This is a genomic window from Azoarcus sp. PA01, assembly GCA_001274695.2.
In the GTDB taxonomy this organism is placed as follows: Bacteria; Pseudomonadota; Gammaproteobacteria; order Burkholderiales; family Rhodocyclaceae; genus Aromatoleum.
Genome location: LARU01000004.1, coordinates 223,669 through 281,339, shown reverse-complemented (window position 1 = coordinate 281,339; position 57,671 = coordinate 223,669). Strand labels below are relative to the sequence as shown.

Annotated in this window: 49 protein-coding genes; 33 read left to right on the top strand and 16 right to left on the bottom strand. The window is 64.8% G+C overall.

Annotation, left to right across the window (positions count from 1 at the left end; translation table 11 throughout):
• Window positions 1-28 precede the first annotated feature (28 nt).
• The gene (locus PA01_13475; GenBank protein KON79523.1) at window positions 29-1,300 is read left to right on the top strand and encodes a bifunctional O-acetylhomoserine aminocarboxypropyltransferase/cysteine synthase; all 1,272 of its coding nucleotides are present in this window, start codon (window positions 29-31) and stop codon (window positions 1,298-1,300) included.
• Between the two features lie 95 nt (window positions 1,301-1,395).
• Here PA01_13475 and PA01_13470 read toward each other — a convergent pair whose 3' ends face one another.
• Window positions 1,396-5,052, bottom strand: a complete 3,657-nt coding sequence (locus PA01_13470) for a DUF748 domain-containing protein (protein KON79522.2) — start codon at window positions 5,050-5,052, stop codon at window positions 1,396-1,398.
• A gap of 180 nt (window positions 5,053-5,232) precedes the next feature.
• Between PA01_13470 and PA01_13465 the strand changes: the two genes are divergently transcribed.
• The 22 genes from PA01_13465 to PA01_13360 all read left to right on the top strand — a co-directional run bounded on the left by PA01_13465 (window position 5,233) and on the right by PA01_13360 (window position 31,112).
• Complete coding sequence (locus tag PA01_13465) at window positions 5,233-6,441, top strand: NAD(P)/FAD-dependent oxidoreductase (protein ID KON80345.2); 1,209 nt, start codon at window positions 5,233-5,235, stop codon at window positions 6,439-6,441.
• A gap of 157 nt (window positions 6,442-6,598) precedes the next feature.
• Window positions 6,599-7,048, top strand: coding sequence for a hemerythrin domain-containing protein (locus PA01_13460; GenBank protein KON79521.1), 450 nt, complete (start codon window positions 6,599-6,601; stop codon window positions 7,046-7,048).
• A complete protein-coding gene (locus PA01_13455; GenBank protein KON79520.1) occupies window positions 7,045-7,260 on the top strand; it encodes a DUF2249 domain-containing protein in 216 nt (71 codons plus the stop codon). The genes PA01_13460 and PA01_13455 overlap by 4 nt, the downstream gene beginning before the upstream one ends.
• Window positions 7,257-8,519: a hypothetical protein gene (locus PA01_13450; protein ID KON79519.1), complete on the top strand. Its 1,263-nt coding sequence runs from the start codon at window positions 7,257-7,259 to the stop codon at window positions 8,517-8,519. Before PA01_13455 ends, PA01_13450 begins: the two co-directional genes overlap by 4 nt.
• Window positions 8,520-8,791: 272 nt before the next feature.
• Window positions 8,792-10,075, top strand: a complete 1,284-nt coding sequence (locus tag PA01_13445; protein KON79518.1) for a NarK/NasA family nitrate transporter — start codon at window positions 8,792-8,794, stop codon at window positions 10,073-10,075.
• A gap of 27 nt (window positions 10,076-10,102) precedes the next feature.
• Window positions 10,103-11,794 carry an antiporter gene (locus tag PA01_13440; GenBank protein KON80344.2) on the top strand — a complete coding sequence of 564 codons (1,692 nt, stop codon included), beginning with the start codon at window positions 10,103-10,105 and terminating at the stop codon, window positions 11,792-11,794.
• 57 nt (window positions 11,795-11,851) lie between these two features.
• Window positions 11,852-15,607: a nitrate reductase subunit alpha gene (locus PA01_13435; GenBank protein ID KON79517.1), complete on the top strand. Its 3,756-nt coding sequence runs from the start codon at window positions 11,852-11,854 to the stop codon at window positions 15,605-15,607.
• Window positions 15,608-15,764: 157 nt separating this feature from the next.
• Window positions 15,765-17,315: a nitrate reductase subunit beta gene (gene narH / locus PA01_13430; GenBank protein ID KON79516.1), complete on the top strand. Its 1,551-nt coding sequence runs from the start codon at window positions 15,765-15,767 to the stop codon at window positions 17,313-17,315.
• An 11-nt stretch (window positions 17,316-17,326) separates the two neighbouring features.
• Entirely contained in the window at window positions 17,327-17,869 is a 543-nt protein-coding gene (gene narJ, locus PA01_13425; protein ID KON79515.1) for a nitrate reductase molybdenum cofactor assembly chaperone, read from the top strand.
• A 9-nt stretch (window positions 17,870-17,878) separates the two neighbouring features.
• Complete coding sequence (gene narI / locus PA01_13420; protein ID KON79514.1) at window positions 17,879-18,577, top strand: respiratory nitrate reductase subunit gamma; 699 nt, start codon at window positions 17,879-17,881, stop codon at window positions 18,575-18,577.
• Between the two features lie 105 nt (window positions 18,578-18,682).
• Window positions 18,683-20,638, top strand: coding sequence for a type IV pili methyl-accepting chemotaxis transducer N-terminal domain-containing protein (locus PA01_13415; protein ID KON79513.1), 1,956 nt, complete (start codon window positions 18,683-18,685; stop codon window positions 20,636-20,638).
• On the top strand, window positions 20,631-21,311 hold the full coding sequence (locus PA01_13410; GenBank protein KON79512.1) for a response regulator transcription factor: 681 nt from the start codon (window positions 20,631-20,633) through the stop codon (window positions 21,309-21,311). Before PA01_13415 ends, PA01_13410 begins: the two co-directional genes overlap by 8 nt.
• 97 nt (window positions 21,312-21,408) lie before the next feature.
• Window positions 21,409-21,849: a hypothetical protein gene (locus PA01_13405; GenBank protein KON79511.2), complete on the top strand. Its 441-nt coding sequence runs from the start codon at window positions 21,409-21,411 to the stop codon at window positions 21,847-21,849.
• A gap of 213 nt (window positions 21,850-22,062) precedes the next feature.
• Window positions 22,063-24,027, top strand: coding sequence for a TAT-dependent nitrous-oxide reductase (gene nosZ / locus PA01_13400; protein ID KON79510.1), 1,965 nt, complete (start codon window positions 22,063-22,065; stop codon window positions 24,025-24,027).
• Between the two features lie 220 nt (window positions 24,028-24,247).
• A complete protein-coding gene (locus tag PA01_13395) occupies window positions 24,248-26,422 on the top strand; it encodes a 4Fe-4S binding protein (protein ID KON79509.1) in 2,175 nt (724 codons plus the stop codon).
• Window positions 26,423-26,447: 25 nt separating this feature from the next.
• Window positions 26,448-26,876 carry a transcription regulator gene (locus tag PA01_13390; GenBank protein KON79508.1) on the top strand — a complete coding sequence of 143 codons (429 nt, stop codon included), beginning with the start codon at window positions 26,448-26,450 and terminating at the stop codon, window positions 26,874-26,876.
• A gap of 16 nt (window positions 26,877-26,892) precedes the next feature.
• Window positions 26,893-28,179 carry a nitrous oxide reductase family maturation protein NosD gene (locus PA01_13385; protein KON79507.1) on the top strand — a complete coding sequence of 429 codons (1,287 nt, stop codon included), beginning with the start codon at window positions 26,893-26,895 and terminating at the stop codon, window positions 28,177-28,179.
• A gap of 22 nt (window positions 28,180-28,201) precedes the next feature.
• Window positions 28,202-29,101, top strand: a complete 900-nt coding sequence (locus tag PA01_13380) for an ABC transporter ATP-binding protein (GenBank protein ID KON80343.1) — start codon at window positions 28,202-28,204, stop codon at window positions 29,099-29,101.
• Between the two features lie 4 nt (window positions 29,102-29,105).
• Complete coding sequence (locus tag PA01_13375) at window positions 29,106-29,921, top strand: ABC transporter permease (protein ID KON79506.1); 816 nt, start codon at window positions 29,106-29,108, stop codon at window positions 29,919-29,921.
• Window positions 29,918-30,475, top strand: coding sequence for a nitrous oxide reductase accessory protein NosL (locus PA01_13370; GenBank protein KON80342.2), 558 nt, complete (start codon window positions 29,918-29,920; stop codon window positions 30,473-30,475). The genes PA01_13375 and PA01_13370 overlap by 4 nt, the downstream gene beginning before the upstream one ends.
• Before the next feature lie 2 nt (window positions 30,476-30,477).
• On the top strand, window positions 30,478-30,750 hold the full coding sequence (locus tag PA01_13365; GenBank protein KON79505.1) for a hypothetical protein: 273 nt from the start codon (window positions 30,478-30,480) through the stop codon (window positions 30,748-30,750).
• Window positions 30,747-31,112 carry a hypothetical protein gene (locus PA01_13360; protein ID KON79504.1) on the top strand — a complete coding sequence of 122 codons (366 nt, stop codon included), beginning with the start codon at window positions 30,747-30,749 and terminating at the stop codon, window positions 31,110-31,112. The genes PA01_13365 and PA01_13360 overlap by 4 nt, the downstream gene beginning before the upstream one ends.
• Window positions 31,113-31,242: 130 nt before the next feature.
• On the opposite strand, the gene PA01_13355 is transcribed toward PA01_13360, so the two are convergent.
• Window positions 31,243-31,749: a c-type cytochrome gene (locus PA01_13355; protein ID KON79503.1), complete on the bottom strand. Its 507-nt coding sequence runs from the start codon at window positions 31,747-31,749 to the stop codon at window positions 31,243-31,245.
• 279 nt (window positions 31,750-32,028) lie between these two features.
• On the opposite strand from PA01_13355, the gene PA01_13350 reads away from it, so the two are divergent.
• The gene (locus tag PA01_13350; GenBank protein KON79502.2) at window positions 32,029-32,751 is read left to right on the top strand and encodes a DUF2189 domain-containing protein; all 723 of its coding nucleotides are present in this window, start codon (window positions 32,029-32,031) and stop codon (window positions 32,749-32,751) included.
• Window positions 32,752-32,919: 168 nt separating this feature from the next.
• Here the strand turns inward: PA01_13350 and PA01_13345 are convergent, their stop codons facing one another.
• The 6 genes from PA01_13345 to PA01_13320 form a co-directional block, all read right to left on the bottom strand.
• Complete coding sequence (locus PA01_13345; GenBank protein KAI5912322.1) at window positions 32,920-33,879, bottom strand: hypothetical protein; 960 nt, start codon at window positions 33,877-33,879, stop codon at window positions 32,920-32,922.
• A 171-nt stretch (window positions 33,880-34,050) separates the two neighbouring features.
• Window positions 34,051-34,374 carry a metal-sulfur cluster assembly factor gene (locus PA01_13340; protein ID KON80341.1) on the bottom strand — a complete coding sequence of 108 codons (324 nt, stop codon included), beginning with the start codon at window positions 34,372-34,374 and terminating at the stop codon, window positions 34,051-34,053.
• A 101-nt stretch (window positions 34,375-34,475) separates the two neighbouring features.
• Window positions 34,476-35,186, bottom strand: coding sequence for an ABC transporter ATP-binding protein (locus PA01_13335; GenBank protein ID KON79501.1), 711 nt, complete (start codon window positions 35,184-35,186; stop codon window positions 34,476-34,478).
• Between the two features lies 1 nt (window position 35,187).
• Window positions 35,188-36,390: an ABC transporter permease gene (locus PA01_13330; protein KON79500.1), complete on the bottom strand. Its 1,203-nt coding sequence runs from the start codon at window positions 36,388-36,390 to the stop codon at window positions 35,188-35,190.
• Entirely contained in the window at window positions 36,387-37,538 is a 1,152-nt protein-coding gene (locus tag PA01_13325; protein KON79499.1) for an efflux RND transporter periplasmic adaptor subunit, read from the bottom strand. The genes PA01_13330 and PA01_13325 overlap by 4 nt, the downstream gene beginning before the upstream one ends.
• Window positions 37,535-38,143 (bottom strand): TetR/AcrR family transcriptional regulator, encoded by a 609-nt coding sequence (locus tag PA01_13320; GenBank protein KON79498.1) that lies wholly within the window; start codon window positions 38,141-38,143, stop codon window positions 37,535-37,537. Before PA01_13320 ends, PA01_13325 begins: the two co-directional genes overlap by 4 nt.
• A gap of 166 nt (window positions 38,144-38,309) precedes the next feature.
• Here PA01_13320 and PA01_13315 point away from each other — a divergent pair, with 166 nt between their 5' ends.
• From PA01_13315 to glgP, 8 genes are all read left to right on the top strand, one after another.
• Entirely contained in the window at window positions 38,310-39,002 is a 693-nt protein-coding gene (locus PA01_13315; GenBank protein ID KON79497.1) for a thermostable hemolysin, read from the top strand.
• Window positions 39,003-39,084: 82 nt separating this feature from the next.
• Window positions 39,085-40,527 carry an AMP-binding protein gene (locus PA01_13310; GenBank protein ID KON79496.1) on the top strand — a complete coding sequence of 481 codons (1,443 nt, stop codon included), beginning with the start codon at window positions 39,085-39,087 and terminating at the stop codon, window positions 40,525-40,527.
• 13 nt (window positions 40,528-40,540) lie between these two features.
• A complete protein-coding gene (locus tag PA01_13305; GenBank protein ID KON79495.1) occupies window positions 40,541-41,197 on the top strand; it encodes an iron-containing redox enzyme family protein in 657 nt (218 codons plus the stop codon).
• Between the two features lie 6 nt (window positions 41,198-41,203).
• Window positions 41,204-41,995: an SDR family oxidoreductase gene (locus tag PA01_13300; protein KON79494.1), complete on the top strand. Its 792-nt coding sequence runs from the start codon at window positions 41,204-41,206 to the stop codon at window positions 41,993-41,995.
• Window positions 41,996-42,010: 15 nt separating this feature from the next.
• Window positions 42,011-42,661: a tetratricopeptide repeat protein gene (locus tag PA01_13295; protein KON80340.1), complete on the top strand. Its 651-nt coding sequence runs from the start codon at window positions 42,011-42,013 to the stop codon at window positions 42,659-42,661.
• 39 nt (window positions 42,662-42,700) lie between these two features.
• A complete protein-coding gene (locus PA01_13290; protein ID KON79493.1) occupies window positions 42,701-43,360 on the top strand; it encodes a response regulator transcription factor in 660 nt (219 codons plus the stop codon).
• Window positions 43,360-44,817 carry an ATP-binding protein gene (locus PA01_13285; protein KON79492.1) on the top strand — a complete coding sequence of 486 codons (1,458 nt, stop codon included), beginning with the start codon at window positions 43,360-43,362 and terminating at the stop codon, window positions 44,815-44,817. The genes PA01_13290 and PA01_13285 overlap by 1 nt, the downstream gene beginning before the upstream one ends.
• Window positions 44,818-44,913: 96 nt before the next feature.
• Window positions 44,914-46,605, top strand: a complete 1,692-nt coding sequence (gene glgP / locus PA01_13280) for an alpha-glucan family phosphorylase (GenBank protein KON79491.1) — start codon at window positions 44,914-44,916, stop codon at window positions 46,603-46,605.
• A 186-nt stretch (window positions 46,606-46,791) separates the two neighbouring features.
• Here the strand turns inward: glgP and PA01_13275 are convergent, their stop codons facing one another.
• The 6 genes from PA01_13275 to PA01_13250 form a co-directional block, all read right to left on the bottom strand.
• On the bottom strand, window positions 46,792-47,553 hold the full coding sequence (locus PA01_13275; GenBank protein KON79490.1) for an ABC transporter permease: 762 nt from the start codon (window positions 47,551-47,553) through the stop codon (window positions 46,792-46,794).
• Window positions 47,550-48,485, bottom strand: a complete 936-nt coding sequence (locus PA01_13270; GenBank protein KON79489.1) for an ABC transporter ATP-binding protein — start codon at window positions 48,483-48,485, stop codon at window positions 47,550-47,552. The genes PA01_13275 and PA01_13270 overlap by 4 nt, the downstream gene beginning before the upstream one ends.
• A 106-nt stretch (window positions 48,486-48,591) precedes the next feature.
• Window positions 48,592-49,818, bottom strand: a complete 1,227-nt coding sequence (locus PA01_18995; GenBank protein KAI5912321.1) for a hypothetical protein — start codon at window positions 49,816-49,818, stop codon at window positions 48,592-48,594.
• A gap of 39 nt (window positions 49,819-49,857) precedes the next feature.
• Window positions 49,858-50,631, bottom strand: coding sequence for a hypothetical protein (locus PA01_13260; protein KON79488.1), 774 nt, complete (start codon window positions 50,629-50,631; stop codon window positions 49,858-49,860).
• Window positions 50,632-50,641: 10 nt separating this feature from the next.
• On the bottom strand, window positions 50,642-51,151 hold the full coding sequence (locus PA01_13255; protein ID KON79487.1) for a hypothetical protein: 510 nt from the start codon (window positions 51,149-51,151) through the stop codon (window positions 50,642-50,644).
• Complete coding sequence (locus tag PA01_13250) at window positions 51,148-51,426, bottom strand: DnaJ domain-containing protein (GenBank protein KON79486.1); 279 nt, start codon at window positions 51,424-51,426, stop codon at window positions 51,148-51,150. Before PA01_13250 ends, PA01_13255 begins: the two co-directional genes overlap by 4 nt.
• Window positions 51,427-51,723: 297 nt before the next feature.
• Between PA01_13250 and PA01_13245 the strand changes: the two genes are divergently transcribed.
• On the top strand, window positions 51,724-53,460 hold the full coding sequence (locus PA01_13245) for a potassium/proton antiporter (protein KON79485.1): 1,737 nt from the start codon (window positions 51,724-51,726) through the stop codon (window positions 53,458-53,460).
• 96 nt (window positions 53,461-53,556) lie between these two features.
• On the opposite strand, the gene PA01_13240 is transcribed toward PA01_13245, so the two are convergent.
• Together PA01_13240 and PA01_13235 are read right to left on the bottom strand one after the other, a co-directional pair.
• On the bottom strand, window positions 53,557-56,223 hold the full coding sequence (locus tag PA01_13240; GenBank protein KON79484.1) for an HAD-IC family P-type ATPase: 2,667 nt from the start codon (window positions 56,221-56,223) through the stop codon (window positions 53,557-53,559).
• Between the two features lie 9 nt (window positions 56,224-56,232).
• Window positions 56,233-57,495 (bottom strand): putative Na+/H+ antiporter, encoded by a 1,263-nt coding sequence (locus tag PA01_13235; GenBank protein ID KON79483.1) that lies wholly within the window; start codon window positions 57,493-57,495, stop codon window positions 56,233-56,235.
• Window positions 57,496-57,671 lie beyond the last annotated feature (176 nt).

The following is a 57,671-nucleotide window of genomic DNA, read 5'->3' as shown; positions in this document are numbered from 1 at the left end:
TCCGGTCATCCCCCCGAGGAACTTCCGAATGAAGCTCGAAACGCTCGCCGTCCACGGCGGCTACAGTCCCGACCCGACCACGAAAGCGGTCGCGGTGCCGATCTACCAGACCACCTCGTACGCGTTCGACGACACCCAGCACGGTGCGGACCTGTTCGACCTCAAGGTGCAAGGCAACATCTACACGCGCATCATGAATCCGACCCAGGACGTGCTCGAAAAGCGCGTCGCCGCGCTCGAAGGCGGCATCGCCGGGCTGGCGATGGCATCCGGCATGGCGGCGATCACCGCGGCGATCCAGACGATCGCCGAGGCCGGCGACAACATCGTCACGTCGAGCACGCTATACGGCGGCACCTACAACCTGTTCGCACACACGCTGCCGCAATACGGCGTCGAAGTGCGCTTTGCCGATTACCGCGACCCGGAAGCGTTCGAGCGCCTGATCGACGGACGCACGAAAGCGGTGTTCTGCGAATCGGTCGGCAACCCGCTCGGCAATATCACCGATTTCGAGAAGCTCGCCGAAGTCGCGCACCGCAACGGCGTGCCGCTGATCGTCGACAACACCGTCCCGTCGCCGTATCTGTGCCGCCCGTTCGAGCACGGCGCCGACATCGTCGTTCATGCGCTGACTAAATATCTCGGCGGGCACGGCAACTCGCTCGGCGGCATCATCGTCGATTCCGGCAAGTTCCCGTGGGCGGAGCACAAGGAGCGGTTCAGGCGGCTCAACGAGCCGGACGTCTCGTACCACGGCGTCGTGTATACCGAAGCGCTCGGCCCGGCCGCCTACATCGCGCGCGCACGCGTCGTGCCGCTGCGCAACATGGGCGCGGCAATTTCGCCGTTCAACGCGTTCCTGATCCTGCAGGGCATCGAGACGCTCGCGCTGCGCATGGACCGCATCTGCGAAAACAGCGTCAGGATCGCGAGCTTTCTGAAGAACCATCCGAAAGTGAGCTGGGTGAACTACGCCGGCCTGCCGGATCACGACGACCATGGCCTGGTGCAGCGTTACATGGGTGGGCGCGCGTCGGGCATCCTCACGTTCGGCGTGCAGGGCGGAAGTGCGGCCGGCGCACGCTTCCAGGACGCGCTGAAACTGGTCACCCGCCTCGTCAATATCGGCGACTGCAAGACGCTCGCGTGCCATCCGGCGTCGACGACGCATCGCCAGCTGTCGGCAGACGAGATGGCGACCGCCGGCGTTTCCGAAGACATGATCCGGCTGTCGGTCGGCATCGAGCACATCGACGACCTGATCGCCGACCTCGACGGCGCGCTCGCCGCGGCCTGAGGAGCGAGCTGAGGGGCGACCTGAGGCGCGCCGCGCCCGGCACTCTGGTGCCGGGACACGGCACGCTGCAGGCCGGAGCGGGGGCGGAAAATCGTTCAGCGCAGCGAGAAAGTAGCGCTGCGTCCGCTGCCTTCCGCGTCCTGCGCCGCTTCGACTTTCGGCGCCAGCAGGAAGACCCGGTTCGCGGCGATCTCGCCTTTTTCGAGCAGGCGACTCTTGACCGACTGCGCCCGCTCCTGCGCGAGGTGACGCAGCGCCTCGTCATCGACCGCGATGTTGGCGAGCATCAGCGCTTCCATCTCGCTTTGCGGCAGATCCTTGAGCAGACCGATCATGTTGCGCGGCCGCTTGAAATCCGCGTCCCGATACACGCGCTCGAGCCATTTCGGATACTCCTCCGCGCTGATGACGACGTCTTCGAGCGGAGGCGCCTCGTCGCTGCGCCGGACCGATTCCTTGAGCTTCGCCGCTTTCATCATTCGCAACAGCATCACTTTCTTCAGCCCCCCAGTGTCGCTGGCGCGATCGGCCTGGCCGGTGATTTCGAGCCGCAGCGCCGGCCGCTCGGTCAGCGCCTTCGCCAGCGTCTCGATTTTCTGTTCCGCAGCCGTATCGAAGCTGCTGCGCCCGGGCGCGAAATCGAGCTGCGACAGCTCTTCCCCGCCGCCGAACATCGAGCCGAGCAACGCGAAAGGTGCGGTGATGGCCTTGCCGATCAGGTTCAGGATCGCCTTGATGACGAGACCGCCGATGCAGAACTGGGGGTCGTCGAGCGAACCGCTGATCGGCAGGTTGAGATCGATCTCGCCGGCGCGGTTCTTGAGCAGCGACACGGCGAGCTGTACCGGCAGATTCGGCGCATCCGGGCTGTCCGCACGCTCACCGAACGTGAGCTGGTCGAGGAAGAGACGATTCGTCGCAGTCAGCTTGCGGTCCTCGATCCTGTAAGTCAGGTCAGCCGAAAGCTTGCCTTTCCGGATGCCATAGCCGACGTACTTGCTCGAATAGGGCGACACCCCGGTCAGCTCGAAATCCTTCACCGACGCGGCAATATCGAGGTAGCGATCTTCCCTGAACGGGTTGAATTCGCCGCCGATCGTCACCGGCGCAGTGCCATCGACCTGGCCCTGCAGGTCGAGCCGCGCCAGCGTCGCCGGGTCGGACGACAGGCCGACCACCTGGCCTTCCATTCCGGTCAGGTTCGCGTCGTAATTCGGGCGGATGAAGCGGTCGCTGAACGCGATGTTGCCTTGCTTGATCAGGATCTTGCCGATCGAGATCGGCGGCGGCGCAGTCGCCGGAGGCGGAACTTCGACGCTCGTCGTACGGCCGGAAGATTCGGGCGCAGGTTTCGTCGCATCGGCTGCAGGAGCCGAGTCGGGTTGCTGGCGGATTTCGCGCAGATTGAGCTGACCGGTCTCGTCGAGGATCAGACGGGTGTAGAAATCCGTCAGCGCGATTTCGTCGATCGACACCGCCAGCGGCGCACTCCGCACATCCACGTCTGTGAGCGCGAGGCTGCGCCAGCGCAGGAAGTCGGTCGCGTGGTTCTTGTCGATCGACGAAAAGTTCGCGACCGCCAGATTGCCGCGGAAGCGCCCTTTCACGTCGCCGTCGCGCACCGACTCGAAAGCGAGCGTGCCGCGCGTGGTCACGCTGCCGCGCGAGATCGCGATGTTGAGCTGTTCGACGACGTAGGGCTGCAGCGGCAACAGGTCGACGCCGCGCAGATCGACACGAAGGTTTCCTTTCAACGGATCGAGCGCGATCGTTCCATTGACTGCCGCCCGTCCTCTTTTGTTGATGCGCGCATCGAGCTCGAATTTCGTCGTGGTGCCCTTGGCGGTGCCGAGCCCGTCCGCCTTAAGCTTGATCGCGGCGGCCTGCAGCACGATCGGCGCAGCCTGGGTGCGATCCTCGAAGCGCACTGCCCAGTCGTCGAGCGCGAGCCGTTCGAGCGCGAGCGACCACGGTTTTTCGGGCGCGGCCGCTTTCGCGTTGGCGTTCGCCGGCCGGCCGCGGGCCGGTCGTTTTGCCCCGGCCGGCTCTTCGAGCAGCGCGAGCGCGTCGAGCTTGCCGTTGCGCGCCTTGATCAGCGCGAACGACGCACCTTTCGATTCGGCCGCGCCGATCGTCACCGTTCGCTGCAGCGGTGACACCGCGACCGCCTCGAGCGCAAGCCGCTGCAGCTTGACGAGCGGCTGCTTCCGGCCTTTCAGCGCGAGCTCGAACTGGCGCAGCACGACCGATTCGGCGAGGACATCGATCGCCGTTTCCTTTTCGCCGAGCTTCACCTTGTATCCGACCGTCGCGTCGACGCGTCCGTCCCGGATCTCGCCGCCGGGCAGCGCGGGCGCGTAGTACGGCGCATAGCGGCTGACCTGGAGATTCTCCGCGACGACCCGGCCGTCGAGTTCGAACGGATCGAGGCGCAGGCGATCGCGGTGGCTGCTCTTCTCGCCCGCGTCGGTGACGAAATCCAGCGCGACTTCGGCAACCGCGTCCGGCGCCGAACCGACATTCTTCGCTTCGAGGACGAGATCCCTGAGCTCGGTGCGAAATGGCGCCGCGGCGGCGCGGTCCTCGAAACGCACCGTCGCTCCCGAGATCTTCGCCTCGTCGAGCAGGAACACCGGAGGCGACTTCACGTCGGCGTCCGTCGTTGCCTCACCCGGGGGCGGAGGCGTTGCGTCGCTTTCGGCCGGCTGCTCGACGACAACCGCGGGATCCGGGCCCGGAATGATCTGCTGGAAGTTGATCTGGCCGCCCGCCAGGCGCACCACGTCGACTTCGGGCTGCGAGATTTCGAGCCGCCCGAAATGCCACTTGCCGACCAGCGGCTGGACGTCGACGAGGCTCAGCGCAAGCGCGGGAACCTTCAGCATCGGCTCCCCTTTCGCTCCCTGCAACCGCAAGTCCGCGAGCTCCAACGACCCTGTAAGCGCGATTTGCGGCGCGGACTCGGGCAGCTGCGAGAAAGCCAGCCGCAGGCGCGTCGTGAGCCGTCCTTCGGGCACCCTGAATGCGGCTTCGAACGGCAGATAGGCGAGGTACGGCGTGAAATCGAAACCGTCCAGCACGATGTCGAGCGCGGTGTCCCGGTCCTTCGCGAACGGCCGGGACTGCCCGCCGACATGCAAAGGCCGGCCGTTGACGAGCGCCGACAGGTCCGGCTCGACGAACAGCTCGACTTTCGCCGGCAGGTTCGACAGGAACGGCACGCCGATATTGATTGCCGACAGTTCGTGGTCGAGCCCGACCTGCCGATCCTCGACCAGCAGCGTCCCGTCGATGACGCGAATATTGTTGAGCGAGAAGCGTGCGTCGCCCTTTTCCTCCTCCTGTTGCGGCTTCGCGGCGAAGCGTTCGAGCACGTCGGACCAGTTGTGGCGCCCCGAATCGAGCCGCACGAACCGCCCCTGCGGGCGCTCGAGCCGCAGCTCGCGCAACACCGGGCCGCCTCGGAGCAGCGACTCGGCTTCGAGATTCGCGTACAGCGTGCCGAACGAAAAAGCGCTGCCCTGCCCGTCGGCTTCGGCAATCGTGAAGCCGCTGACCGTCATCGACAGCGCAAAAGGATTGATGCGAATCTTCTCGATCGTGACCGTGCGTCCGAGCGAGTCGCTGAAGAGGCGCGCACCGAAGTAACGTACCGCTGGCGGCAGAACCAGGAATCCGACGATCCCGATGGTCGCGACGATACCCACGATCCATTGCGTGGGCCTCTTCAGCTTCGCTGCGAGGTCGTCCACTCGCTCAGTCTCGCGCGCCTCGCCCACAGCCTACCCCCATTGTCATGGCGGACCCGAACCGTCAATGATGGCAATCTAGCAGGCGAAGCGTGCCGTGGGAATGCGACGTGCACGCTGCGAATTGCCGCACCCCGCGCGGCGGCGTATGCTGCGCCGCTTTCCACGTGTCGAGCAACTCCGTTGGCGGAACTGAATTTCGATGTGATCGTGATCGGTGCCGGGGCAGCCGGCATGATGTGCGCAGCCGAAGCGGGCCGGCGCGGGCGCAAGGTGCTGATCATCGATCACGCCGAAAAACTCGCAGAGAAGATTCGCATCTCGGGGGGCGGCCGCTGCAACTTCACGAATCGCCGTGTCGGGCCGGAAAACTTCCTGTCGCGCAATCCGCATTTCGCCCGTTCCGCGCTGGCGCGTTACGGCTCCGCCCCGTTCATCGAACTCGTCGAGCGCCACGGCATTCGCTATCACGAGCGCAATCTCGGCCAACTCTTCTGCGACGACTCGGCGCAGCAGATCATCGACATGCTGCGGGCCGAGTGCGAAGACGGCGACGTGCGCTTCGCGATGCCGCTGCGGGTCGACGCGGTCGCGCGCGAGGAAGACGCGCTCGCCCGCTTCGCGGTCGATACGCCGCAGGGACGATATGCGTGCACGAGCCTCGTGATCGCGTCCGGCGGGCTGTCGATTCCGAAAATCGGCGCCACGCCGTTTGGTTACCGCATCGCCGAACAGTTCGGCATTCCGATCGTGCCGCCTCGCCCGGCGCTGGTGCCGCTGACGCTGCCGCCGGAGACGCTGCAGCGCTTCGCGTCGCTTGCCGGCTCGTCGCTGGACATCGAGGCGCAGTGCAACGGCGGACGCTTTCGCGAAGCCGCGCTGATCACCCACCGCGGCCTGTCGGGCCCGGTCGTGCTGCAGGTGTCGAGCTACTGGCAGGCGCAGGCGTACGACGACGAGGACTGGGCGCCGGTATGTTTCAACCTGCTGCCCGGACTCGACGCCCAGGCCTGGCTCGAGCAGCACGCGGGCGAGCGCGGGCTGCTCGCGAACCTCCTCGCCGAGCGCCTGCCGCGGCGCTTCGCGCACGCGTGGTGCGCATTGCACGGCTGGGAGCGGCCGCTCAACCAGTTCCGCCCGGCCGAGCTGAAGGCCGTCGCCACCGCCTTGTCGGCCTGGGAGATCGTGCCGTCCGGCACGCAGGGCTACGCGAAGGCGGAAGTGACGCTCGGCGGCGTCGATACCCGCGCGCTGTCGTCGAAAACGATGGAGGCGACCGCGTGCAAGGGGCTCCATTTCGTCGGCGAAGTGATGGACATCACCGGCCATCTCGGCGGCTTCAATTTCCAGTGGGCGTGGTCTTCCGGGCACGCGGCCGGCCAGTTCGTGTGACGGCCTGAACCCCGGACGCCCGCGAGACAATCGCATCGGCATTGTCCGGGGACTGCCAATATACGAAATAAAGTTGGCTTCCTGACCATTTGACTCTAATCAAGGTCGGCAGTGTGTGAATTCGGAGAATGGGATCACCTTAAAGGAGACACCCACGATGAACGACATCACCACGCTTATGAGCCACGACCACCGCAGCTGCGACGAATCCTTCGCCCGGGCTGAAACCGCGATCGCGCGCGGCAAGTGGGATGAGGGGACTGCCGAACTGGAAAAATTCATCGCCGAACTCGAAACGCATTTCACCGCCGAGGAATCGATCCTCTTCCCGCGTTTCGAATCCGTCACCGGCATGACCGAAGGCCCGACCAAAGTGATGCGCGGCGAGCACGCGGACATGCGCGAAGCGGTCGAGCGCATGCGCGACGCGGTGGCCCGGCGCGACAAGGACGACTACGCGGGCGAAGCCGAAACGCTGCTGATCCTGATGCAGCAGCACAACATGAAGGAAGAGAACGTTCTTTACCCGATGTGTGACGCGCAGCTTGCCGGGGAAAACCTCCCGCCCACGCTCGCGAAGCAGCTGGGCCGCGAACAGGCAGCATGAAGCAGGTCATCGATGCGCGGGGGCTCGAGCCCCCACAGCCTTTCGAACTCGTCATGGAGGCGATCGCCGACCTGCGGCCCGGGGAAGGCGTGAAGCTGCTCCTCGATCGCATGCCCTATCCACTGTTCCGCATCCTCGACCGCGACCGCTATCGCTATGAGAGCCGGGTTCGCGACGACGGTGTGGTCGAAATCGACATCGTCGCCCCATGACTACCGCCGACCTCAGCCTCAGCTACGAAGCTGCACCCACGTTCTCGACGCCGCTCAGGTTTTTCCTGACCGGGCCGCTGTTCGGAGCGCTTGCAGGAGCGGTGCTCCTGTTCGTTCCCGACCTGCTCGGGTCGCGATGGACTCCCGGCGCGCTCGCGCTGACCCACCTGATCGCCGTCGGGTTCATGCTGAACATCATGTTCGGCGCGCTGTTCCAGATCCTGCCGGTGGTGGCCGGGGCGGCGATCCCGAACGCACGAATCGTCGCCGGAATCGTCCATGTGGGTCTCGCGACAGGCGCGGCGAGCCTGACGTGGGGACTCGGCGCGGGCTCGCCGCCGTTCCTGACCGCCGCGATCGTGCTGCTGGGGATCACGTTCGCGGTGTTTCTGGTGGCCGCGGGGTATGGATTGCGACGCACACCGATCGCCCAGGCCACGCCGCGCGACTTGCGCTTCGCGCTGCTCGGCTTTGGCATCGCGGCCACGCTCGGGATGGCGCTGGCGATGATTCTGTCGGGCGGGCTGTCGCTGCCGCTGGCGACCGTCGTCAAGCTGCATGTCGGCTGGGCGTGGCTCGGCGGGTCGGGTTTGCTGCTCGCCGCGACGAGCTGGGTCGTCGTGCCGATGTTCCAGATCACGCCGAATTATCCGGCCCAGCTGACACGTTACTGGGCGCTGCTGACGTGCGCCGCGCTCGTCGCCTGGAGCGCAGCCGTACTCGCCGGGTTTTCGCTGCTCGAATTCATTCTGGCGATCGTGCTGGCCGCGCTGTCCGGCGCGTTTGCGTACACGACGCTGCGCCTGCAGACCCGCTCCCGGCGTTCGGTTCCGGACAACACGACGCGCGCGTTCCAGCTCGCGATGTCGTGCATGATTGCCGGACTGCTGTGCGTCGTCGCCGCGCACCGCTTCGATCATGACGTATGGCCCGTGGTGGCCGGCATCCTGATCCTGCACGGCGGTTTCGTCACTGCGATCGTCGGCATGCTCTACAAAATCGTGCCGTTCCTCGCGTGGCTGCATCTGTCGCAGGCGGGGATGAAAGCGCCGAACATGAAAAAGCTGCAACCGGACGGGCCGATCCGCAAGCATCTGATCGCCCACGCGGCGGCGCTCGCGGTGCTCCTGGTCGCCGCGCTCAGCGGCAGCACGCTGATCGTGCGGGCCGCGGGCGTGCTGGTGATGCTCGAATTCGGCCTGCTGTTCGCCAACCTGATACGCGTCCTCAGCGCGTACCGTATCGCCCGCAGCGCCTGAAGCGGAAACTCGCCCGGGCCCGGGAAACCTCGAAGGCCGCCGTCCGGGCGGCCTTCGTCATTCCGGCGCCCGGACCGCCGCGGCCTCCGGGTTTCTCCCTTGGGCAGTCGCCCGGCATAACGGCACGCCCCAAGAACTAGTTCTAAATGACTAGTTCTCCGGGCCGCGAACTACCCCCTTCCCATGCTTTTGGCGAATGGCGGGTAGATCCCGCAAGGCATACGCTTCCTCCCAGCCTGGAGCGACCTCCGCTCCGCATTCGAGGAAGGAACATGCCCTCACAACGTCAAAAGCAGTTCTCGGTTCTGGTGATGAGCACCACGGCATTCACGATGTGCTTTGCCGCGTGGATGCTGTTCGCCGTGATCGGCATTCCGATCAAGGCGCAGTTGGGCCTCAATGAAACCCAGTTCGGCCTGCTCGCGGCGACCCCCGTGCTGACCGGATCGCTGGTGCGTCTGCCGCTGGGACTGCTGACCGACAAGTTCGGCGGCCGGGTGGTGTTCTTCCTGCTGATGCTCGCGACGGTCGTGCCGATCTACCTGATCAGCGAAGCAACGCAATACTGGCAGTTCCTGGTCGCCGGCCTGTTCGTCGGACTGGTCGGCGGTTCGTTCTCGGTCGGCATCGCGTACTGCGCGCGGTGGTTCGAGCGCAAGAACCAGGGCTTCGCGATGGGCGTGTTCGGCGCCGGCAACTCGGGCGCGGCGCTGACGAAGTTCATCGCCCCGGCGCTGGTCGTTGCCTACGGCTGGCAGTTCGTCCCGCAGGCGTTCGCCGCGGCGATGCTGATCATCGCGATCGCGTTCTGGTTCTTCACGTACGACGATCCGAAGCACCGCGTTTCGTCGAGCGTGAAGTTCTCCGACCAGCTGCGCGTGCTGAAGAATCCGCGCGTGTGGAAATACTGCCAGTACTACTCGATCGTTTTCGGCGGCTATGTCGCGCTGGCGCTGTGGATGACGAAATACTACGTCGCGGAATTCGGCCTCGGCCTCGAGACCGCGGCGCTGCTGGCGGCCTGTTTCTCGCTGCCGGGCGGCGTGCTGCGTGCGGTCGGCGGCTGGTTCTCGGACCGCTTCGGCGCGCACAAGGTCACCTGGTGGGTGATGTGGGTGTCCTGGGTGTGCCTGTTCCTGCTGTCCTACCCGCATACCGAATTCACGATCATGACGGTCGCCGGTCCGAAGACTTTCGCGATCCATCACAACGTCTGGTTCTTCACCGTGCTGATGTTCACCGTCGGCGTCGCATGGGCCTTCGGCAAGGCCTCGGTGTTCAAGTACATCTCGGACGAGTTCCCGCACGACATCGGCGCGGTATCGGGAATCGTCGGTCTGGTCGGCGGACTGGGCGGCTTCCTGCTGCCGATCATGTTCGGCGCGCTGCTCGACCTGACCGGCGTGCGCTCGAGCGCGTTCATGCTGCTCTACGGCGTGACGTGGGTCTCGCTGATCTGGATGTACTGGACCGAAGTGCGCCGCACCGACGTGATGCACGGCGGCGAGGCGGATGTGCTGCACGGCGGCACCGCGCCCGTGGCTGCAACGAAGTGAACGAATCCCTGAAACAGGAGTAATTCCATGGCACCTGCAAAACTGCGTCCGATTGCCGCGACTCCGGGAGCCGCCGGCGTAAGCCCGGGAGAGCGTCCGCGCGGTCCGGACATCGCCGAATGGCATCCCGAGGATGCGCAGTTCTGGGCGCGCGAAGGCAGCCGCATCGCGAACCGCAACCTGTGGATCTCGATCCCCAGCCTGCTGTGCGGCTTCGCCGTGTGGCTGATGTGGGGCATCATCACGGTGCAGATGGCCAACGCGGGCTTCCCCTTCACGCCCGACCAGCTGTTCTCGATCGCGGCGATCTCGGGCCTGTCCGGGGCGACGCTGCGCATCCCGGCCTCCTTTTTCATCCGCCTGTGCGGCGGCCGCAACACGGTGTGGCTGACGACCACGCTGCTGCTCATCCCGGCCCTCGGCACCGGCATCGCGCTGCAGGACCAGAGCACGCCGCTGTGGGTCTTCCAGCTGATGGCGCTGCTGTCCGGTATCGGCGGCGGCAACTTCGCCTGCTCGATGGCGAACATCAGCACGTTCTTCCCGAAGCGCCTGCAGGGCACGGCACTGGGGCTGAACGCCGGCCTCGGCAACTTCGGCGTGACGACCTCGCAGATCCTGATCCCCGCAGTGATGACGCTGGGCCTGTTCGGCGCGCTCGGCGGCGACGCGATCCCGCTCGCCAAGGATTCCGCGACGCTGATCGGCAAGATCGCCGCCGGCACCCCGACCTATGTGCAGAACGCCGGCTTCGTATGGCTGCTGCTGCTCGTGCCGCTCGCGGTGATCGGCTGGTTCGGCCTGAACAACCTCAAGACCGTGTCGCCGAACATCGGCTCGACCGGTGCGGCGATGGGCCGGATCCTGCTGATGTACGGCATCGCGCTCGCCGTCTCCGCCCTCGGCCTATACCTCTACCTGCCGGCGCCCAACGGCTCGGGGCTGCTCGCCGGCAACGGCATGTGGATCGTGCTGCCGCTGGTGATCTTCGGCACGCTGTTCGCGCTGAAAGCGGTCGCGACCGGCGAGATGAAGACGAACCTGAACAAGCAGTTCGCGATTTTCGGCAACAAGCACACGTGGTCGATGACCGCGCTCTACGTCGTGACTTTCGGCTCGTTCATCGGCTTCTCGATGGCGCTGCCGCTGTCGATCACGGTGATCTTCGGCAACACGCACGTGTTCGATACGGCGACCAACGCGTGGGTGCATGCGAAGAACCCGAACGCACCTTCCGCGCTGATGTACGCGTGGATCGGCCCCTTCGTCGGCGCGCTGATCCGCCCGGTCGGCGGCTGGATCTCCGACAAGCTCGGCGGCTCGATCGTCACGCAAGTGATCTCGGTCGTGCTCGTCGGCGCATCGGCAGTGACCGGCTACGTGATGCATCTCGCCTACCAGTCGGCGACGCCCGAGAGCTACTTCCTCGCCTTCATGCTGCTTTTCATCCTGCTGTTCGCGGCGTCCGGCATCGGCAACGGCTCGACCTTCCGCACCGTCGGCTTCGTCTTCGACCAGGACCAGCGCGGCCCGGTACTCGGCTGGACCTCAGCGGTCGCGGCCTACGGTTCCTTCATCGCGCCGGTCGTCATCGGCGGGCAGATCAAGGCCGGCACGCCGGAAAACGCGATGTACGGCTTCGCGGTGTTCTACGCGGCGTGCCTTGTCCTCAACTGGTGGTTCTATCTGCGCAAGAACGCCTACATCCGCAACCCCTGACCCCTTTCCTTTCAGAAATCCGACCGATTACGAATCGCAGAATCACAGGAGCAAGCAATGAGTCATTTTCTCGACCGACTGAAGTTCTTCGACAAGGTGAAGGACACCTTCGCCGGCGGCCACGGCATCGTCACGAACGAAGATCGCAACTGGGAAGACGCCTACCGCAACCGGTGGCGTCACGACAAGGTCGTGCGTTCGACGCACGGCGTGAACTGCACCGGCGGCTGTTCGTGGAAGATCTTCGTCAAGAACGGTCTGGTGTCGTTCGAGATGCAGCAGACCGACTACCCGCGCACGCGTGAAGACCTGCCGAACCACGAACCCCGCGGTTGCCAGCGCGGCGCATCGTTCTCGTGGTACCTCTATTCGCCGCATCGCATCAAGCATCCGATGATCCGCGGCCGGCTGCTCGAGCTGTATCGCGCCGAGCGCAAGACGGGCAAGGATCCGGTCGAAGCGTGGGCAGCGATCCAGGCCGACAACGCCAAGCGCGACCAGTACATCACCGTGCGCGGTCTCGGCGGGTTCGTGCGCACCGACTGGCAGGAAGTCAACGAGATCATCGCCGCGGCGAACATCTACACGATCAAGAAGTGGGGTCCGGACCGCATCTACGGCTTCTCGCCGATCCCGGCGATGTCGATGATCTCCTACGCGGCCGGTGCGCGCTACCTGTCGCTGATCGGCGCCGCGTGCGGCTCGTTCTACGACTGGTACTGTGACCTGCCGGCGGCGAGCCCGCAGACCTGGGGCGAGCAGACCGACGTGCCCGAAGCGGCCGACTGGTACAACTCGACCTACATCATCATCACCGGCGCGAACCTGCCGATGACGCGCACCCCCGACGCCCACTTCGCTACCGAAGTGCGCTACAAAGGCACGAAGATCGTGTCGATGGCGCCGGACTACGCGGAATACGTGAAGTTCGCCGACCTGTGGATGCCGGTCAAGCAGGGCACCGACGCAGCCGCGTTCCTCGCGATGGGCCACGTCGCGCTGAAGGAATACTTCATCGACCGCCAGGACCCCTACTTCGCCGAATACGCGCGCAAGTACACCGACTTGCCGATGCAGGTGATCCTGCGTCCGTTCGGCGACGGCTACGTGTCGGACCGCAACCTGCGCGCGATCGACTTCGAAGGCAGCCTCGGCGAAGCGAACAACCCCGACTGGAAGACGATCGTCTACGACGCACGCACCAAGGCGTACGTCGCGCCGAACGGCTCGATCGGCTTCCGCTGGGGCGAGGAAGGCAAGTGGAACCTGCTGGCGAAGAACGCCGCGACGCAGGACGAGATCGAAGCCGAGCTGTCGTGCATCGAGGCCAGCGACGAAGTCGTGCCGGTCGGTTTCCCGCACTTCCAGCCGGGTGAACCGGGCCTGCTGTACCGCAACGTGCCGGTGCGCAAGCTGACGCTCGCGTCGGGCGAAACCGTGTATGTCACTTCGGTGTTCGACATGCAGGTCGCGCAGTACGGCATCGACCGCGGCCTCGGCGGCGACAACGTCGCCCGCTCGTACGACGACTCGTCGGTTGCCTACACTCCCGCGTGGGCAGCGAAAGTCACTGGCGTCAAGGCCGCCGACATCGAGCGTACCGGTCGCGAGTTCGCCAGCAACGCGTCGAAGACGCGCGGCAAGTCGATGATCATCATGGGCGCGGCGATCAACCACTGGTACCACAACGACATGCAGTACCGGTCGATCATGAACCTGCTGCACATGTGCGGCTGTGTCGGTCAGAGCGGCGGTGGCTGGGCGCACTACGTCGGTCAGGAGAAGCTGCGTCCGCAGGCCGGCTGGGCACCGATCGCGTTCGCGACCGACTGGCAGCGTCCGCCGCGCCACCAGAACTCGACGTCGTACTGGTATTTCCACACCGACCAGTGGCGCTACGAAGCGGTCGACGCCGACGAGCTGCTGCAGCCGGCGGCGAAGGGCAAGTACAAGGGCTACAAGCTCGCCGACTACAACGTCGTCGCCACCCGCCTGGGCTGGCTGCCGTCGGCGCCGCACTTCAACCGCAACCCGCTCGAACTCGTCGCCTCGGCCGAGAAGGCCGGCGCGAAGGACGAGGCCGGAGTCGCGCAGTACATCGTCGATGAGCTCAAGTCCGGCAAGCTCGACGTCGCGTTCGCCGATCCGGACGCGCCGGAAAACTGGCCGCGCAACCTCTTCGTGTGGCGCGCGAACCTCATCGGCTCGTCGGCGAAAGGTCACGAGTACTTCCTCAAGCACCTGCTCGGTGCGCAGAACGGCGTGTTGCAGGAAGGCGGCGACGGCGCCGGCACGAAGGAAGTGAAGTGGCACGGCGAAGCTCCGGTCGGCAAGCTCGACCTGATGGTGGACATCAACTTCCGCCTGAACTCGACCGGCGCCTACTCGGACATCATCCTGCCGACGGCCACGTGGTACGAGAAGAACGACCTCAACACCACCGACATGCATCCGTTCATCCACCCGCTGTCGGAAGCCGTGACGCCGGGCTGGGAGTCGAAGTCGGACTGGCAGATTTTCCGCACGATCGCGAAGACCTTCTCCGACCTCGCCGAGAAGCACCTGGGCGTCGTCAAGGACATCGTCGCGCTGCCGATGCAGCATGACTCGCCGTTCGAACTGGCGCAGCCGATGGGCGGCATCAAGGACTGGAAGCGCGGCGAATGCGAGCCGGTTCCGGGCAAGACGCTGCCGCTGCTCAAGCTCGTCGAACGCGATTTCGCGAACACCTATCGCAAGTACATTGCGCTGGGGCCGCTGATGACCAAGCTCGGCAACAACGTCAAGGGCATCGACTGGAACACCGATCAGGAATACGAAGAGCTCAAGAAGTGCAACTACACGGTGAAGCTGCCGGGTATCTCGTTCGGCATGCCGTCGCTCGAGGAAGACATCTCGGTGTGCGATGCGGTGATGCGCATGGCGCCGGAAACCAACGGTGAAGTCGCGCACAAGTCGTGGTCGGCGCTGTCGAAGAAGACCGGCATCGACCATCACCACCTGTATGCCGGCCGCCACGAGGACAAGATCACGTTCCGCGACATCCAGGCCCAGCCGCGCAAGATCATCACTGCGCCGACGTGGTCCGGGATCGAGTCGGAGACGGTCAGCTACACCGCCGGCTACACGAACATCCATGAGCACATCCCGTTCCGCACGCTGACCGGCCGCGCCCACTTCTACCAGGATCACGAGTGGTTCCTCGACTTCGGCGAAGGCTTCTGCGCCTATCGTCCGCCGGTCGATATGAAGGCGCACAACGTGATTCCCGACTCGGTGCGCCGCAAGCCGCACCTGACGCTGTCGTGGATCACGCCGCACTCCAAGTGGGGTATCCACTCGTCGTACCAGGACAACCTGCGCATGCTGTCGCTGTTCCGTGGCGGCCCGTACGTGTGGGTGTCGGAAGACGATGCGAAGGAAATCGGCCTGAGCGACAACGACTGGGTCGAGGCGATCAACGCGAACGGCGCGACGATGGCGCGTGCCGTGGTGTCGCAGCGCGTGCCGCGCGGCATGGCGCTGATGTACCACGCCCAGGAAAAGACGGTGAATGTCCCCGGCTCGCCTTCGACCGGCAAGCGCGGCGGCATCCTGAACTCGGTGACGCGCGTGATCGTCAAGCCGACCAACATGGTCGGCGGCTACGCCCAGCTCGCGTACAGCTTCAACTACTACGGTACGGTGGGCTGCCAGCGTGACGAGGTGGTCGTGCTGCACAAGGTCGCGGATCAGGACATCGACTGGCTGGAACGGCCGCTGACGCCGGAACGCGAGCAGCAGCGGAATCCGGCCGGAGTGGGCCCACGGTAAGCACCCAACGTACAGAGGGTGGGATGTCTGCGGAGCCGGGCGAGGACTGTCTGAGCGCCCGAAGGGCGCGAGTTCCGCAGCCCGGCGGAGTAGACACCCCACCCGGCGGGAGCGGCACTCCGCCCTCGCCCAACGGATCAAGTATCAGGAGAAACGCATGAAAATCCGCGCGCAATTCGCGATGGTGTTCAACCTCGACAAATGCATCGGTTGCCATACCTGCTCGGTGACCTGCAAGAACGTCTGGTCGAACCGCAAGGGCATCGAATACGCCTGGTTCAACAACGTTGAATCGAAGCCCGGCATCGGCTACCCGAAGCAGTGGGAAAACCAGGAAAAGTGGAAAGGCGGCTGGGAAAAGGTCAACGGCAAGCTCGAACTGAAAGCCGGCGGCCGGCTGAAGAAGATCGTGCAGATTTTCGCCAACCCGAACATGCCGGAAATCGACGACTACTACGAGCCGTTCACGTACGATTACGCGCGGCTGCAGAACGCCCCGCTGTCGGAAGCTGCGCCGACGGCGCGCCCGGTGTCGCAGATCACCGGCCAGAAAATGGACAAGATCACGTGGGGGCCGAACTGGGAAGACGACCTCGCGGGCGAATTCGCCGCCCGCGCGCAGGACGCCAACTTCGCCAACATGCAGAAGGAGATGTACAAGCAGTTCGAGAACACTTTCCATCTGTATCTGCCGCGCATCTGCAACCACTGCATCAACCCCGCCTGTGTCGCCTCCTGCCCGTCCGGCGCACTGTACAAGCGCGAGGAAGACGGCATCGTGCTCGCCGACCAGGACCGCTGCCGCGGCTGGCGGATGTGCATCTCCGGCTGCCCGTACAAGAAAGTGTTCTTCAACTGGGAATCGTCGAAGGCGGAAAAGTGCATCGGCTGCTACCCGCGCGTCGAGTCGGGTCTGCCGACCGTGTGCTCGGAATCCTGCGTCGGCCGCATCCGCTACAACGGCATCATCCTCTATGACGCCGACAAGCTGCTGGACGCCGCTTCGACCGACAACGAGCAGGATCTGTACAAGGCCCACCTCGACCTCTTCGTCGACCCGTACGATCCGGCCATCATCGCGCAGGCGCTGAAGGACGGCGTGCCGCAGACCTGGATCGACGCGGCGCAGAAGTCGCCGATCTACAAGATGGCCGTCGAGTGGAAGATCGCGTTCCCGCTGCACCCCGAATTCCGCACGCTGCCGATGATCTGGTACGTGCCGCCGCTCTCCCCGGTGCAGTCGCAGATCGACCAGAAGACGCTGCCGACCGAAGCCGACGGCGTGATCCCGAAGGCCGAGGCGATGCGCCTGCCGGTGCAGTATCTGGCGAACCTGCTGACCGCTGGCAAAACGGAATACATCACCGGGGCACTCAACCGTCTGCTCGCGATGCGCTCCTACATGCGCTCGATCCACGTCGAAGGCAAGCCGGACGTCGGGCCGCTGCAGCGCGCCGGCATCGACGAAGCCATCGCGAAGGAGATGTACCGCTATCTGGCGATCGCGAACTACGAAGACCGCTTCGTCGTGCCGACCGCACACGAGGAAATCCGCCTCGACGACTACCACGCCTTCCAGGGCCAGAACGGCTTCACGTTCGGTAACGACTCGTCGACCGGCGTGACGCGCAACTCGCTGTTCCCCGAACGCCGCAAGGAAAGCGCCGAGCCGCGCGAACCCGCACCGTTCGCCGGGCCGCGCGAATAAAGGAGACGATGATGAAAATTTTCAGACTGCTTTCCGCCCTTCTCGATTACCCGAACGACGAGTTTCTCGCGGCGCTGCGCGAAATGGCTGCCAATGACGCGCGCGCCTTCGTCATCGGCCTCGACGAAGAGAATGTCCTCAGCGCCGACGAGGCGGGTCAGGTCGCGGAATTCATCACCGCGATGCTCGCCGTCGAGCCGCTCGAACTGCAGGGCAACTACGTCCAGTGCTTCGACCTCACGGCCGAGCACAGCCTGCACCTGACGCACCACCTGTTCGGCGAGGAGAAGACGCGCGGACCGGCGCTGATCGATCTCGGCGAGTTCTACCGCGACTACGGGCTGAAGGTCGACGAGAAGGAACTGCCGGACTACCTTCCGGTGATGCTCGAGTTCGTGTCGACGATCGAACTCGACGAGGCGCGGGTGTTCCTCGCCGACGTCGCAAAAGTGCTGAAAGTGCTCGCCGACAACCTGGAAAAATCCGGCAGTGATCACGCGAAGCTGGTCCGGATCATCGAGAAACAGGGCAGCCTCGCTCGCCTGGCCGCCTGAGGAGACATCATGAACCTGCAAAACTTCTTTTTCGGGGTGTACCCCTACGTCGCGCTGACGGTGTTCATTGTCGGCAGCTGGATCCGTTACGACAACGAGCAGTACACGTGGAAGACCGACTCGTCGCTGCTGCTGTCCAAGCGCTACATGTGGGTTGCGAGCAACCTGTTCCACGTCGGCATCCTGGCGATCTTCGGCGGCCATTTCGCCGGCCTGGTGCTGCCCCACGCGTTCTGGATCGCGCTCGGCGTGTCCGACCTCGACCACCAGTGGCTCGCGATCGTCGCCGGTAGCGTGTTCGGCACGATGTGCCTGATCGGCGGCGGCATCCTGTGGCTGCGTCGCATGTTCAACGCGCGCGTGCGTGCGGCGAGCCGTACGATGGACGTCTTCATCATCACCTGGCTGATGATCACGCTGCTGCTGGGCTTGTCGACGCTGCCGGTCTCGATCGGCCATGCGAACCACGGCGACCCGGGCGTGATGCTGGCGCTGTCGGGCTGGGTGCAGAGCATACTGACGCTCAATCCGCAGCCGGCGCTGCTCGATGCGGTCGAGCCGGTGTTCCGCCTGCACATGTTCTTCGGCATGACGGTCTTCCTGCTGTTCCCGTTCTCGCGTCTCGTCCATATCTGGACTGCGCCGATCAGCTATCTGGGTCGTGCCTACCAGATCGTGCGGACCAAGCGTCAGGTCAAGGCAGCCTGAACCTGAGTCGAAAGTAGTACCGGGCAGCACATTTTTGTGCTGCCCGCTCTTGCTCGAGGAGGACTTGCGTCGTAGTCTGCAGGCCTTCTTCAGCAATGAGCGTTCATGCTGCGTTTGCGCAACAGTCTGGCCACCAAAATCACCGGCATTCTGCTGGTGTTTTTCCTTGTCGCACTCACCGCGATCGGCCTGACGCTGTTCATCTCCTGGCAACTCGAAGGTGCGGCCGCCGCGATCAACGATGCCGGCAGTCTGCGGATGCGAGCGTACCGCATCGACCACCTGCTCGCGCGCGGCCCGGCCGCGACGTCGAACGATCAGGCTGCCTTCACTGCGTCCCTGAAGTCGGAACTCGACGACTTCGAACGGGTGCTCGGCGAACTTCGTCGCGGTGACCCGCACCGGCCGCTTTTCATTCCGCGCGACAACGGCATTCCGGCGGATCTCGACGAGATGGCCGAGTTCTGGTCGCTGCACATCCGTCCCGTGCTCACCGAGCTGATCGCCACGCCCGACCCGGTGCGCCGTCGCGCCGGCCTGTCCGACTTCGATCGCACCGTCAGAAGCTTCGTCTCCGGGGTCAACGAAGTCGTGCTCAAGATGGAGCGCAGCTACGCCCGCAACACCGACATCCTGCGCGCTTCGCAGGTGTCGCTGATCGCGCTGGCGATCATCGGCACACTGGTGCTGATCCGTTTCTTCTTCGTCCTCGTGATCCAGCCGGTGTGCGAACTGCAGGACGGCATGAAGCGGATGGAGCAGGAGGACTTCAACGCCCGTGTCCCGGTGCTCGCGAGCGACGAGTTCGGCGAATTGTCGGATGGCTTCAACCGCATGGCGGTCCACCTGCAAGGCCTCTACGCGACGCTCGAAGAGCGGGTCGCGGCAAAGACCCGCAGCCTCGAGGAAAAAAACCGCGAACTCGAAATCCTCTACGACATCGGCGCTTTCTTGCGTGAGCCCAATGACGTGGACAGCCTGTGCCGAGGTTTTCTGCAGCGCGTCCAGGCGACGTTCGGCGCCGGGGCCAGTTCGGCGCGGTTGCTCGACAGCGGTTCCGAGAATCTCTGCCTGACCGTGCACAACGGGCTCGACCAGGCGTTCGTCGATCGCGAGGCGGTGCTCCAATGCGGCGAATGCCTGTGCGGCGAAGCGGTGCGGCGCGGGACCTCGCTGGTGTCCGAGTTGAGCGCTCCCGATCCGGCGCTGACGCTGTTGGTATGCCGGCGCGCCGGGTTTCAGGTCATCACCGCGACGGCGATTACCGCGAACAAACAGACGCTCGGCATCTACAACCTGTATTTCGTCGACGCCCGTCCCCTTTCCGACTCCGACCGCCTGTTGCTCGAAACGCTCGGCCAGCAATTGGGGATCGCGATCGAGAACCAGCGGCTGCAGGCGAGCGGGCGCGAACTGGCCGTGTCGGAGGAACGCAACCTGCTCGCACGCGAACTGCATGATTCGATTGCGCAGGGTCTCGCCTTCATGAACCTGCAGGTGCAGATGCTCGAGAGCGCGCTCGACCGCAATGAGGCCGGCGAAGCGCGCGACACGCTGGCGATGCTGCGCCAGGGGGTGCAGGAGAGCTATGACGACGTGCGTGAACTGCTGGTGCATTTCCGCACGCGCGTCGAAAAACAGGACCTGGGCCTGGCGATCACCGCGACCCTGCGGCGCCTCGCCGAGCAGACCGGCATCGCCACCGACCTCGACGTGCTCGGTGATGCGGCCCCGCTCGACGCGGAAGCCGAGACGCAGGTTCTGTATATCGTGCAGGAGGCGCTGTCGAACGTGCGCAAGCACGCGAATGCCCGCTCCGTGAAAGTGGTGATCCGCCGCGGCATCGACGGACTTTCGGTGGTCGTTCGCGACGACGGTGTCGGTTTCGAGGAAGCCGACCGCAGTGCCGCGGCGCAGGAAGCCCACATCGGGCTCGAGATCATGAGGGAGCGGACGCTGCGTATCGGCGGACGATTCTCGATACGTTCCGCGCGAGGCAAGGGTACCGAAATCCGAGTCGAACTTTCCCGCATCCACAAGGAAAACCTCATCGATGCCTGACCCGATCCGCGTTCTCCTGGTCGACGACCACGCCCTTTTCCGCAGCGGCATCAAGTCGCTGCTGCAGCGCCATGCGGAGTTCGAGATCGTCGGCGAAGCCGGCGACGGCATGGAAGGTGTCAAGCGCGCCGGGCAGCTCAAGCCCGATGTCGTGCTGCTCGACCTGCACATGCCCGGCCTCTCGGGGCGCGACGCCGCGGCGATGATGGCTGAAGAGTCACCGAACTCGCATGTCCTGATGCTGACGGTTTCGGAAGACGCCGAGGATCTCATCGAGACGTTGCGCGCGGGAGCGTGCGGCTATCTTCTCAAGAACATCGAGGCCGATGCGCTGATCGCCGCGATCAACAGAGCCGCCGCTGGCGAATCCGTGATCTCGCCGCAGATGATGGGGAAACTCCTCAAAGGCGTGCGCGGCGAGCTTCCACCGAAAACCGCCGCCCAAACGGTGGTCGCTTCGGAACTCAACAAGCTGTCCCCGCGCGAACGCGAAATCCTCACTTTTCTTGCCCGCGGTCAGAGCAACAAGGAAATCGCCCGCAAGCTCGAACTGGCTGAAAGCACCGTCAAGATCCATGTACAGAACGTCCTGCGCAAACTCAACCTGACCAGCCGCGTGCAGGCCGCCGTTTTCGCCGTCGAACAGGGGATCGTGCAGGATTCCGAGGCCTGATGCGGGGCTGACGGAGACTGCATTGGAAACATCAAACCCTTCACGCAGTACGACATTCGGCCGCGTAGTGCTCCCCTTCGCGTTGATTCCGCCGTTCATGATCGTGTTCGCGATGCGCGATCATCCGGAGATCTATCGCATGAATCCGGCATCGGCGAACTGGGAGTGGATTGCGCTGCTGATTTTTGCCGCCGAAATCGGCTCGGTCCACCTCTTCGCCGCAATGTTGCGTCTGACGGCCCCTGGCGACCGACAGCGCCCGACCCACGAACAGGCTTATCTGATTGCGGCGCGCGCCGCCTCCCCTCTCTGGGGATCGGCAATCGTTCTTGCGATTCCAAGCCTCGCCGCACTGGTCGCGGTGCATCTGCTCGCCCACTTCGTCGCGCTGCGCACGCTTTATCGCGATATCCGCATGGAACTGCAAATCAGGGGCGATCTCGAGGCGCTGCACGTCACATACATGGTATACAGCGTTGCCGTGGTCCTGTGGATCCCGTTGATGGTGATGATCTTCGTCTCCGTCGCGCAAGCGTGAATCCCGACGGACAGCGTCCGCGCCCGAACGGCGATCCGCGCCGTCGCGTGTCCTTGTCTTCGGTCAAGGAACAGCTCGACCCCTTCCGTTAGCATGCGGTCCCGAAGAATATGACAATTGTTGTAACCGCATGTTAGCGAGCGCTCTGCTGCTCTTCCGGCAAGAGAGCAGGCCTCAGGAATATTGATCACCTTGTAGAACGGAGTCGCCCAGATGAGCCAGAACCAGGATCAAAAGCTTGACGGCCAGCCGGACCCCGGCCGTCGGAAGTTCTTCAATACCGCAGCATTTGCCGGTCTCGCCGGCGCCGGCCTATCGGTCGGCCTGTCGGCATGCAAACAGGAACAGGCGCCTTCCGCCGCACCTGCCGCACCCGCCGCCCCCGCTGCTGGCGTCCAGGCCGAAGCCGTGTCTGCCGAGCATGTCGGCAAGTATGAAGTCGCGCCCGGCCAGCTCGATACCTATTATTCGTTCTCGAGTGGCGGTCACTCGGGCGACGTGCGCATCTACGGCCTGCCGTCCGGGCGCGAGCTGAAGAGCATCCCGGTGTTCAACATGGACTGCATGGTCGGCTGGGGGATCACGAACGAATCGAAGGCGATCATCGGTACCAAGCCCGACGGCAGCGTGAAGTATCGGACCGGCGACACCCACCACGTGCATCCGTCGTATACCGATGGCACCTATGACGGCAAGTACCTGTGGGTGAACGACAAGATCCACGGTCGGCTCGCCCGCGTGCGTCTTGACACGATGGAATGCGACAAGATCACCGAGCTGCCGAACGTCCAAGGCTTTCACGGCACGTTCCCTGACAAGCGCGACCCGGTCGATCCCGCGATCAACCACACCACGCGCATCTTCTGCGGCACGGAATTCTCGATTCCGCTGCCGAACGACGGCCACGGCCTCGACGACGTCGCCGCGTACCGGTCGGTGTTTACCTGCGTCGATGCGGAATCGATGGAAGTGCGCTGGCAGGTGCTGATCGACGGCAACTGCGATCTGGTCGCCAGTTCGTATGACGGCAAGCTCGCGTGCACGAATCAGTACAACGTCGAAATGGGTGTCCACTACGAAGAAACGATGGCTTCGGAGTGGGATGCGTGTCTGTTCTTCAACATCGCGCGGATCGAAGAAGCCGTCAAGGCAGGGAAAGTCACGTATATCGGCGACTCCAAAGTCCCTGTCGTCGACGGCCTGAAGGCATCGAACGCCGACCCTAAGACTGCACTGACCTGCTACGTGCCGATTCCGAAGAACCCGCACGGCGTCAATATCAGCCCGGACGGAAAATACTACGCGTGCTCCGGCAAGCTTTCGCCGACCGCGACCGTGATCTCGCATGAGCAGGTGCTGAAATGGTTTGATGGCGGCGTGAAGGAGGCGCGCGAATGCGTCGTCGCCGAGCCGGAAATCGGCCTCGGCCCGCTGCATACGGGCTTCGACAACAAGGGCAATGCGTACACGACGCTGTTCCTCGACAGCCAGATCGTCAAGTGGAACGTCGAAGCGGCGATCAAGTCGTACCAGGGCGACAAGACCGCCACGCCGGTCGTCGACCGGATCGACGTGCACTACCAGCCCGGCCATGGCTTCACGTCGATGGGCGAAACCAAAGAGTCGGATGGCAAGTACTTCATCTCGGACAACAAGTTCTCGAAAGACCGCTTCCTGCCGGTCGGCCCGCTGCACCCGGAAACGGCGCAGATGATCGACATCAGCGGCGACAAGATGATGCTGGTCGCCGACCACTCGGTGACGTCCGAGCCGCACGATTCGATCGTCATCCGGCGCGACATCATCAAGACGCGCCAGGTGTACAACCTCGACGATTTCCCGAATGCGGTGAAAGATCCGAAGGAGTCCGGCGTGTTCCGCGAAGGCCGGAAAGTCACGGTCAAGCTGACGAGCCAGGCACCCGCTTACAGCCTGCGCGAATTCAGGGTCAAGAAGGGTGACGAAGTGACGATCATCCTGACCAACCACGACAAGGTCGAGGACTTGACGCACGGCTTCGCCATCCCGAAGCACGACATCAATTTCGCCGTCAGTCCGCAGGAAACGAAGTCGGTCACGTTCGTCGCTGACCAGCCCGGCGTGTACTGGTGCTACTGCACGCACTTCTGCCACGCGCTGCATCTGGAAATGCGCAGCCGCATGATCGTCGAAGCGTAAGCTTTCCGACCTTGCCCGACCTGCCGGAGACGCGCCGTCTCCGGCAGGCTCGATATTCCCGTCTGGCTCGACCGTAAGCTCGCCGGTGCTCGAAACCGCTGCCGAGCGTTGTTTCTCCTCGTATTTCAGCAGTCGTTAATTTATTAATTGACCAGGAACAATTACACCGGGAACAGGGTTATTTAGACTCGACTTCACACCCCTCCAAACGGTAAGCGTCATGAAATTCCCCGCTGTCTTTCGCAATATCCTGCTGTCCCTCGCCCTGATCCTTCCCGCCTCGGTCGCCTTCGCCGACGCGTACGAGGCGAAGCTTCCCGACGAACTCGTTACTTCGCCCAAAATGTGCGATTACGTCGCCTGCGCGGAAGTCCTGCCAGGCGCGACGTCGTTTTCGGAGCGCAAGGGGCAGCCGCCGTACGTCGAGGGTTACGTCGAGGAAAACGGCCAGAAGCGCAAGATCGGCTACGTGATGCTGTCGACGGACATCACCGACACTCCCGCATATTCCGGCAAACCGGTCGTCACGCTGATCGGCATGGACACCGCGGGCCGCTTTACCGGCGTGAAAGTGCTGAAGCACTCCGAACCGATTCTCCTGCTCGGGATTCCGGAATCGGCACTGATCGGCTTCAACCAGCAATACCTCGGCAAGTTCGTCGGCGACAACATCGAGATCGGGCGTTCCCGTCCGGAAGAGGACATCATCGGCCTCGACGCGATCTCCGGCGCGACGGTCACCGTGATCGCGCAGAACCAGGTGATGATGACCTCCGGCACGAGCGTTGCGCGCCAGGTCGGCATCCTCAAGCCGACGATCCGCGAACCGGCGAGGTTCATCGAAACCGGCGCCAAGCCCGACTGGGCCACGCTGGTCGACGAAGGCAGCGTCCAGCGACTCGTCGTGACCCCGGAACAGGTCGGGCTGCCGCGCGGCGGCAAGCCGTTCATCGATCTGTGGTTCGGTTATCTCAACCAGCCGGACGTCGGCCGGGCCGTTCTCGGGGATGGCCCGTGGCGCAGCCTGATGAGCCGGCTGAAAGAAGGCGAGCATGCGATGTTCGTGATCCGCAGCGGCGGCATCGAATCCTTCAAAGGATCGGGTTTCGTCCGGGGCGGCATCTACGATCGCGTTCAGGTTCGCCAGGGCGCCGATTCCTTCACGTTCCGCGATCTCGACGCGCTCAATCTTTACGGTCTCGAAGCGGCCGGCGCGCCGGCCTTCAACGAATCGTCGATTTTCATCATCCGCTCGAAAGCTTTCTCCGCCGCCTACCCATGGAAATTCGTGTTTCTCGGCAACCGCGTCGACCGCGCAACGGGCACGCGCAGCTTCGTGAACTTCGACTCGGAATACTGGCTGCCGGAAGCCTACCTCGAAGGCGGCCGCCCCGAAATCGTCAAGCCGGATGCTCCGTGGGTCCGCGTGTGGAAGACGCGCGCCGTCGAAATCGGCCTGTTCGCGGCGTTGCTGCTCGCAGTCGGCGCGCTCTACGGGTTCCGTGACCGCCTCACGCGCCGCGCGAGTCGCAGCAACAAGTGGCCGGTCAACGTTTTCAAATACAGCGCCTGGCTGATCAGCATCGGCTTTGTCGGATTCGGCCTGCTCGCGCAGCCATCGATCACGCAGGTGCTCACCTGGTTCCACGCCCTGCTGTTTCAATGGACGTGGGAATTGTTCCTCACCGATCCATTCATCTTCCTGTTCTGGATCTTCATCATCGTGACCGTGTTCCTCTGGGGACGCGGGTTGTTCTGTGGCTGGCTGTGCCCCTTCGGTTCGCTGTCCGAACTGTTGTACAAGATCGGCAGCGTGGTGGGGCTCAAGCGCTTCCAGTTCCAGCTGTCGCGGAAATGGCATGACCGCCTGAAATGGGTGAAATACGGCGTGTTCTTCGTCCTGCTCGCCGTGTCGTTCTTCTCGATGGGGCTCGCCGAAAAGCTCGCCGAAATCGAACCGTTCAAGACCACTTTCCTCGTCGGAATGTTCAACCGCAGCTGGCCATACACGCTCTTCGCGGCGGGGCTGCTCGGCCTGTCGATCTTCATCGAGCGCCCTTTCTGCAAGTACCTGTGCCCGCTCGGCGCATCGCTCGCGATGCCGTCGACGTTCCGCTGGTTCGGCCTCGACCGCAAGCAGGAATGCAGCAGCTGCAAGGCCTGCGCGGTGGGTTGCGGTGCGCAGGCGATCGACGCGAACGGACGCATCGATCACCGCGAATGCCTGCACTGCCTCGACTGCATGGTGCTCTATACGGATTGCCAGGCGTGTCCGCCGCTATCGCAGGAGCGCAAGCGCCGCACCAAGGCCGGCTTGCCGCTGACCCCGATCGGCACCGACGGCTACTACATTCCGATCAAGCCGATGCCCGCCGGCAACGCACAAGCGGCCTGATCGCTGCAGGATTTGGAGAGTCGAAATGATCAATCCGACAATGCCGACCGATCCCGCCAAGCCGCGTTACGCGGACCACGAAGGCGTGATCGGCCACCTTGCCGCAGAAATATGGGATCACCTCTGGCCCTGGAGCCGTGCCGGTTTCCAGCAACAGCGCGCGGTCCAGGCCGCCGGCCTGGCCATTGCAGTTGCAGCCAGTCTCGTCTGGGTGCTCGCGGCGATGGGCGAGCTTCACGCCGGCGCGGTCATCGGCTGGTGGTTCGGCTGGAGCGTGTTCGAAGTCATCGTGCGCCTCGGCTCGAAGCCGTACGTCAAGGAAGGGCCGTGGTGGGGGCGGCGCTATCGCGTCGCGAACACGATGGACATGATCTGCTACGTCGGCTTCAAGAACCTCCTGATCGGCGCGGCGCTGTTCATTGCGCTGAAATCGTTCGGCCTGCTCGTACTGTGACACGGCCAAGGGTGCAATGAAGCTGCGTTTCGGAGCACGCGCTGCGGCGTGGCTGGCACTGCTCGCGCTGCTCCTCGGCGCCTCGGCACATGCGGCGACCTGGAACCTCGCGCCCGGAGATCCGGTGCAGCCGGCGATCGACCGCGCGGCCGCGGGCGACACGATCACGCTCGCCCGCGGCCGTTACCCGGGCGGACTGCACATCGACAAGCCGCTCACGCTGCGCGGCATCGATCGCCCGACGCTCGACGCGGGCGGAGTCGGGGATGTGATCCGCATCACCGCGCCGGACGTGACGATCGAAGGACTCATCGTATCGAACTCCGGGGACAAGCTGGGCGAACAGAACGCGGGCATCTATATGAAAAGCGGCGCCGATCGTGCCGTCGTGCGTGACTGCGACCTCACGTACAACCTGTTCGGAGTGTGGATCGAGGGCGTCAAGGACGTCGTGATCGACGGGAACGTGATCACCGGCAAGCGCGATTACCGGTCCGCGAGCCGCGGCAATGGCATCCAGCTCTACAACACGACCGGAGCGAAAATCCGCAACAACCACGTCAGCTTCGTCCGCGACGGCATCTACGTCGACGTCTCCCACCATGCGGAATTCATCGGCAATCGCATCCACGACGTGCGCTACGGCACGCATTACATGAATTCGAACGACAACCGCTGGGAGGACAACGAGTCCTACCACAACCGCGGCGGACTCGCGCTGATGATGGCGCGCCGGCAGATCGTCCGGAATAACCGCGCGTGGGGCAACTCCGACCACGGCATCATGCTGCGCACGCTGCAGGACTCAGTCGTCGAAGGCAACGTCGTCGCCGGCAACCAGCGCGGTTTCTTCATCTACGACGCCGAGTACAACGTGCTGCGCAACAACCTCGTCGTCGACAACATCGTCGGCACGCACCTGTGGGCGGGATCGAAACACAACCAGGTCGAGGGCAACGATTTCATCACGAATCGCGAGCAGGTCCGCTACGTCGCGGCGCGCGACGAATTGTGGGGCGTCAAGGACGGCAATTACTGGAGCAATTATCTTGGCTGGGACCGCAACGGCGACGGCCATGGGGACGTCCCTTACGAAGCCAACGATCTGGTCGACCGCTTGTCCTGGCAACACCCGATGATGAAACTTCTGCTCGCGAGCCCCGCAGTTCAGACGTTGCGACTCGTCGGCCAGCAGTTCCCGCTGCTGCGCGCCCCGAGCATCATCGACCGGAAGCCGCACATGCGACCCGCACACGAGAACTGGAGCAAATGGCGTGACAAGCACCACCCCGCAGCACGCTGAGCGCGGCGTCGAACCGGCCGCGATCGTCGCCGTGCGTGGCGCGACCAGGCATTACGGCGCCGTTCATGCCGTTGACGGCGTCGACCTCGACGTCGGCCGCGGCGAGCTGTTCGGGCTGATCGGGCACAATGGCGCGGGCAAGAGCACGCTGTTCAAGATGATGCTCGGACTGGTCCCGATGACCTCGGGCGACATCCGCATCGATGGCGCGCCGGTGAGCGGCGGCGGCTTTCGCGCCGTGCGGCGCAAGATCGGCTATCTGCCGGAAAACGTCGTGCTCTACGACAACCTCACCGGCCTCGAGACACTGCAGTTCTTCGCCCGCCTCAAGCGCGTGCCGGCGAACGAGTGCGCCCCGGTGCTCGAGCGCGTCGGGCTCACCCATGCGGCCAGGCGGCGCGTCCGGGAGTACTCGAAAGGCATGCGTCAGCGGCTCGGCTTCGCACAGGCACTGCTCGGCCGCCCGCAGCTCCTGTTCCTCGACGAGCCGACCAACGGCCTCGATCCCGAAGCGATCCGCGAGTTCTACCTGATCCTGCGCGGCCTCAAGGCCGACGGCGTGACGATGATCCTGACTTCGCACATCCTCGCCGAGATCCAGGAGCGAGTCGATCGGCTGGCGATCATGGCGGCGGGCAAGATGCAGGCGGTCGGCACGGTGCAGATGCTGCGCGAGCGGATGGACCTGCCGCTGTGGTTCCACGTGCGGCTGCCGCAGGCCGATTTCGAGCGCGTCCGCACGGTGCTGGGTCATCTGCCGGTCACCGCGGTCGAAGCACGCGACGATCACGTCGCAGTGCAGTGCCGGCGCGACGCGAAGATGCTCGTGCTGCAGGCGCTCGCGTCGCTCGGCGACAAGGTGCTCGATCTTCACGTCCACGAACCGTCGCTCGAAGACGTGTTCTTCGGTTTTTCGGATTGATCATATGGAATTGCGACAGGTCGGCACGATCGCCGGCAAGGAATTCTGGGACCGCATCCGCAACCGCTGGGTGCTCGCGGTGGCGCTCGTGTTCACGGTGTTCGCGCTGGTGATCGCGTATTTCGGCGGCGCGCAGCAGGGCGCGGTGGGGTTCCGGTCGATCGGGGTGACGATCGCGAGCCTCGTCAGCCTCGTGATCTACCTGATCCCGCTGATCGCGCTGGTGCTCGGCTTCGATGCGATCGTCGGCGAGCGCGAGCGCGGCTCGCTCGACCTGCTGCTGTCGATGCCGATCACCCGCTTCGAGCTGCTGCTCGGCAAATATCTCGGCCTCGCGGCGGCGCTCGCTTTCTCGACGATTGCCGGCTTCGGGCTCGTCGCCGTCGTGCTCGCGGCGCAACTCGACCTCCCCGCGCTGTTCCACTACTTCGGCTTCATGGCGAGCTCGGTGCTCCTGGGCATGGCTTTCCTGAGCATCGCGGTGATGCTGTCGGTGTTCGCTGCCGACCGCACCCGCGCGTCCGGCCTCGCGATCGCGGCCTGGTTCTTCTTCGTGCTGGTGTTCGACCTGCTGCTGCTCGGCGCGCTGGTCGTCACCGGCGGCAGCTACGGCGGCGAGGTTTTTCCCTACCTGCTGCTGCTCAACCCCGCCGACGTGTTCCGCATCCTCAACATCTTCACGCTCGACGACGTCCGCACGCTGTACGGGCTCGCCACCGTTTTTCCCCGCACGCTCGCTGAGCCGTGGCTGCTCGGCCTGGTGATGCTGGCATGGATCGTGACACCGCTCGCTGTCGCCACCTGGAGATTTCGCAAATGAACGCGCCAACACGCCCGCCCGCCAATCCGCTGCGCAGCTCGCTCGTACGCCACCTGCTCGTCGTGTGTTTCGCCGCGACGCTGCTCGCCGCGTGCGGGAAAACCGACGGGTCTGCGCCGCTCGTCCCGGTCGAGATCGACCGCAGCACTTCCTGCTCGCTCGACGGCATGCTGCTCGCCGACTACCCGGGACCGAAAGCGCAGATTCACTACGCCGACCGCGCCGAACCCGATTTCTTCTGCGACACCGTGGAAATGTTCGCGATCTACTTCAAGCCGGAGCAGGTAAGGCAGGCGCGTGCGCTGTTCGTCCAGGACATGGGCAAGGCCGACTGGGCGGAGCCGCGCGACAACTGGATCGACGCGAAAGCCGCTTGGTACGTCCACGGCAGCTCGCGCCACGGTTCGATGGGGCCGACGATCGCTTCGTTCGCGCTCGAAGGGGATGCGCAGAAATTCGCCACCGAGCATGGCGGCAAGGTCGTCGCATTTGCCGACGTCACTCCGGCCATGGCAGTGCTGGACGGCGGTGTGCTCCATGATCAGGGTATGTGACGATGGCAAACTTCTACAACGACTTCGAGCCTGAAGATGCGATCCAGCTCGAACAGCTGTCGCGCCTGATCTACGAACTGCGCGAGAACCGCGGCAGCATCCTCGAAAGCTACGGCGTGGCGGACGAGATCGCGCTGCTCGAGCGGATCTACACCGGCGCGGTTCCCGAACATCCCGCTTACGAACATTACCTCAGCGCGCGCATCCTCTCCGACACCCGGGAGACCGTCCGCGCGATGCTTGCCGAATGCCTGAAGGAGATCGGTCGCAAATGAGCCTGCACATCGAACTTGCGACAGCCATCGAAAAGGACTTCGGGGAACGGCTCGCGTTGCCCGTCGAGCAGAAGCAGGATGCGCTGATCGCGACGCTCGAAAACGGCGTCGCGCTGACCATCCGTTATGCCGCGCCCGACGCCTATTCGCTGCGCTGGACCCACGGCGACGCCGAAGCCGGTATCGACACCGCCCCGCTGCACCGCGACCTTGCAAGTTTTCCGAACCACCTTCACGACGCCGACGGTCGGGTGCACGCCGATCCGCTGACCCGTCCGGACCGGGCTCCGGCTGACAACGTCGCGCAACTGATTCGTGCGCTGCTCGAAAATCCGATGCTGGGGATCGAGAGCGAGGCCTGAGCCGTCGGTCGGCCTGCAGGAGCGGGCGGGCCATGCTGCCGCAGAGGCGGAAAAAAAGGGGCGATTCGATCGCCCCTCATTTGTTGCCGGCCGTCTCGCAGAGCGTGACGGCCATGATTCCTCGTCGAGATCAGCTCGACTTTTCAACCATGTAATCGACGGCCGCCTTGACTTCCTCGTCAGTCAGCGAAGCACCGCCGCCGCGCGGGGGCATCATGCCTTTCGAGCCGGTGAAGCCTTCGATCGCGTGCTTGTAAAGGGTGTCCTTGCCTTGGGCGATACGCGGGCCCCAGTCGGCCTTGTCGCCCGGCTTCGGTGCGCCGGCAACGCCTGCTGCATGGCACAGCGAACACGTCTTGTTATAGACGCTCGCTCCGTTCGCTGCCGACGCGGCCGGGGCGGCCGACGCAGCCGGGGCGGCCGGCGCTGCTGCGGGCGCTTCGGAAGTGGCCGGCGCGGCCGGGGCAGCCGGTGCAGCCGGAGCTTCCGACGCGGGCGGGGTCGCCGGCGTTTCGGGTGCTGCCGGAGCGGGTGCGGGAGTCGTCGCGGGGGCTGCAGGAACGTCGCTTTCCTTTTCTCCGCACGCGGACAACAGGGCGGCGAGCGATGCCGCAAGAATCATTGTGGATTTTTTCATTATAATCTCCTGTCATGTGGGGGTGAATATTTGCATTGCCCCGTATTAAAACCACTGATCATATCGTTTACATACGCCATCCAATTTGACGTAAATCAAGTCGGAAATCTCGATTCAACCGCTCCGCCGGGCCTCGTGAACCCTACAACTTTTCCGTTCCGCTCGCCCGATTGATGTGTATCGTGGAGTGAAAGACGCGTCGGAGCGAAAGTGATCCCGAACCTGTTGTGAGCCTCCCGGATGAATGCCAGCCGCCCGCAACCGCAGCATATCCGTCCCGTGCAAATTGCCACGGCCGTGGGCGAAGGTTTGCGCGTATTCCTGTCGGCGCCGCTGATCAGCATCCTGTATGCCGGAACGTTCATGCTTGCGGGTGTCGGCCTGCTGGGCGCACTGGTGAGCCTCGGCTTCAGTCCGATGGGACTACCGCTTATCGGCGGGTTCATGCTCATCGCACCGGGCCTGCTCGCCGGATTTTTCGCGATTTCGAGAGTGCGCCGCGGCGGCGGCAGACCTGGGATTCGAGACGTCGCCGCCGGGTTCGTGAACACGCCGCGGGACCTCTGGGGCTTGATGCTGGTTTGCGGCTTCGTGTTCGTGATCTGGATGACCGATGCCGGGATCCTGTACAGCTTCATGGTCGGCGACAGCAGTTCCGACTGGAGCCTGCTTCTTCCGCTGTCGGGTACCGTGCTGCGGTTTCATGTCGGAGTGTCGATTGCCGGAGGATTTTTTGCGCTGATCGTGTTTTTCGTCACCGCCTACGCAGTACCCCTGCTGATCGAGCGCCGGGCCGGCCTCGTCGTCGCGGTCAATGCGAGCGTTCGTGCGGTTTTCCACAGCTTCATCGCGAACATGCTGTGGGCTTTGATCCTCGCGGCGACGGTCATGCTGTCGATCGCGATCCCCCTGCTCCTCCCGGTGGCTCTTCCCGTGATGGCCTACGCCAGCGAGTCGATCTACCGCGCGGTCTTCCCGACTGCGACCCCCGGATTCCCGTGATCAACCGTCCGCTCGATTCCCCCCAACGGCGAGACCGCCACCGGAAGAGCGGTGACTCGTCCGATCCCCTCTCTCCTGAAGCCCCGAACCCTCACGCCCTGCCCCGCTTTCGTCCCCGCAGCACGCTCGTGACCATCGTCACGATGAACAGCAGCAACGCCACGCCATTCAGCACTCCCCCAGTTGCCGCACCGCGTACCACTCGCCTGCGCTTCCGGCGATGCGCGCCGCGAGCGATACGTGCAGCGCGGCGAGCGGCACGTAAAACACCGGGTGATACGGCAGCTTGACTCTCGCAATCGCGGGGAAAATGATCGGCGCGTGGCCGAACACCATCGCGAACACGAAGCCGAGTGCGATCGCATGCAGTGCGGCATCCCGCATCGCCGCGCCCGGCGCGAAACCGTTCGCCAGCCCCAACAGGGCTCCCGCTGCGAGCCACGCGTACCCCGACAGCAGACAGATCGCGATGAAGCGTGTCAGCCCGTTCTGACGCGCGTTATGACGCGCGATGTCGTAGCGCAGCAACCACACGGCCAGGAAAAGCAGTCCGCCGGCGAAGATCACCAGACCGGCCTCCTCGTGCCACAGCGACGCTGCGGCGCCGCCGAGGACGACTGCGACCGCGACGCTGAAAAGCGGAGCCGCTGCGGGTCGCGACGGCAGGAAACGCGTCAACTCGAGGCGCTCGCCGGCAATCGTCAACACGAGGAATCCGAGCCACCACGGCACTGCTGCCTGAACATTGTTTTCGATCAGCCACGCCAGGTTGCCGACCAGCCAGCACAGCGCTCCGACCGCCAGCACCACGGTGAACAATACCGTTTGGCGGCGCAACACCTGAAGGCTGCCGAGCACGAGTATCAACGCAGCCGCAACGAAAAACCCTTGCGCAAGGGGCGTGGGGGCTCCGACGAGAAGGACGAGTCCGCCCGCTCCGGCACAAGCGGGGGCGAGGTACGCCCACATCCGCGCCAAGGCGACTGCGCGCTCGAGGCTGATCACCGTGCCGAAGAACGCGGCAATCATCAGCGCGCCGTGCAGGCCGGCCTGGGTCGCGGCGAAAACCGGCATGTCGAGCGCGAGCCGCGACAGCCCCGCCAGGACGCCTCCGACCAGCGAAAGCATTCCGAGCACGAGTAATGGAAGACGCGCCGGCGGGCGTAAATCCTGCATCGTCGGGAACCTGATTGATTGTTTTTCGGGCGAACACGCAAGCGCACGGGCATACCGGGAAGGCGAGCCGGTGCTTCGCCTTCCGCCTGCGAGATCCCGGCTATACACCCGTTCGGAAAATGCTCACTTTTCCCAGCCGAAATGCTCGCGCGCTTCGGCATTCATCATTCCCGGATTCCACGGCGGGTCCCACACCATCTTCACGACCACCCGCAAGTTCTCCGGCAACGCCCCGTCGAGAACGGCATCGATGTCGTCCATGATCATGTCTCCCATCGGGCACGCGGGCGAAGTCATCGTCATCTCGATGAGCACTTCTTCGGCCGTCACGTCGATGCGGTAGACGAGCCCGAGATCGACGATATTGACCCCGACTTCGGGATCGATGACACGGCGCAGCAGGGTGCGCACGGATTCGACATCGGGAACAGACGCAGGAGCTGTCATCGTCTTCACGCCAACATTTCAAGGTGCACCATTAGCGCATGTTTCGCCGCGCGGCGCCAGCGGCCGCGCCGCTGCGCAAGGCCGACAGAACCGCGCGGCCATCAATCGAATCCCCGGCCTTCGCCCGCTTCCTCATGAGTCACGCCATCGCGGATGTGATAGATGCGCTTGAACGTGGGGATGATTTTTTCGTCGTGGGTGACGACGATGACGGCCGTCTCGAACTTGCGCGCCATGTCGTTGAGGATGCGGATGACGGTCATCGCGCGCTCGCTGTCGAGCGGTGCCGTCGGCTCGTCGGCGAGGATCACCGGCGGGCGGTTGACCAGTCCGCGGGCGATCGCGACGCGCTGCTGCTCGCCGCCGGAAAGCTGCGCCGGCATCGCGCGGGCGCGGTGCTGCACATCCAGCGCCGTGAGCAGTTCGAGCGCCTGCGCGCGCGCCTCACCGTTCGGCACGCCGGCGAGCATCGGCAGCAGCGCGACGTTGTCGGTGACATCGAGAAACGGGATCAGGTAAGGCGCCTGGAACACGAAGCCGATCCTGTCCCGCCGCAGGGCGCGCAGGTCGCGCACTTTCCAGCCGTCGTCGTAAATCACTTCATCGCCCAGCGTCATGCGGCCGGCAGTGGGATCGATCACCGCGCCGAGGCACTTCAGCAGCGTGCTTTTGCCGGAGCCCGACGGACCGATGAGGCCGACGACTTCGCCCGGCGCCACGTCCATCGCCACGTCCTTCAACGCATCGACGGCCGTGTCGCCCCCACCGTAGCGCTTTTTCAGGCCTTCGATACGGATCCCCTTGCCGCTCACGTCACCCTCCGATCGCTTCGGCCGGATCGATCCGCAGCGCCATGCGGATCGCGACGACGCTCGCGAGCACACAGATCGCGAGCACGGCAAAAAAGCCTGCGATCGAGTCGAACGGGACGAGCAGCACGTATTTCGGAAACAGCGGCGCCGCGAACGTCGCCGTGATCTTGCCGACGACGAATCCGATCAGGCCGAGCGCCAGCGCCTGCTGCATGATCATCGCGGCGATCGTGCGGTTGCGCGTGCCGATGAGCTTCAGCACCGCGATCTCGCGGATCTTGTCCATCGTCAGCGTGTAGATGATGAAGGCGACGATGGCGGCACTGACGACGGCGAGAATCACGAGGAACATGCCGATCTGCCGCGCCGAAGTCGCGATCAGCTTGCCGACGAGGATGCCTTCCATTTGCGGCCGCGTATAGGCCGTCAGGCGCTTCCAGCGGCCGACGGATTGCGCGACTTCCTCGGGAGCATGCCCGGGTTCGAGCGTCACGAGGACCGCATTGACGAAAGCGTTGGTGCTTTGCGAAGCGATCACCGCGTCCAGCAGGTCGGGCACGCCAGGACGGTTGAAAGCCGGGTTCGCGGCGGTGCGGCGACGGCTTTGCCAGATCGCGTCGTTGTCCTTGAGGAACTGCGCTTCCTGGGCGTCCTTGAGCGGAATGAACACCATCGGGTCGCCGCTCGACGACACCATGCGCCGCGTCAGCCCCACCACGACGTAATGATTGCGACGGATCGTGACGCGGTCGCCGAGCCGGAAACCGCTCGCGAGGTCGGCGACCGCCTCGTAGTGCCCGCGCGTGATCTGGCGACCGGCGACGAGATACGGCGGCCAGCCGGGACTCCCCGGCTTGCCCGGCGCGATGCCGACGACCATTGCCCGTACGTCACTGTCACCCCTGCGGACCTGCATCGTCAGATACGTGACGTTCACCGCCTGCGCGATCCCGGGCATCGCCAGGAGGCTGCGGTACACATCGTCATTGACGCTGGACGACTCCGCGTAAGGACCCAGCGTATCCTTTTGCACGACCCACAGATCAGCCCCGCTGTTGTCGAGCAGCGCCCTGCCGTCGTCGACCATGCCACGGTACACGCCCGCCATCGTCAGCGTCACGCCGATCAGCAACCCCAGCCCGATGCCGGTAAACACGAATTTCCCCCACGCATGGAGGATGTCGCGGCCGGCCAGGCTGATCATCGCGGCACTCCGGGAATGTCGTCGACGACGTCGATCCGGCTGCCCGCGGTGAGCGCTTTTTCGCTATACACGACGACCTGCTCGCCGTCCCGGACGCCCTCGAGCACCTGCACGTGCCCGTCGAGGTCGCCGGCCCCGAGCTTCACCGGCGTGAAGCGGGCGTCGCCCTCGACGATCTTCCATACGCCGACCTGCCCCGCTTCGCGACGCACCGCGGCGTTCGGGATCACCGGCGCGGCGGGGAGCGCCGGCAGCGCGATCGTCACCTCGGCGAGCTCGCCGATCGGCGGCAGCGGCTCCGGCCGCGAATCGAACGCGACTTTCGCGAGCGTCTCCTCGGTTACTGCGTCCGCCATCGGCTCGACCCTCAGCACGCGGCCGGTCAACGCCTGTCCGTTGCGCGAGCGCAGCACGACACTTGCCGGGAGTCCGGCAGCGAGCCCCGACGCGCTGATCTGGTCGAAGCGGGCGTTGATCCACAGGCTTTCGGGCGCAATCACTTCGACGACCGCCTGGCCTGCGACGATCGTCGTGCCGGGATCGACGTCGCGAACCGCGACCAGGCCATCGACCGGCGCGACCAGGCGCAGGTTGTTCCGCTGCGCGACCAGGGCTTCACCGTCGGAACGGGCCCGGATCAGCTCTTCCCGGGCGCCGGACAACGCGGCCTCGGCGATCTGCAGTTCCTGGTGTTTCGTCGTAGCGAGCTCCTCGCTGATCGTGCGCACCGCGAAGAGCTGCTCGTAGCGGCGCGCCTGGCTGCGGGCGAAATTGTGACGCGCCGTCGCTTCGCGCAGCGCCGCCTCGGCACGCTTGAGCGCCGCCCCCTGCGCGCGGATACGCTGATCGAGATCCACGGGATCCATCTCGCCGAGCACCTGGCCCGCCTTCACGCGGTCGCCGACGTGGACATCGAGCCGCTTCACGCGCCCGGCAAAAGTCGGACCGATCCGGTACGTGTAACGTGTCTGCACGGTACCGATGCCGAACAGCGCCGGCGTGACCGACCAGGTCTCGACGCTTGCGACCGTCACGGACACCGGCGCCAACGGGCCGGAGCGCAGCGCGACGTAGACGAACAGCGCGAGCAGCGGAACGATCACCGCGACGAGGGCGACGGTGCGCCCCTGGAGAGGCAGGCGTTTCATTGCGCGGCCCCGATCCCGCGCCGGTAGATCGCGAACACTCTCGGCGCTTCCCGGCGGATGCGCGCGACGTCGCCGGCGAGCAGCGACTGCATGACGAGTCCCTGGATCGTGCCGATGAACAGCGTGGCCGCCGCCTCGCTGTCGAGCGTCGCCGACAGCTCTCCGCACGCCTTGCCGTTCTCGATGAGGCGGTGCAGACGCTCACCGTAACGCTGGATCAAGGTCTGCACCATGCGTTTGGCCGGCGTCGACTCGGCGCGCTGGAGCTCGCCGAAGATCATCCGCGGCACGCCGGGATGCTCGGCGACGAACTCGATATGCGCCATGAACATCGCCTGCATCGCCGCCAGCGGCGATTCGATGCCCTGCGCCGCACGGTCGATTCTTCCCAGCAGACGCTCGGCGACCCATTCCAGGACCGCCTGCCAGATCGCGTCCTTCGTCGGAAAATGCCGAAACAATGCGCCCTGCGTCAGGTTCATGTGTTTCGCGATCGCCGAAGTCGTGATCTCGCTCGGGTTTTGCGATCCCGCCAGCTCGACCACGGCTTCGACCGTCCCGGCCCGCCGTTCATCCGCCGGAAGATGTTTTACACGTGTGCCCATGCCGTTCGCGGTAAGTAAGTGACTGCTTACTAACTTAGTCCTGCGGGACGAAATAGGCAAGCGTGACGTGAGTGAATGGTTGCAGCGCGCCGCATGGTGTCCGCTTAAGGCTCGCTTAAGGCAGCGCGGCAACAATGAGCTTCGAATCTTCGACTGCGATACTCGAATGAACCCTCGGAACGGCTGCTGTTACAAAGCGATCGCGCGAATCGGTTGCGCTCCGTCACTGACGCTGCGGGCGATCGACGGACGGGCGCCGGAAGGACGCTGCGCCGCCGCGCACGCGTTCATCCGCGAATGTTTCGCCGCTCGTTATGGCGCCCGGGTGCGTCACTTCATGCCGACCCTGCTCCAGCTCGAAGACGCCGCCGGACAGCTGCGCGGCGTCGTCGGTGTGCGCAGCGCCGCCGATGACATATTGTTTCTCGAGCGTTACCTCGATCGTCCGATCGAGACCGAGATCGCCCGCCTGTCCGGCCTTAACCCTGCGCGAGAACGCATCGTCGAAGTCGGCAACCTCGCTGCCCGCGGCGCAGGGCACGCCCGGCTGCTGATCGTCGCCCTCGCCGATCTGCTGGTCGCGCACGGTTTCGACTGGGTGGTGTTCACCGGCACGGCCGAAGTGCTGAACAGCGTGCGTCGCCTGTATCTGTCTCCGCTGTCGCTGGGTGACGCCGATCCGCGGCGCATGGGCGACGAAGTTGCCGACTGGGGCAGCTATTACGCGACGCATCCGAAGCTGATGGCGGGCGATCTTCGCACCGGGCACGCGTGCCTGACGAGCAAAGGGGTGTATCACCGCCTCGGCCACCAGCGGATTCTCGATGACACGGGAACTTGCGATGCTGCCGTCGCCTGAAGTGAAACAACCCCCACGCTCACTAGGTTCGCTGCCCCCTGCGGGGGTGTCAGCACGCTTGGGGCGGCCCGGCGCTACTGAAATGCTGTTCGCGGCGATGCGGGCGCAGGGCGAGCGGCTCGCGCTGCAACAGGGGGACCGTCGCCTGAGCTATCGCGAGATGCTGCATGAAGTCGCGCTGCGCGCCGAGCGCCTGCGCATTTCCGGTTCGCGCCGCGTCGCGATCGCGCTCGACAACGGCGTCGACTGGGCCCTTTGGGACCTTGCCGTGCTGCAGGCGGGGCTCGTATGCGTGCCGCTGCCGGGTTTCTTCTCTGCGGGGCAGCAGGCGCACGTGCTCGACAGCGCGGGCGTCGACACGCTGATCGTCGACGACAGCACCCCTTTCAGGCCCGCCGGCTTCGGCGCAACCGAAGGCCAGGTGGCGCAGCGGCACGTCGACCAGCCACCCGCGCTGCCCGCCGGCACCGGGAAGATCACTTACACGTCAGGCAGCACCGGACAGCCCAAAGGCGTCTGCCTTGATGTCGGGGCGCAGATGGCGGTCGCAGGCAGCCTGTGGCAGGCAAGCCGCTCGTGCGCAATCGAGCGCCACCTGTGCGTGCTGCCGCTCGCGACGCTGCTCGAGAACATTGCCGGCCTGTACACACCGCTGCTTTCGGGCGCGGCGGTCGACCTGATGTCGATGGGCGACATCGGCCTCTCCGGAGCCAGCGGGTTCGATGTCCAGCGCTTTCTTGCCGCGCTGCAGCGCACTCAGCCGAACAGCCTGATCCTGTTGCCGCAGCTGTTGCTGATGCTCGTCGCCGCGGCTGAGCGGGCCGCGACGCTGCCGGCGTCGTTGCGCTTCGTCGCCGTCGGCGGCGGACGCGTCTCGCCCGGGTTGCTGCAGCGTGCCGATGCGCTCGGCCTGCCGGTTTTCGAAGGTTACGGCTTGTCCGAATGCGCGTCCGTGGTCTGTCTCAATACCCCGCAGCAGCGGCGCATCGGCACGGTCGGCCGGCCGCTGCCGCACGCCGACGTGCGCCTCGGCTCCGGCGGCGAAGTGCTGGTTCGCGGCGCGGGGATGCTCGGCTACCTCGGTGAGGCCGGGGCCCAGAACACTTGGCTCGACAGCGGCGACCTGGGTCATTTCGAAGACGGTTTTCTCGTGCTGCACGGGCGCAGCAAGCATCAGTTCGTCACCGCCTACGGGCGCAACGTGAATCCGGAATGGGTCGAAGCCGAGCTCGTGCAGCAACCGGCCGTCGCGCAGGCGTGGCTGCACGGCGAAGCCCTGCCCGCCAACGTCGCGGTGCTGGTACCGCGCGGTCCCGGGCTTTCCGACGACACGCTGGCCCTTGCGGTGGCGGCCGTAAACGGCGAACTCCCCGATTACGCGCGCGTGCACCACTGGCTGCGAGCCGACGAACCGTTCAGCGCGGCCAACGGCCTCGCGACCCCGAATGGCCGGCTGCGGCGCTCCGCGCTGCTCGAACGCTACCGGGAAGCCATCGACCGGTACGTCGCCGCTGCAACCCTTTGAGGAGAAACACCCGATGTCATTCTACGAATTCCTGCTCGAGCAGACTGGCGCCGAACGCGACTATTTGTTGAGTGCCCCGATCATCCGACAGGCGCTGAGCGGCGACGTGAAACTGGAAAGCTACGTCGCCTTTCTCGGCCAGGCCTACCACCACGTCAAGCACACGGTGCCGCTGCTGATGGCGTGCGGTGCCCGACTGCCGGAGCGGCTCGAATGGCTGCGCTCGGCGGTTGCCGAATACATCGAGGAGGAAAACGGTCATGAGAAGTGGATCCTCGACGACATTCGTGCGTGCGGTGGCGACGCCGACGCAGTACGCCGCGCGACCCCGAACCTGCCCACCGAGCTGATGGTCGGCTACGTTTACGACCGCATCGCCCGCGACAACCCGGTGAGCTTCTTCGGCATGGTCAATGTGCTCGAAGGCACCAGCATCGCGCTCGCCACCCGCGCTGCCGGCATTATCCAGGACCGGCTCGACCTGCCGCCGCAGGCGTTCAGCTACCTCCGCTCGCACGGCAGCCTCGACCTCGAACACATCGAGCTGTTCAAGAACCTGATGAACCGCCTCGACGACGCGGCCGACAAGGCCGCCGTGGTGCACACCGCCCGCGTCGTCTATCACCTGTATGGCGACATGTTCCGCAGCCTGCCTGCGGCAGCGGAGTAAATACCGATGAAGATCGGAGACTGTCGGGCCCTGATCACCGGTGCGAGCGGTAGGATCGGGCAGGCGGTGGCGGACGAATTGTGCCGCCAAGGCGCCCACCTGCTCGTGGCCGGGCGCCGTTCGGAGCCGCTCGACGCGTTGTCCCGGCGCTTTCCCGGTCAGGTCGAGGTCGTTCAGGCCGACCTCGACACCGCGGCCGGGCGCGACGCGGTGCAGGCGGCAGTACGGCGCTTCGGCGGCATGAACTGCCTCATCAACGCCGCCGGAACGAACCGCTTCAGCCTGCTTGAACACCATGACGAAGAAGCGATCGCCGAGCTGATCGGGCTCAACGTCACCCGCACGCTGCAACTCACGCACCGCCTGCTGCCCGAGCTGTGCAAGCGTGAAAAGGCTCTCGTGCTCAATCTCGGCTCGACTTTCGGTTCGATCGGTTATCCCGGCTTCAGCGTGTACTGCGCGAGCAAGTTTGCGCTGCGCGGATTCTCCGAAGCGTTGCGCCGCGAACTGGCCGACACCCGCGTCAAGGTGCTGTATATCGCGCCGCGCGCCGCGCGTACGCCGATGAACAGCACCGAGGTCGTCGCGATGAACGCGGAACTCGGCGTCACGATGGACGAAGCGTCGGTCGTCGCCGCGGCCGTCGTGAAGGCGCTGCGCGACGAACGCGAGGAGCTTTTTCTCGGTTGGCCGGAAAAGCTCTTCGTGCGCCTGAACAACCTGCTGCCGCGCCAAGTGGATCAGGCGCTGCGCAAGCAGCTGCCCGTCATCAAGCGTTTTGCCCGCACACGAACCTGAATGGAGAAAACATCGATGCGAATCCTGCGCAATCTCGTCCTGGCCTTCGCCTGCCTGTGCAGTCTGCCAGCCTTCGCCCTCAGCGACAAAGGCCGCCAACACCTCGTCGAGCTGCAGTCGCGCTGGGCCGAAATCACCTACCGGCTGCCGCAGGACGAGCGCGAAGCCGCGTTCGAGAAGCTCGGCGACGCGGTGGACCAGGCGGTGAAAGCGGAGCCGAACGCGGCCGAGCTGCTGATCTGGCGCGGCATCATCCTCAGCACCTGGGCCGGTGCGAAAGGCGGGCTCGGGGCGCTGGGCCTGGTCAAGGAGGCGCGGTCGAGCCTCGAAGCGGCCGTCGCAATCGATCCGCGTGCGCTCGACGGGTCGGCCTACACCAGCCTCGGTTCGCTGTACTACCAGGTCCCCGGTTGGCCGATCGGTTTCGGCGACAGGAAACAGGCCGAGGCACTGCTGCAAAAAGCGCTCGAGATCTACCCGAACGGCATCGACCCGAATTATTTCTACGGGGATTACCTGTACCGCCAGAAGCGTTATGCTCAGGCCCGGGAAGCGCTGGTGCGCGCGCAGGCGGCTCCGGATCGCCCCGGGCGGAAGCTGGCCGATGAAGGACGGCGGGCCGAGATCCGCGCGCTGCTGAGCAAAGTCGAGGCCGAACTCCACTGATTCGGCACGACGATACGAACAGGAAGGGAAAAACGTTCGATGCGGGTTCTGCTGGTCGAAGACGATGCGAGCCTCGGCGAAGGAATCCTTACTTCGCTCAAGCCCGAAGGCTACACGGTCGACTGGGTGCGGGACGGCAACAGTGCGCTGCACGCGCTGACCCACGAGAGTTTCGGGCTGGCAGTGCTCGATCTCGGCCTGCCCCGGCTCGACGGGCTCGAAGTGCTGCGCCAGCTGCGGGCCGCGGAGAATCCGACACCGGTGCTGGTGCTGACCGCGCGCGACACGATCAACGACCGCATCGCCGGGCTCGATGCCGGCGCCGACGACTATCTCGTCAAGCCTTTCGACGTCGCCGAGCTCAAGGCCAGGCTGCGGGCGCTGCTGCGGCGCAGCTTCAATCGACCGCAGTCGGCGCTCGAGTATCGCGGCATCACGCTCGACCCCGCCGCCCAGTCGGTGACGTGGAACGGACAGACGGTAAGCCTGCAGCGAAAGGAATTCATCCTGCTCCACGAACTGATCGCGCAACCCGGCCGCGTGCTGACGCGCGACAAGCTGCAGCAGGTGCTCTACGGCTGGGGCGAGGAAGCAGAAAGCAATGCGCTCGAGGTGCACATCCATCACCTGAGGAAGAAGTTCTTCCCGGAACTGATCCGCACCGTGCGCGGCGTCGGCTATCTCGTCGACAAGGCGTGATGGGTTCGATCCGTACCCGCACGCTGGTCCTCGTGCTGGGGCTGCTCGCGATCTCGATGGGGACGATCTCGTGGAAAAGCTATTCCGACGCGCAGCACGAGATCGAGGAGCTGTTCGATGCCCAGCTGGCCCAGACCGCGCGGGTGCTCGAAGGCATGGTCGATCGCGACATGACGCCGTCGGCACGCGAATCCCTGCAGCAGACGCTGAACCAGGCTTCCAGCGCACGAGAGGCGAAGCGGCCCGGCCATCCGTACGAAAGCAAGCTGGCCTTCCAGGTGCTCGACGACAGCGCGCGTATCGTGCTGCAGTCGGCGAGCGCACCGGCCGATCTGTTCGCCCGCCTCGTCTCCACGCTCGCCGCCGACCGGCTGCTGCAAGTCGCGCCGCCCGTCGCTGCGCCCAAGCTCGCGGCGAGCCGGCTCGTCGGCTATCACAACGTGCCGATCGACGCTCATCGATGGCGCGTGTTCGTGTTGCAGGATGTGCGCGATGCGTCATGGATCGTCGTTGGCGAACGCGAGGATGTGCGCGGCGAGCTGGTCGGCAAGATCGCGTGGCGCACGCTGCTGTCGGACGTGGTCGGACTGCCGCTGCTCGCCGTCCTGATGTGGATCGCGATCGGCTGGAGCCTGCGCCCGCTCAAGCGAATGGCGGCGCTGATCAAGGCGCGCAACCCGGACCATCTCGCCCCGCTCGTCATCGACCGGCTGCCGCAGGAACTCGAGCCGATGGTCGCCGCGCTGAACCGGCTGCTGCAGCAGCTCAATGCGCTGCTCGAACGGGAAAAACGCTTCCTCGCCGACGCAGCGCACGAACTGCGCACGCCGCTGGCGGTGCTGCGCGTTCACGCGCAGAACGCGCTCGACGCCCCCGATCCAGCCGACCGCGCCGACTCCTTGCGCCAGCTCGTGCGCGGCGTCGATCGCTCCACCCGCCTCGTCGCGCAACTGCTGACGCTGGCGCGCCTGGAGCCGAACGCGATCGAGCTGGGCGTCGAGACGCTCGACCTGCACGTCTTCATCCGCAACGAACTGGCGGAAATCATGCCGCTGGCGCTCGAACGCGGGCAGGAACTGACTTTCGTCGCCGACGAGACGGGCGATTACCGCGGCGAGGCCGACCCTACGAGCTTCGCCGTGCTGCTGCAGAACCTCGTCGGCAACGCGATCCAGTACACCCCGGAGCACGGCTGCCTGCGCGTGACCCTGCACGCAACCCCGCAAACCCTGACGCTGCACGTGCAGGACAGCGGCCCGGGCGTGCCCGACGCGATGAAAGCGAGACTGTTCGAGCGTTTCCGGCGCGGCGACACCGGCACTGGTGCGGGTCTCGGCCTGTCGATCGTGCAGCGCGTCGTCGAACTGCATGGCGGCACGATCACGCTCGGCGATGCGCAGTTCGGCGGTCTCGATGTCCGCGTCGACCTGCCCCGCCACCGCGCCGCTCAGGCTTAGAATGACGCCGATCGCTATTGCCGGTGCGGGGTGCGTGCACGCCGGATAGTCCCTCGGCAAGCCGGTCCTTCACCTGCCGCCGACACGGAGACCACGATGCACGAATCCTTCATCGACCGGTCGCGCATCGCGTACTTCTCGATGGAGATCGCCTTGCGCAACGACATCTCCACGTACAGCGGCGGCCTCGGGGTGCTTGCCGGCGATACGCTCCGCGCCGCTGCCGACCTCGAACTGCCGCTCGTCGCCGTCAGCCTCGTGAGTCGCAAAGGTTACTTTCGCCAGGCGTTCGACGGGCTCGGCCGGCAGGTCGAATTCGCCGATCCGTGGGACCCGACGCAGCACGCGACGCCGCTCGAGGCAAAAGTCACGGTGCCGATCGAGGGGCGCGACGTGTGGGTCGGCGGCTGGCTCTACGTGCTGGCAGGACACATGGGCGGAAGGCAGCCGGTCATCCTGCTCGACACCGACCTGCCCGAAAACCTCGGCGCGGACCAACTGACGCATTACCTGTACGGCGGCGATGCAAGCTACCGGTTCAAGCAGGAGATCGTGCTGGGGATCGGCGGCACCCGAATGCTGCGCGCGCTCGGCTACCGGCTGCGCCAGTACCACATGAACGAAGGGCATTCGGCGTTGTTGACGCTGGAGCTGCTGCGCCGCCATGCGTACGCTGCTGAGAACCTGCGCCCCGGCGAACAGCGCTACGACATCCCGCGAGTGCGGACGCTGTGCAACTTCACGACGCACACGCCGGTCGAGGCCGGGCACGACCAGTTCTCGTACGAGCTCGTGCAGCGCGTGCTCGGGGATTTCATCGACCTCGCGACGCTCCGATCCCTCGCCGGACCCGAGCGCCTGAACATGACCCACCTCGCGCTGAACCTCAGCGAATACGTCAACGGCGTCGCCAAGCGCCATGCCGAAGTGTCGCGGCTGATGTTTCCGGGTTATCACGTCCGGTCGATCACGAACGGCGTGCATCCGGCGAGCTGGACAAGCGCCGGCTTCGCGAAGCTCTACGACGCCCACCTTCCGGGGTGGTGCTGCGAGCCGGAACTGCTCGCCCGCGCCGACCGGATCAGTGACGCCGCGATCGAGGAGGCCCACCAGCAGGCGAAAGCGCGGTTGATCGAGCGCGTGCGCACGGCGTGCGGCGTCGCGTTGCAGCCGCACTGGCCGATCCTCGGATTCGCGCGGCGCATGACCGCGTACAAACGCCCGGACCTGCTGTTCTCCGACCTCGAACGGCTGAAAGCGATCGCGCGCCGGCAGCCGTTCCAGATCGTCCTCGCCGGCAAGGCGCACCCCCGCGACGACGATGGCAAACGCCTCATCGAAACGCTGCACGCGCACATGCGCGAGCTGCACGACGCCATCCCGATCGCATTCCTGCCGAACTACGACCTGGACACCGCGCTGACGCTCGTGTCCGGCGTCGACGTCTGGCTCAACACCCCGCTGTGCCCGCTCGAAGCGTCGGGCACGAGCGGCATGAAAGCGGCGTTCAACGGCGTGCCGAGCCTGAGTGTGCTCGACGGCTGGTGGATCGAAGGCTGCATCGAGGGCGTGACCGGCTGGGCAGTCGGCAGCTGCGCGACAAGCGACGACGACGCCCAGTCGCTGTACGACAAGCTCGAGAACGTCGTGCTGCCGCTGTACGGCGGCGGCGGCAACGGCCGCAGCGGCTGGATCGCGGTGATGAAAGGCGCGATCAGCAAGAACGCGGCGTACTTCAACAGCCACCGCATGATGCGCCGCTACGTCGCCGAAGCCTACATGCGCTAGTAGTCGGTTCCAGAAAAATCATTCCAATGAATCCGTTCGGCCTGAGCTTGTCGAAGGCCAGTTGCGGCAAGGCAATTGCGGTTCGACAGGCTCACCGCGAACGGTAACTGGTTTGCTGGAACGGACTACTAGTCACCTCCGGAGGAGAGGTCTAAGCATGATGCGGCAGACATTTCCCGGTTTTGTTCAGGCCTTGAGGCGGTACCCGGTCTTGAAGATCCAGTCGACGACCGCGACGCAGACCACGAGGAACAGCACCGTCATGGCGAGGCTGACGCCCACCGCGACATCCGCGATGCCGTAAAAGCTCCAGCGAAAGCCGCTGATCAGGTACACCACGGGGTTGAAAAGGCTGACCTGCTGCCAGAACGGCGGCAGCATGTCGAGCGAGTAGAAGCTGCCGCCGAGGAAGGTCAGCGGAGTGACGATCAGCAGCGGCACGAGCTGCAGCTTCTCGAAATTGTCGGCCCAGATGCCGATGATGAAGCCGAGCAGGCTGAAGGTCACGGCGGTCAGCAGCAGGAACAGGATCATCCAGAACGGGTGTTCGATATGCAGCGGCACGAACAGGCCGGCCGTCGCGAGGATGATCGCGCCGAGGAGGATCGACTTCGTCGCGGCCGCGCCGACGTAGCTGATTATGATTTCGACATAGGATACGGGCGCCGACAGCAGTTCGTAGATCGTGCCGGTGAACTTCGGGAAGTAGATGCCGAAGGACGCGTTGGACAGGCTTTGCGTCAGCAGCGACAACATGACCAGCCCCGGCACGATGAAGCTGCCGTAGCCGATGCCGTCGATCTGCGGAATGCGCGAGCCGATCGCGGCGCCGAAAACGACGAAATAGAGCGACGTGGAAATCACCGGCGAGACGATGCTCTGCAGCAGCGTGCGTTTCGTGCGGGCCATTTCGAACAGGTAGATCGCGCGGATCGCGTGGATGTTCACCGCCCGCTCCTCAGCAGGCCGACGAAAATGTCCTCGAGCGAGCTTTGCGTGGTGTGCAGATCCTTGAAGCCGATGCCGGCGGCAGTGAGATCGTCGAGCAGCGCGACGATGCCGTCGTGCTCGCCCTGTGCCGCCCGCGAGTCGTAGGTGTAGATCAGTTCACTCCCCTCGTTCGCGAGTTCGAGCCGATGGCGCTGCAACGCTGGCGGGATTTCCCCAAGCGGTTGCCGCAGCTGCAGCGTCAGCTGCTTTCTGCCGAGCTTGCGCATCAGTTCGGCCTTGTCCTCGACGACAATGATTTCACCGTTGTTGATGACGCCGACCCGGTCGGCCATTTCCTCGGCCTCCTCGATGTAATGGGTGGTCAGGATGATCGTCACGCCGCTGCTTCTGAGGCGTCGCACGAGCGCCCACATCTCGCGGCGCAGTTCGACATCGACTCCGGCCGTGGGCTCGTCGAGGAACAGGATCTGCGGCTCGTGCGACAGCGCCTTCGCGATCAGGAGGCGCCGCTTCATGCCGCCCGAAAGGGTGATGATCCGGTTGTCCTTCTTGTCCCATAGCGACAGCTCCCGCAACACCTTCTCGAGGTGGGCCGGACTCGGCGCCTTACCGAACAGCCCGCGGCTCAGCGACACCGTCGTCCACACCGACTCGAACGCGTCGGTCGTCAACTCCTGTGGCACCAGTCCGATCAGCGAACGCGCCGCGCGGTAATCGCGGATGATGTCGTGCCCGGCCACGGTGACTTTGCCTTCGCTCGGCCGCACGATGCCGCAGATGATGCTGATCAGCGTCGTCTTGCCGGCCCCGTTCGGCCCCAGCAGCGCGAAGATCTCGCCCTGCCGGATCTCGAGGTTGACCCCGCGCAGCGCCCGGAAGCCGCTGGCATAGGTCTTGGAAAGATCGGCGACATTGATGATGACGGACATGAGCGGGACGATAGCAGACCCGCGTCGTACCGGGGGAGGTGCCGCAGGCGGGGTCTCGGCGCAGCATCGATCCGAAACGAGCCGCGCCCGGCTCGAGCGATTCCGGCTAGGACAGCCTGTAAGTCGCCCTGCAGGTGTCGTGCAGGTACGCCAGGACGTGATCCTCATCCTCGTCGTTCAGCTCGACGCGGGCTTCCGGGCCGAGGTCTTCGGCCCACAGGTGCCGGACGTCGGACTGGTACTGGAACGGGACCACGCGCTGGATGAATTCGGCGACGGCCGCTTCGTCGAAGCCCCGGCTGCGAAAGTTTTCACGGATGCTGACCGCATCTTTCTTGCGCAGCGCGGGGCGGGGTTCGAGGCCGGTTGCGACCATCAGCAGGACGGTGCACATCACGTCCGGGTGCTCCCCCTTGCCGCCGGTGATCTTCCGCCACGCGTCTTCCGTCTCCTGGTCGTGGTGAGTCAGCTCGTCGAGACCACTGTTGTTGAAGAAGAACACCCCTGCCAGCGCGCCGACGTCCTCCCTCGGAATGAAATCCGCAGCGGCGTGCCTCCTGAGTGTCGGCAGGATGTTGGCGAGGAAGTTTTCCTGCGCTTCACGTAGCGCGCCCTCGATTGCCGACGGCGCTTCCTTGCTCCATTCGTCCAGAGCCGGGAAGTCCTGCTTCTTTTTCCGGCACGCCACGGCATGGAGTTCGATGAACTGGCCGGCGGAAAACAGCTTTTTGGGCTTCCTGTCGACGAACAGCACCAGCAAGGCGCTGTTGATGACCGCTTCGCAGGACTCGTTCATCTGGAGTTCCTTGCGCGCGACACCGAGCTTTCCGGCCAGCCAATAGCTCAGCTCATGCTGGGCCAGGATGCTCTCGCGGCGGTTCCGTTCCTCCTGGTAACGGGCATGCGTCATCGGCTCGTCGAGCGTCCATAGGGACAGCATCTGCTTTTCGACCTGCGGGAGTGCGTGCGCGGGCTCGAGGATCAGGTCTTCCGGCAGGCGCAGCAGGACGCGCAGCGCGTCGGCGCCGGCCTTCGACAGCGAGAGCAGGCTTTTCTGGCGCAGCAGCTCGGCAGCCGGCCCGAGTTTTCCGCCCGATGCCGACTCGAGCGTCAGGCTGACGAGCGTCACCAGGCGAGTACGCGCCGCCTCGAGTTCGGGGCGAAGGTTGGCCGTGCCGAAAAAGCCCGCCAGCTGGACGATTCCCTTCGCGCCTTCACGGCGAATGGCGGTGAGGCGCTCACTGTCGATGAGGCGCTGGCTCAAGCCGTAACGGAGCACCTGCTCGAAATACGGGCGGGTATCGACGGTTGCGAGATCGGTATTGCTGGACATCGTGTCTGGCGCGAAGCGCGACGGCTTCGCGCTTCCCTGTCAAATGGCGGACTCTTCTTCGTCTTCCGGAATCTTCGGCACACCCGGCTCCCCGGCCGGCAGCGGCGACGGCACATGGGCGGCTTCGAGCTCGCGACGGCTGCGATCCTGGATTTCGATGATCAGCAATTCGAAGCTGTCCTGGAACTCGTGGCGAAGAATCCACGCCGTTTCCATCCAGTCGCCGTCGGCGACTTCGGAGCGCGACATCGCCGGACGCGCGAGTTCCATCGAGTCGCCGGCTTCAAGCCCCTGCTCCATGTCATCGAACTGCTCGGCGTCGAACGTGTGCGTGCGTTTCGGCGCCATCGCCTTCTCGAGATCGAAGTCTTCTTCGAAACGGCCATGGAAAGCGAAGTTCTGCAGCAGATCGTGGTAGTCGGTGAAGTAGTCCGCGAGCAGGCGAATGCCTTCATCGCGCTCGGTGAGGCATTCGAGGATTTCGGCGCACGACGCGGGCGTGCGGTGCATCACCGCGTTCATCGTGTTGCGCAGGCGCGGCACGTATTTTTCGATCGGTTCGCCATATTTGCGTTCGAGCAGGATCGCATCGACAAACTGCTCCGCACTGACGACGAGGTTGATCACCGATTCCTTGCTGGAATCGAACTCGCGCATGATCGCGAGCAGATCCTTCGGTTGCATCTCGTCGAGGACGCTCACCAGCGCCTGGTCGCCGCCCGCTTCAGCGATGGCGACCAGTTGGGATTCCGCCTCGGCGATTTCGCCGGCGAGGATCAGGGCTTGAGTCTCGAGGACAACGGGGTGGGTCATGGTTCAGGGCTCAACGGTCAGGGGTATCGAAGCCTTGTTCGGTCATCCAGCTTTCGCCGGCCTCGCCAAGGTCTTCCGTATCGTCTTCATCTTCTTCGTCGACGTGAAAAGTCGAGTCGGGCTTGCGGATGTCTTCGGTCAGCATCCACTCGAGCACCGCGGTCGTGGTGAGGAACGCTTCGCCGTCGACGCTGCGCAGGCACATTTCGATGAGCGGACGCGCCCAGGGTTCAATGTCCAGCGTCTTTTCCACTTCCGCCCAGCGCGGAAAGCGCCCGAGTCCCGGAGTGCCGTTGGCGGCGCGGTCAAGAATCCTGCGGTCGTTGAACCTGTAGGCCCCGTGCAGCGCCGGCGCGACCATTTCCGGCGCCTCCTCGATCATCGGCAACAGATCCTTCAGGCACTGGCGCTTTTCCTGCAGGCGCCTGGCGAGCACGTTCCGGTTTTCCGAATCGGTGCGAAGATCATCCAGCTCGCTGTTGTAGCGCTCGGAAAGATCCTCGAAATAAAACGATGTCATGTAATCACTTTCTCGATATAGGCGTTCCACAGCGAGGCCGCTTCCTGCAGGGGGTCGTCGATCAGGTTGCGCCGTCGCAGCGCATCGTATTCGCGGCGCCTCGCCTCGTCCCCCAGCAACTCGTAAGCCGTCTGCACTTCGCGGAAACGCGCCGCCGCGTCGGCCGAGGGGTTTTTGTCGGGATGATACAGACGGGCAGCTTTCCGGTAAGCCGATTTGATCTCATCAAGCGAGGCAACAGGCGAAACATCAAGGACTTCGTAGGGATCTCTCATTTACGATTATCGATCAGCCGGTTTTGTGGTCGCGAGTATAACAACGAACTATCGAACCCTCCCGAGCGCGTCAGCTTTCGTCGCATCCACGACGGAACGGGGAAACAGCGGTCGCGTGTGGGCCGAGTGGGGTGAGCGGTTGCTGCGCAGATAGGGCATTCTCTGGCACCGGGCTGAGGTATAGCTCGATCGGAACCATCAGAGCGGCCGAGCCAAGCGCTGGAGATGCGATAAAGGGCTCGAAGGCCATCCCGACGTCGGTGCCTCCTCGCAGCCGCGATCCTTTGATTTTGCAGAATGGCCTATATAAACGGACTCCTTCTCCTTGCCGGCGCCCTGCTCTTCGTCAGTGTGCTGAGCAGCACGCTGTCAGCGCGGCTGGGCTTGCCGCTGCTGCTGTTCTTCCTGGTCGTGGGCATGCTGGCCGGCGAAGATGGGCCCGGCGGGATCGTCTTCAACGACTTCTCCACCGCCATGCTCGTGGGGCAGCTCGCGCTCGCCGTGATCCTGCTCGATGGCGGTCTGCGCACGCGCATCGACACTTTCCGGGTCGCCCTGCGACCGGCGGCAGTGCTCGCGAGCTGGGGAGTGATTGCTACATCGGCGCTGCTCGGGATCTTCGCCACGTGGCTGCTGGACGTGGACTGGCGCCTCGGGCTCCTGCTGGCCGCCATCGTCGGCTCGACCGACGCGGCCGCGGTGTTTTCGCTCCTGCGCAACAGCGGGGTACGGCTCAACGACCGCGTCAAGGCCACGCTGGAGATCGAGTCGGGCTCCAACGATCCGATGGCCATCCTGCTCGTGACCGTCCTGGTGGAGGTGCTGATGAGCCCCGACGGCCTCGACGCGGGCCGCTTCATCGTGCTGCTCGTGACCCAACTCGGCCTCGGGGCGCTCGCAGGCCTGGCGGGCGGTTTCCTGCTGGCCCGCCTGCTCTTGCGCCTGAGACTGGCTGAAGGGCTCTACGCCATTCTCATCGCCTCGGGCGGGCTGATCATCTTTGCCGCGACCAACTCCATCGACGGCAGCGGCTTTCTGGCGATCTATCTGACGGGCCTGGTGGTCGGAAACCGCCGTTGCCACGCGACCGAGCACGTTTTCCGGGTCATGGATGGTCTGGCGTGGCTCGCCCAGGCGGGCATGTTTCTGGTGCTTGGTTTGCTGGTCACACCTTCGCACCTTCTCGACCATGCGGGGGAATCGCTGGCGATGGCCTGCTTCCTGATGCTGGTCGCACGCCCGTTCGCCGTCGTGACGGGCCTGCTGCCCTTTCGCTTTGCGGCGCGCGAAGTCGCCTACATTTCGTGGGTGGGCCTGCGCGGCGCAGTACCGATCGTGCTCGCCATCATCCCGGTGATGATGGGCGTGCCGGACTCGAGCCTGCTCTTCGACGTCACTTTCGCCGTGGTGCTCGTGTCGCTCGTCGTGCAAGGTGCGACGGTCCCGCACGCGGCCCGTGCCCTCGGAGTGGTGGTGCCTCCGCGAGACGAGCCGGTGGATCGGCTGGAGGTCTTGGTCGGCGAGGATCAGACTCTCGACCTAATGGAATACAGGGTCGGGGCCGACTCGCGGGCCGAGGGTCTCCATCCTGACGAGTTGATCGTCCGCGAAGGCTATCCGGAGGTACGATGCGCGACGGTGCTGCGCGGCGGCAAACAGGTCCGGCTCGACGAGCGCACCCGGCTCGCGGCTGCGGACTCCGTTTGGCTGATCGCCCCGGACGCGCTCGCGGAGCCGCTGGCGGCCGCTTTCGCGCCAGCAGGGGCTGCGGGCGAACTCACCGCGCATTCGCGCTTCTTCGGCGAGTTCGTCGTGGATCCGTCCTGCCCCGCAGGTGAATTGGCTTCAGCGTATGGATTCGTCCTGGAACCGGCCGAGGAAGCACTGGAGCTTCGCGCCCTGGTGGTCAAACGCCTGGGGCGTCCCGCAGTCGTGGGCGATCGGATCAGGATCGGGGCATTCGTGTTGACGGTGCGGACGATGGACGGGGGCACGGTCGCGCAGATAGGCCTGAAGTGCCCGACCACTGCATGAACGACGCGTGCCAGGTCAACGATCAGGCAAGCTTCCCTCGTTCTCGGCGTGCGTCCCGTTTCTCACCGATGAGGCAGCGCCCGAGAATGACGCCCGTTACCAACGGCTCTCCCAGCGCTTGTCCATTTCGACGACGACGAAACTGCAAGAAGCGATCAGTGCGATCAGGCCCCAGTCCTGCACATCGATCGGTGCGGTCTGAAACAGCTCATTGAACACCGGCATGTAGGTGAAGGCCAGCTGTAGCGCGATCATCAGGAAGCTGCCGACCCACGGCCACGGATTTTCCCACCCGCTTCCCTGCCAGGCGTTCAGCTTCAACGACCGACAGTTGAAGAGATAGGTAATCTCGATCATCACGAACACATTGACAGCGATCGTGCGGGCCACTTCGGGCGACTGGCCGTTCGACAAGGCGAACTCGAACAGACCGAAGCTCGCGCCCAGCATCATCAGACTCACGAGCAGAATGCGCCAAAGCAGCTTGCGGTCAAGAATCGGCGCTGCAGGTGGACGCGGAGGACGACGCATGATGTGGGCTTCGGCCGGCTCGAATGCGAGCGTAAGTCCCAGCAGGATCGCGGTCGTCATGTTGATCCACAGGATCTGCAGTGGCGTGATCGGCAACGGACTTCCCGCCAGGATCGCGACCAGGATGACCATTCCCTCACCGGCGTTGGTGGGAATGGTCCAGGTGATGAACTTCACCACGTTGTCGTAGATGCCGCGACCTTCCTCGACCGCGGCCTCGATGGTGGCGAAGTTGTCGTCGGTCAGCACCATCGCTGCCGCCTCCTTTGCGACGTCCGTGCCCCCCAAGCCCATCGCGATGCCGATATCGGCCTGCTTCAGCGCCGGAGCGTCGTTGACGCCGTCGCCGGTCATTGCCACCACTTCGCCATTCGCCTGCAGGGCGCGGACGAGGCGCAATTTCTGTTCGGGCTCGACACGCGCGAACACGTCGACTTCCGCCGCTGCCGTGCGCAGCGCACCGTCGTCGAGTTCGGCCAGTTCTCGCCCGCCGAGCGCTTTCGCCCCGTCGTCGATGATCTTCAACTGGCGAGCGATCGCCATTGCCGTCCCGGGATGGTCGCCGATGATCATTTTTACCCGAATGCCTGCCGAGTGGCAGGTTCGTACGGCGGCGATCGCTCGGGCGCGTGGCGGATCGATCATGCCGACGATGCCGAGAAATACCAGGGTCCCCTCGGTTCGCCCTTGATCCAGCGACTGACCTGCAGCGACTGCCGCACGGGCCATCGCGAGGACGCGCAAACCGGCTTCCGCCATGCGAACCGAAGCTGCCACAATCCCCGCGACGTCGACCGGCATCTCGCGCGAGTGGCGATCCAGCATGCTCGAGCACGCGGGCAGCAGTTTTTCCACCGCTCCTTTCAGGTAAAGGATCTGCGTCCCCTCGATTTCATGCAGGGTCGCCATGTATTGCCGGCTCGAGTCGAAGGGCAATTCGTCCAGTCGGGGGAAGATCGAAGTCAGCGTGACTTCGTCGATGCCTGCCTTGCGCGCCAGCACCAGCAAGGCCCCTTCGGTAGGATCGCCGACAATGCGCCATTGGCGGTCTTCATGCACAAGGCGCGCATCGTTGCACAGCACGCCCGCGAGGAGCGTTTCTTTCAGGGCCGTTGCGTCATCGATCGGCGCGGCGTTTTTCTCGATGCTGCCGGTCGGGCTGTAACCGCTTCCGGTCACGACGAACGTTTCACCACCCGCCCAGACCTCGCGGACCGTCATCGCGTTCTCGGTCAATGTCCCGGTCTTGTCGGAGCAGATGACAGTCGTGCTGCCCAAGGTCTCCACGGCGGGCAACTTCCGGATGATGGCGCGCCGCTTCGCCATGCGCGCCACGCCGATTGCCAGCGTGATGGTCAGGGCCGCGGGCAGTCCTTCGGGGATAGCGCCGACCGACAAGGCCACGGCCGCCATGAACATGCTGAAGAAGGACTCCCCGCGCAGCATGCCGATGACGAAGGTGAGAGTCGCGAGGGCCAGAATCGCGATCAGGAGGCGCTGAGCGAATGCGTTCATCTTGCGCATCAGCGGCGTCGTCAAGTCGGCCGTCTGCGCAATGAGACGGGAAATGCGCCCGGTCTCGGTACTGTCGCCGGTAGCGACCACGATGCCCGTTCCCTGCCCGCCCACGACCAGGGTGCCGCAGTAGGCCATTGCGGCACGATCGGCCAGCACGGTATCGGGCGCAAGCGCGGCGACGTGCTTGTCTACCGGAGTCGATTCGCCGGTGAGCGCTGCCTCGGCGACGCGCAACTCCTTGCCGCCGAGCAGGCGCATATCGGCGGGCACCTTGTCGCCGGCGGACAGGATGACCACGTCGCCGGGCACGAGCTGCGCCGCATCGAGCCGTCGTCGCATGCCGTCCCGCACGACGGTCGCCTCCGAGGCGATCGCTCTGGCAAGCGCCAGCAGTGCCGCTTCGGCCTTGCCTTCCTGCATGAAGCCGGCGGTTGCATTGATCAGCACCACCCCAAGGATCACGCCCGATTCGACCCACTCGCCGAGCAGCGTGGTCACGACCCCCGCGACGATCAAGACCAGGACCAGCGGTTGAACGAGTTGAGCGACGAATCGCGTGAAGGCGCTTCGTCCCGGAGCGGCACTGGGCCGGTTGGGACCATAAACTTCCAGTCGTTGAGCCGCTTCCGCTTCGTCGAGCCCCCGCGCAGCGTCGACTTTCAAATGCCCGGCCACCTCGACGCCGGTCATCGCATGCCATGCGGGCCGGGACATCAAGCGCTCCTAGAGAACGGCAAAACTCAGCATCGCAATGAAAGTCGGCGGCAAGGCGGCCACCAGCAGACTGAGCGGGTTGACGGCTTGGTCGTCGAGGTATCCCTTGAGAATCGCGACGCCTGCCGGATTGGGCGCATTGGCGATGACGGTCAGTCCGCCCCCCGATACTGCACCGGCGACCAGGGCGTACTTGAACTCATCGGACAAACCTTCGACCAGGGAACCGAGGTACGTCAGCGCCGCGTTGTCCGTGAAGGCCGTCAGCGCGGTTGCGCCGAAGAATACCGCCTCGCTGCTCATGCTCATCAGCACCGGCTGCAACCACCACTGCTGCTGCCCGCCCAACACCACCAGGCCGGCCAGGAAGAACGCCACCAGCAGTCCTTCGCGCAGGATCAGCGGATTCTGATGCTGCTGGTACGCGCTGGCCACGCCGAGAAAGAACAGGAACAGGCCCATGAAGATCGCCGGATGGTGGGCGAATACCACGACCCCGGCCAGGAAACCCAGATGAACGACGACCAGCGCGGGCGGCACCGGAACCGTGCTCTTGCTGCCGTCCACCAGCGGTAGGTTGGCCAGCTCCTTGCGAAACAGCAGGGCGACGCCGACGGCATTGACCACGACGGCGATCGCAGCTTTCCAGCCGAACGTCGCCAGCATGAAACTGATATCCCAGCCCCATTTGCCCGCAACCATCAGCACCGGCGGCGCAGCGAAAGGGGTCAGCGTGCCCCCGATCGAGACATTCACGAACAGCACGCCCAGCGTGGCGTATTTCAGCCGCGACGAGATGGCCCGCGAAAAAAAGCCCTTGGCCAGGATCAGGGCGGCCAGGGTCATCGCAGCCGGCTCGGTGATGAACGAGCCGAGCAGCGGCACCACCGCCATCACGGTCAGGTAATAACCGAGGCTGCCTGGCAACGGCAGCGCACGTGCGATCAGGCTCGTCGCGCTCATCGCCGTCTGCAGGATCGGCCGCGTCGCTGCAATCACCATGATGGCGAACACGAACAACGGTTCGGTGAAGTTGCGCGAGTCGATGTAGCCGATGGCGATCGACGAGCCTTCGATCGCGAACATGCTCAAAACCAGGATCAGCGCCCAGAAGCCGAACACCACTTCGATCTCGCCCAACAAATGCCAGATACCCGCATGGGTGGGCCGGGTGTGAGCGAGGTGCTCGAAGATTCGGGTCGAGAAGGTGTGCAGGATTGCCACTGCGAACAACGCGGTGGCGACGAACTGAATGAGGGTGGGTGCGTTCATGGGCCGTAGAAAAGCCGCGAGGCGGCCCGACCATCGCATCAACCTGCCACGCTTGATTGCGTGAGCACCCGGCGCGAGTCTAACGCAAACTTTCTGATCTCGAAACGGGTAACCGTACCCATTCCGGCATGGCGGGATAGCGACGCATCACAACGTCATCGCGCCCCGGCTTCCAT

Coding starts and splice junctions, on each gene's coding strand:
- PA01_13345 (KAI5912322.1), bottom strand. CDS start 33,879: ATGCTTTCGCTGGTCGGAGGCGTCCTGGCGGGGCTGTCGCGGCTCGCG.
- PA01_13325 (KON79499.1), bottom strand. CDS start 37,538: ATGAAACGCCTGCCTCTCCAGGGGCGCACCGTCGCCCTCGTCGCGGTG.
- PA01_13395 (KON79509.1), top strand. CDS start 24,248: ATGAAATTCCCCGCTGTCTTTCGCAATATCCTGCTGTCCCTCGCCCTG.
- PA01_13475 (KON79523.1), top strand. CDS start 29: ATGAAGCTCGAAACGCTCGCCGTCCACGGCGGCTACAGTCCCGACCCG.
- PA01_13305 (KON79495.1), top strand. CDS start 40,541: ATGTCATTCTACGAATTCCTGCTCGAGCAGACTGGCGCCGAACGCGAC.
- PA01_13255 (KON79487.1), bottom strand. CDS start 51,151: ATGACATCGTTTTATTTCGAGGATCTTTCCGAGCGCTACAACAGCGAG.
- PA01_13445 (KON79518.1), top strand. CDS start 8,792: ATGCCCTCACAACGTCAAAAGCAGTTCTCGGTTCTGGTGATGAGCACC.
- PA01_13410 (KON79512.1), top strand. CDS start 20,631: ATGCCTGACCCGATCCGCGTTCTCCTGGTCGACGACCACGCCCTTTTC.
- PA01_13270 (KON79489.1), bottom strand. CDS start 48,485: ATGTCCGTCATCATCAATGTCGCCGATCTTTCCAAGACCTATGCCAGC.
- PA01_13375 (KON79506.1), top strand. CDS start 29,106: ATGGAATTGCGACAGGTCGGCACGATCGCCGGCAAGGAATTCTGGGAC.
- PA01_13330 (KON79500.1), bottom strand. CDS start 36,390: ATGATCAGCCTGGCCGGCCGCGACATCCTCCATGCGTGGGGGAAATTC.
- PA01_13415 (KON79513.1), top strand. CDS start 18,683: ATGCTGCGTTTGCGCAACAGTCTGGCCACCAAAATCACCGGCATTCTG.
- PA01_13250 (KON79486.1), bottom strand. CDS start 51,426: ATGAGAGATCCCTACGAAGTCCTTGATGTTTCGCCTGTTGCCTCGCTT.
- PA01_13450 (KON79519.1), top strand. CDS start 7,257: ATGACTACCGCCGACCTCAGCCTCAGCTACGAAGCTGCACCCACGTTC.
- PA01_13240 (KON79484.1), bottom strand. CDS start 56,223: ATGTCCCGGCCCGCATGGCATGCGATGACCGGCGTCGAGGTGGCCGGG.
- PA01_13320 (KON79498.1), bottom strand. CDS start 38,143: ATGGGCACACGTGTAAAACATCTTCCGGCGGATGAACGGCGGGCCGGG.
- PA01_13390 (KON79508.1), top strand. CDS start 26,448: ATGATCAATCCGACAATGCCGACCGATCCCGCCAAGCCGCGTTACGCG.
- PA01_13365 (KON79505.1), top strand. CDS start 30,478: ATGGCAAACTTCTACAACGACTTCGAGCCTGAAGATGCGATCCAGCTC.
- PA01_13355 (KON79503.1), bottom strand. CDS start 31,749: ATGAAAAAATCCACAATGATTCTTGCGGCATCGCTCGCCGCCCTGTTG.
- narI (KON79514.1), top strand. CDS start 17,879: ATGAACCTGCAAAACTTCTTTTTCGGGGTGTACCCCTACGTCGCGCTG.
- PA01_13340 (KON80341.1), bottom strand. CDS start 34,374: ATGACAGCTCCTGCGTCTGTTCCCGATGTCGAATCCGTGCGCACCCTG.
- PA01_13295 (KON80340.1), top strand. CDS start 42,011: ATGCGAATCCTGCGCAATCTCGTCCTGGCCTTCGCCTGCCTGTGCAGT.
- glgP (KON79491.1), top strand. CDS start 44,914: ATGCACGAATCCTTCATCGACCGGTCGCGCATCGCGTACTTCTCGATG.
- PA01_13245 (KON79485.1), top strand. CDS start 51,724: ATGGCCTATATAAACGGACTCCTTCTCCTTGCCGGCGCCCTGCTCTTC.
- PA01_13405 (KON79511.2), top strand. CDS start 21,409: ATGATCGTGTTCGCGATGCGCGATCATCCGGAGATCTATCGCATGAAT.
- PA01_13455 (KON79520.1), top strand. CDS start 7,045: ATGAAGCAGGTCATCGATGCGCGGGGGCTCGAGCCCCCACAGCCTTTC.
- PA01_13300 (KON79494.1), top strand. CDS start 41,204: ATGAAGATCGGAGACTGTCGGGCCCTGATCACCGGTGCGAGCGGTAGG.
- PA01_13360 (KON79504.1), top strand. CDS start 30,747: ATGAGCCTGCACATCGAACTTGCGACAGCCATCGAAAAGGACTTCGGG.
- narH (KON79516.1), top strand. CDS start 15,765: ATGAAAATCCGCGCGCAATTCGCGATGGTGTTCAACCTCGACAAATGC.
- PA01_13440 (KON80344.2), top strand. CDS start 10,103: ATGGCACCTGCAAAACTGCGTCCGATTGCCGCGACTCCGGGAGCCGCC.
- PA01_13460 (KON79521.1), top strand. CDS start 6,599: ATGAACGACATCACCACGCTTATGAGCCACGACCACCGCAGCTGCGAC.
- PA01_13235 (KON79483.1), bottom strand. CDS start 57,495: ATGAACGCACCCACCCTCATTCAGTTCGTCGCCACCGCGTTGTTCGCA.
- PA01_13260 (KON79488.1), bottom strand. CDS start 50,631: ATGACCCACCCCGTTGTCCTCGAGACTCAAGCCCTGATCCTCGCCGGC.
- PA01_13315 (KON79497.1), top strand. CDS start 38,310: ATGAACCCTCGGAACGGCTGCTGTTACAAAGCGATCGCGCGAATCGGT.
- PA01_18995 (KAI5912321.1), bottom strand. CDS start 49,818: ATGTCCAGCAATACCGATCTCGCAACCGTCGATACCCGCCCGTATTTC.
- PA01_13285 (KON79492.1), top strand. CDS start 43,360: ATGGGTTCGATCCGTACCCGCACGCTGGTCCTCGTGCTGGGGCTGCTC.
- PA01_13435 (KON79517.1), top strand. CDS start 11,852: ATGAGTCATTTTCTCGACCGACTGAAGTTCTTCGACAAGGTGAAGGAC.
- PA01_13310 (KON79496.1), top strand. CDS start 39,085: ATGCTGTTCGCGGCGATGCGGGCGCAGGGCGAGCGGCTCGCGCTGCAA.
- nosZ (KON79510.1), top strand. CDS start 22,063: ATGAGCCAGAACCAGGATCAAAAGCTTGACGGCCAGCCGGACCCCGGC.
- PA01_13385 (KON79507.1), top strand. CDS start 26,893: ATGAAGCTGCGTTTCGGAGCACGCGCTGCGGCGTGGCTGGCACTGCTC.
- narJ (KON79515.1), top strand. CDS start 17,327: ATGAAAATTTTCAGACTGCTTTCCGCCCTTCTCGATTACCCGAACGAC.
- PA01_13370 (KON80342.2), top strand. CDS start 29,918: ATGAACGCGCCAACACGCCCGCCCGCCAATCCGCTGCGCAGCTCGCTC.
- PA01_13290 (KON79493.1), top strand. CDS start 42,701: ATGCGGGTTCTGCTGGTCGAAGACGATGCGAGCCTCGGCGAAGGAATC.